Here is a 55,369-nt window from a genome sequence, read left to right as displayed (position 1 = left end):
CGCCGCGATCACGGTGCTGGTGTCGCCGGTGCTGCTCGGCGTAGGGCTGGCCGTCGCGCTGACCAGCAAGGGCCCCCTGTTCTACCTGTCGGAGCGCGTGGGGCGCGACGGCAAGATCTTCCGGATGTTCAAGTTCCGCACCATGCGCGTGGGCGCCGACCGGGAGGTCAAGGCGCTGACCGCGGACAACGACGCGGCAGGCCCCCTGTTCAAGATGCGCACCGACCCGCGCATCACCCGCGTGGGCCGCGTGCTGCGGCGGTACTCGCTCGACGAGCTGCCCCAGCTCCTCAACGTGCTCGTCGGCCACATGAGCCTCGTGGGGCCCCGGCCGGCCCTCCCGCACGAGGTCGCGGCGTACGAGGAGCGGATGCGGCGCCGGCTGCTGGTCAAGCCCGGGATGACGGGCATGTGGCAGGTCTCCGGCCGGTCCGACCTGCCCTGGGAGGAGGCGGTCCGCCTCGACGTCTACTACGCCGAGAACTGGACGCCGATGCAGGACCTGGCGATCCTCGGGCAGACGGCGCGGGCCGTCGTCTCGGGACGCGGGGCCTACTGAGACCGGGCGGGCGGGCCCGGCCGCCTACCCGGCCCGGTCCGTCCGCCCCATCCGGGGTCAGGGTCGTCCCGGTCAGGCCTTCTCCCACACGGACACGTGCTTCTCGGAGTCCGCGGTGAACGGCGACCGGTCCCAGCCCGCCCAGCGGTGCCGGAGCCGTAGCCCGGCGATCCGCGCCATGAGGTCCAGCTCGGCGGGCCAGGCGTACCGGAAGGGCACCGAGCGGAACTGCCCGGTGCCGTCGGGCCGCACCGTCACGTGGTTGGACGAGAAGAGCTGGGTGGCGACGTCATACCGGTCGAAGCCCACGTACCCGGTGTCCCCCGCGGCGGGGGCGACGGTGAACGGGACCGTGTCCTGGCCGGGCGGCAGGCGGCGCAGCCCCGGCACGCCCACCTCGATCAGGAACTGTCCGCCGGGCCGCAGGTGCGCCGCGGCGTTGACGAAGACGTCGACCTGCCCGTCCTGCGTGGTCACGTTGCTGATCGTGTTGAAGACCAGGTAGGCCAGGGAGAAGTCACCCGGCCGGACGGCGCCGTCGAACCCGTCGAACCGGGTGGTGGTCATGTCGCCGATGGTCACGCCCACGGCGTTCCCGCCGGGCTTGCCGGCGATCCGCGCGGCCATCGCCCGGCTCAGCTCGATACCGCCCACCCGGACGCCGCGGGCCGCCAACGGCGCAGCGATGCGCCCGGTGCCGACCGCCAGCTCCAGCACGGGGCCGCCGGCCGCGAGCTCCTCCAGGAGGTCCACGGCGGGCGTCACGACGGCGGCGTCGTTCGCGCCGCCCGGGTCGTCGTAGCCCACGGCCACGCTCTCGGGGAACTGGCCGTCGGCGGGGTCGTCGCCGGGGTGGTGGGCGCGGAGGTCGGGGGCGGGCTCTGCGGGGTGCGCGTCGTCGGTCACGCGCCCGACGCTATGCCCGACGACGGCGCCGGCCCAGCTCTTTTGGGGCCCTCAGCCCTCAGGCGTGGACGCGCGCCAGCCGCATCGGCGTGTGCGGGATGCCGTCGTCCAGGAACTCGTCGCCGTCCGCCACGAACCCGTGCTTGCCGTACCAGCGCGTGAGCGGCGACTGGGCGTCGAGCACGATGTCGCGGCCGTCGCCGGCGTCCTCGATGTACGCGATGGCCGCGCGCATCACGTCGTCGGACAGGCCCTTGCCGCGGGCCTCCTTGGCCAGGGCGACCCGGCCGATGCGCCACACGTCGCCGTCGTCCAGCACGCGGGCGGTGCCGAGCACGCGGGTCCCGCCGTCGGACACGGAGTCGGGCGCGGCCTCGGCCAGCAGCACGACCTGCACGGCGCCCGGCTCGACGTCGCGACCGTCGAGGTCGTGGTACGGGCAGTCCTGCTCCACGACGAAGACGTCCTGACGCAGCTTCCAGACCCCGTAGGCGATGACGACGTCGAGCTGGGCGAGCGGGGCGGTGATGATCTGCACGGGATCGATCCTCGCACGCCCCCGTGCCGGACGGGTCGTCGCGCCCCGGGCGAATGCCGCCGCTCGCCGGGCTCACGGGTCTTTCTACCACCTACGAATTCCCAAGACGCCCAAGAGGTCAAAGAGAGATCTTGAGGCTTTCTTGAGGATCTTCGTCTGGGCCTTGAGCCGCGGCAACCATGCTCGGAACAGCCATTCAGAGAGCCACCGTGGGAATCGGGATGGTGGATACGGCGTCCCGCAACACGCCTTCCGGTAATCATCCGGAAACGCCTGTGCGGTCATTCATGAACGACCTGTTGAAATTCGTCCCGGAGAGCATCGTCATGACCCACGTAGAAGCCCGTCGGCCGGCTCCGGCCCGTCCCGTGCCGGCCGCGTCGCCGCGGCTCACCCGCGTCGTGGTTCTGATCCCGGCGCACAACGAGGCAGAGGGCATCACCGAGACCGTCACGGCACTGAGCCGCCAGACCCGCCCGCCCGACGAGATCCTGGTCGTCTCGGACAACTCGACCGACGACACCGTCGACCTCGCCCGGCGCACCGGCGCCCACGTCACCGAGACGGTCGGCAACAGCCACAAGAAGGCCGGGGCCCTGAACCAGGCCCTGTCCACCGTGCTTCCTCGGCTCGAGGACGACGACTTCGTGCTGGTGCAGGACGCCGACAGCGTGCTGGACCCCAGGTTCATCGAGAGCGCGCTCGCCCACCTCACCACCGACGACCGGCTCGGGGCCGTCGGCGGCGTGTTCCGGGGGCAGGACGGCGGTGGACTGGTCGGTCACCTGCAGCGCAACGAGTACGCGCGCTACGCGCGGGACGTGCGGCGTCTGAAGGGGAAGTGCCTGGTCGTGACCGGCACCGCCGCGGTGTTCCGCGTCTCCACGCTGCGGCGCGTGCGTGCGGCGAGGCTGGCGCACGAGATCCCGGTCGGCGACGGACGCGGGGGCGTCTACGACACGACGGTGCTGACGGAGGACAACGAGATCTCGTTCGCCCTGCTGCACCTCGGCTACACGATCCTGTCACCCCAGGGCTGCACGCTCACGACAGAGGTGATGCCGACGTGGCGGGAGCTCTGGAACCAGCGCCTGCGGTGGAAGCGCGGCGCGATCGAGAACTGCGTCCAGTACGGCCTGACCCGGGTCACCGCGCCCTACTGGGGGCGGCAGGTGGTGACCATGCTGGGAGTCCTGGTGACCGCGGCCTACCTGGCGACGGTCGTCTGGTCTCTCGTGGCCTACGGAGCGCTCAACGTCCAACCGTTCTGGCTGGCGCTGACCGGCATTTTCGTCGCCGAACGCGTTATCACTCTGCGCGACCGAGGACTGGTCAGGCAGATGGTCGCCGCGACACTTTACGAGCTGCCTTTCGACATCTTTCTGCAGGCCTGCCACGGAAAGGCATATCTGGATTCCGCGATGAACCGAGAAAGGAGATGGTGACATGTACAACGGAGCAGCACTGAGCACGATCGGAGGCGGCGGCGCGGCAGCCCTGGCCGCCACGGGCCCCGACCACCTGCTGTGGCTCGTCCTGGCGTCGTTCGCGCTCGTCGCGGCCGGAACCGCCGTACGCCGGATCGTGCCCCGCAAGGAGGCGTGACCACTGCGCATCCGCGGGTGCCCGCCACCGGTCTCACGGTGGCGGGCATCCTCGCGCGCGGCCGGGACTCCGCCTCAGGCGACGGGCAGGTACCGTCGCCACCAGTCGAGGATGACCTCGAACCGCTGCTGCCGGTGCCGCGGGCGCCCCGACCGGGACAGCTCGTGGTTCTCACCGGGGAAGACCACCAGCTCCGTCTCCACCCCGTTCCCCTTGAGCGTCGAGTAGTAGCGCTCCGCCTGCGACAGCGGGCAGCGCAGGTCCAGCTCGGAGTGCAGCACGAGCGTGGGCGTCGTCACCTGCCCGGCCACGGCCTGCGGCGACTGCGCGGCCACCTGCTCCGGCTTCTCGCCCACGTACTCCAGGCCGAAGAACGAGCCGATGTCGCTCGTGCCGAAGAACAGCTCGGGGTCCAGGAACCCGCGCTCCACGACCGCGCCCGCGAACCGGTGGTCGTGCGCGACGGTCCAGGCCGTGAGGTACCCGCCGTACGAGCCGCCCAGCACGCCCACGCGCGACCCGTCCAGCCGCCCGTCCGCGGCGACCGCCCCGTCCAGGAAGTCGAGCACGTCGTGCAGGTCCACGGTGCCCATGGCCTGCTTGATCGTGCGGCCGTGCGCCTGCCCGTAGCCGGCGGAGCCGCGCGGGTTGCAGTAGACGACGGCGTACCCGGCGTCGACCAGCACCTGCGTCTCGTCGAACAGCCGCACGTCGTAGGACGCGTAGGGGCCGCCGTGGATCATCAGCAGGGTCGGGTGCGTGCCCGTCCCCTCGGGCACCGCGACCCAGCCGTGCACGGGATACCCGTCACGTCCCGTGACCGTCAGCTCGGTCGGGGTGACGACGCCGGTCGCGCGCAGCGGTGCGGAGAAGTCGGTCCGGGGGTGGACCTCGCCGTCCGCGACGACGCCCACCTCGCCGTAGGTGCCCGCGTCGCCGTACGCGACGGCGATCGTCCCGCCGCCGACGCCGATATCGGAGACGAGCACGTCTCCGCTGGTCAGCGGGGTTGTGGTGCCGTCGTCGGCGACCTTGACCACCTGCTGGGTGCCGCGGGTGGCGAGGACGAGCAGCACGCCGCCGTCGGCCAGCGGCACCGGCTCGTGACCCAGCTCCTGCGTCTCCGGGTCGGTGAGCCGGCGGGGCTCCGGGTCGGCCCACGCGGACACCACGTACAGGGCCGCGTTGCGGGCCACGAAGTCCTTGCCCTCCGGGCCGTGGTCCTGGGCGAGCACGTACAGCTCGCCGCCCGGACCGAACGCGACCGCCTGCGGGCCGAGCGTGCCGAGCTCGACCTCGGAGCCGCCCCCGGCGGCGCCCACGCCCAGGGGCAGCACCCGCAGGGTTGTGCGGCCCACCTGACCCGCGCCCTGCTCGCGCTCGGCGAGCACGGCGACCGAGCGGCCGTCGGGCGTGAAGGCGATCCCGCTGTGGTCGACGTCGTCCGTGGTCACCCGGCGCGGCTCCGGCACCACGGGACGCGGCTCGGCCGGGCCCTGCGGGGTCGCGACGGGCTGGACCACGGGCTCGGCGTCGACGTCAGGCAGGTCGACGAGGTACACGTGCTGGGGGCGGTCGCGGTGGTAGCCCAGGCCGTTGCGCGTCCAGCTCCACCCCGTGATGCGGCGCGGACCCTCGGCCCCCGGCGCGATGCCCTCGACCGAGCCGTAACGGCCCGGCTCGGGCTCACGGCTCAGGAACGCGAGCTGCTTCCCGTCGGGCGACCAGCGGAACCCGCTCACGCCGAGCGTGCGGTCCGTGACCTGCACGGCCTCGCCGCCCGCGACCGGGAGCACCCAGAGCTGCGGGGCGCCCTGCGGCTGCGCGCGCAGGAAGGCGACCAGGGCGCCGTCGGGCGAGAAGCGTGGCTCGGTGTCGCGGAAGCCGCGGGTGAGGCGGCGGGGTCCGGCCCCTGTCCCGCTGGTCGAGGCCGAAGCCCCGCTGGTCGAGGCCGGAACCCCGCTGGTCGAGCTTGTCGAGACCAAGGGCACCCGCCAGAGCTGGCCCACGACGGCGTCGGCCTCCAGGTCGGGCCGGGTCACGGCGACGACGGCCCACGTACCGTCCGGGTGGACGGCGGGCCGGGAGACGGTGCGGATCAGGGGAAGGTCGGCTGCCTGCATGACCCGGACATTACCCTTGCGAACATGTCCGAAACACAGCAGACCGACGCGCCCGGCGCGCACGAGGCCACGAGCGCGCACGAGGCCTGGGGCGCACCGCGCAGCCGGGACCTGACCTGGTACGACCCGCACCGGACCGCGGCAGAGGCGCCGCTGACGTCCGGCGTCGAGTTCCTGCGCCGGATGCGTGACGGTCTCATCCCGCCCCCGCCGATCGCCTCCCACTTCGGCCTCGACATCGACGAGGTCGAGGAGGGGCGCGTGACCTTCCGGTGCACGCCCGACGAGTCCGGCTACAACCCGATCGGCACGATCCACGGCGGCGTGCTCTGCACGCTGCTCGACACGGTGTGCGGCTGCGCCATCCAGTCGGTGCTGCCGCAGGGCAAGGGCTACACCTCGATCGAGATCAAGGTGAGCTACGTCAAGGCCGTGCGAGGCGGCGGCGGGCCGCTCACCGCCGAGGGCACGGTCGTCAAGGCCGGCTCCCGCGTGGGCTTCACGGAGGGCGTGGTGCGGGACGCGACGGGCGCGGTCGTCGCGACGGCGTCGAGCACCCTGCTGATCTTCGACCTCCCGACGCCGCCCGCCTGACGCCGCCGGCGTCAGCCCGTGATGAAGAGGCCGACCACCCACGCGCCCGTCGCGATCAGCGAGCCCACGAGCTGGACGCCGATCGTGATCAGCGTGGCCTGGACGGCGGCCTTGGTGGCGCCCCAGGCGGCCGACACGTCCTTGCGGCGTGCCCACTCCAGCAGGAAGATCGCGGCGACGAAGAACAGGAACAGGCCGATCACGGGCACCACGAAGAAGCCGATGATGCCCGCGATGCCGCCCACGGCGAGGGTCAGCACGGGTACCTCGGCCTTGCGCATGTGCTTGCCGGCGAGGATCCACTGGAACACCTCGGCGACGGCGATGGCGACGGCGGCAATGCCGAACACGACCCACGCCTCGACACCGCCCGTGAAGATGGCCCACACGAGGATCCCGCCCAGCACGAGCACGGCGCCGGGCAACACCTGCACGACGATGCCGATCAGCCCGACAAGGATTGCGACACCGACGAGTACTTCTGCCCAAACGTCCACGGCCGCACCCTAGCCTGCTGGTGCAAATCGGACATTGAATCGGATGGATATCCTGCTCGCCATGAAGCACGAGGCGGCCGGCTACCTGGCCCGGCTGGGCCTGGAGGCGCGGCCCCCGGCGACGGTCGGGACGCTGTTCGAGATCCACCGACGGCACGCCGAGCGCATCCCGTACGAGAACCTGCACACCATGCTCGGTGACCCGCCGCCCATCGACGCGACGTCGACCCTGGCGCGCGTGGCGGCGGGCGGCAACGCGGGCTACTGCTTCCACCACAACGGCATCATGACGACGGCGCTGCGGGCGCTGGGCTACGACGTCGTCCCGGCGTGGGGCCACAACTGGGACGACGACGCCGAGCGCGCCGACGTGTACGTCGGCCACCTGGCGCTGTCGGTGCGCGATTTGCCGGCCGACGAGAACCCGGGCGGCGTCTGGTGGCCCGACGTCGGCTGCGGCGACGGGCTGCACGAGCCGCTGCCCCTGGTCGCGGGCGAGTACCGGCAGGGCCCGTTCACCTACGTGCTCGACGTGCGCGCCGACGGCTGGACGTTCCACCACGACGCCCAGGGCAGCTTCGGCGCCGTCGACCTCTTCGACGAGGCGCTCACGCCCGAGCAGGCCGACGCCGCCCACCGGCGACTGACCGCGCCGGACGGCGGGGCGTACGCCCGCAAGCTGGTGGTGCAGCGCCGCCTGCCCGACGCCGCGGAGACGCTGCGCGGCTGCCAGTTCACGCGGACCGGCTCGCGCGCGGAGCGGGTCGAGCTGACGGCGTACGACGACTGGCGGGACGGGCTGGTGACGTTGGGCATCAGGCTGCAGGGCATCGACGACGACGCCCTGCGCGCGCTGTTCGACCGCAGCCTGGCGGCGCACCGGGACTGGGTCGCGACGCGCTGACGACGCCGCCCCGCCCGGTGCGCGCTCGGCGTCAGTTCCAGAACACCGCGACCAGGATGTTCACCAGGGTGAGCCCGAGCACGGAGCCCTTGAGGCCCTGCGACACGTTCTCGCCCTTGCGCACCGCGATCACGGCCAGCACGGCGACGGCGAGCGCGATGATCAGCTTGACGCCGATCTTCGCCATCGACGGGCCGCCGTCGTCCCAGAGGCCGCCCATCTCGGCGATGCCGACCATGATGACGCCCGCGACGACGGCTCCCATGGCACCGTGCGAGACACCCTTGTAGAGGGCCTTGGTCCGCAGCGACGCGATCGAGCCGCCGAAGACGAGCGCCCAGCTCGCGAAGTGCAGGAACACGAAGACGTTGTAGAGGAACTCCATGGTCGGCAGCCTATCCGCGGCGGGGGTCCGAACCACCTGAAAACCGCACGCCCGGGGCGTTAGTGACAATTTTCACGAGCCTGCGCACCGCAGCGGCCCTGGATCACCGCGCAGGGTCGGGCCAGAATTCCCGACTCGTTCGGTAGGGAAATGCATAGGCAACATTGATGCACCCGATAGACATCCACTATATGGACATGGTCTTCCACCCGTCCGAACCCGCAGTTACGGTCTTCGCCATGACCAAGGCAGCGCGCATCTCCCTCGTGACAACGCGTCACGAGATGCCCATGTGTGCCATGCCGACCTGTGCCTGCGACCGCTGTCGCAGCTGTCAGCCCTGACGCGCCCCTCGCTCCCTGCAAGGTCAGCGCGCGCCGCCGGCCCGCAGCGCTGAGTCCCTGGTCATCCCCGGGAACCGGCCACCTGTGCCCGCACGACGCGCACCACTCCCCCCAGCACGCTCCACGCCCGCGCGCCCCGCACCGAACAGGACCCCGCACATGGTGAACACGGCCCCCACCCCGCCCGAGACCCGCACCCCTGCCCGGCGCACGCCCACGACGTCGAAGCGCCCTGCCCGGCCGAACGGCCAGTGGAAGGTCGACGGCACCACTCCGCTGAACCACAACGAGGAGTTCAAGCAGGAGTCGGCCCCGCTGGAGGTCCGCGACCGCATCGAGCGGATCTACGCCAAGGAGGGCTTCGACGCCATCCCCGGCGACGACCTGCACGGCCGGTTCCGCTGGTGGGGCCTGTACACGCAGCGCAAGCCCGGGATCGACGGCGGCCGCACCGCCCAGCTCGAACCGCACGAGCTCGAGGACAAGTTCTTCATGCTGCGCGTGCGGATCGACGGTGGCGCCCTGACCACCGAGCAGCTCCGCACCATCGCCGGCATCAGCACCGAGTTCGGCCGCGGGTCGGCGGACATCACCGACCGGCAGAACCTCCAGCTGCACTGGATCGAGGTCGAGTCGGTGCCGGAGATCTGGCGGCGGCTGGAGGCGGTGGGGCTGAGCACCACGGAGGCCTGCGGCGACGTGCCCCGCGTCATCCTCGGCAGCCCCGTGGCGGGCGTCGCCAAGGACGAGCTGATCGACCCGACGCCCGTGATCGAGCAGATCCAGGAGCGCTTCATCGGCGATCCCGCCCTGGCCAACCTGCCGCGCAAGTTCAAGTCGGCCATCACCGGCCACCCGAGCCTCGACGTCGTGCACGAGATCAACGACATCTCCTTCGTCGCCGTCGACCACCCCGAGCTCGGCATCGGCTACGACCTGTGGGTGGGCGGCGCGCTGTCGACGGCGCCGCGCCTCGCGGAGCGCCTGGGCGTGTTCGTCACCGAGGAGCAGGCGCCCGACGTCTGGCACGGCGTGGTGCGGATCTTCCGCGACTACGGCTACCGCAGGCTGCGCAACAAGGCGCGCCTGAAGTTCCTGCTCGCCGACTGGGGTGTCGAGAAGTTCCGCCAGGTGCTGCAGGACGAGTACCTGGGTTACGCGCTGCCCGAGGGTGTCGCCCCGCCGTCGCCGGCCTCACTCGGGCTGGACGAGCGTGGCGATCACGTGGGCGTGCACGAGCAGCACGACGGCCGGTTCTACGTGGGCGCCGCGCCGACGGTCGGCCGGGTCTCGGGCGAGACCCTCGCCCTTCTCGCCGACCTCGCCGAGGCGCACGGCAGCAGCCGCGTCCGCCTGACGCCGCAGCAGAAGCTGCTGGTCCTCGACGTCGCGCAGGAGCAGGTGGAGCCCATGATCGCCGGCCTGGCCCAGCTGGGCCTGCAGGCCCGCCCGAGCCCGTTCCGCCGCAACACGATCGCCTGCACGGGCATCGAGTACTGCAAGCTCGCGATCGTCGAGACCAAGGCGACGTCGGCCGCGGCGATCACGCAGCTCGAGGAGCGCCTCGGGGACCTGACGAACCTCAAGCCGCTGAGCCTGCACGTCAACGGCTGCCCCAACTCGTGCGCGCGGATCCAGACGGCCGACATCGGCCTCAAGGGCCAGCTCGTCATGGACGACGACGGCAACCAGGTGCCCGGCTTCCAGGTGCACCTGGGCGGCGGGCTCGCCTCGACGGAGCGGGACGACGCCGGGCTCGGGCGCACCGTGCGCGGGCTCAAGGTGACCGCCGACGGCATCGGCGACTACGTGGAGCGGGTCGTGCGCCGGTACGAGGCCGACCACGACGGCGACGAGTCGTTCGCGCAGTGGGCGCACCGCGCCGACGAGGAGGCCCTCCGATGACGGCCACCGAAGAGGCACCCGCCTCCTCTCTCGCGCTCTCCGGGCTCGGCCACGGCGAGAACCCGCGCCTGGCGCGGGTCCGCGCCCGCGCCGCCGCCCGCGAGAGCACCCGTGATGCCCGCCGGGCCGCCCGGACCACCCGCCGCCGTCGGACGCCGGAGGAGCTGCGGGCCGTCGTGGAGCGCGGGCAGGCCCAGCTGCACGCCTCGACGGGCAACCCCGAGGCGGACGCCGAGGCCGTCATCGCCTGGGCCGTGCGCGAGTTCGGGCCATACCTGGCGGTGGCCTCCTCGATGCAGGACACCGTGCTGTCGCACCTGGTGGCGCAGCAGCTCCCGTTCGTCGACGTGCTGTTCGGCGACACGGGCTACCACTTCGCGGAGACCCTGGGCACCCGGGGCGCCGTCGAGATCGAGCTGGACGTGAACGTCGTGGACGTGCGCCCCGAGCTGACCGTGGCCGAGCAGGACGCCGCCTACGGGCCCCGGCTGCACGACACCGACCCCGAGGCCTGCTGCGCGATGCGCAAGGTCGCGCCCATGAAGAAGGCGCTGGAGGGCTACGAGGCGTGGGCCACCGGCGTGCGCCGCGAGGAGACGGCTGCGCGGGCCAACGCGCCGCTCGTGTCCTGGGACGAGCGCAACGGCGTGGTGAAGATCAACCCGATCGCGGCGTGGACGGACGACCAGGTCGCGGAATACGCGGCCCGGCACGGGCTGATCGTGAACCCGCTCCTGACCGACGGCTACCCGTCGGTCGGCTGCGAGCCCTGCACCGCGCGGCCGCTGCCGGGGCAGGACGCCCGCTCGGGCCGCTGGGCCGGGCGCGACAAGGACGAGTGTGGTCTCCATGTCTGACATCTACCCGCTGGGGCTCAAGGTCGCGGGCCGGCTCGTCGTCGTGGTCGGCGGCGGTCCCGTGGCCGCGCGCCGGGTCCGCTCCCTGCTCGACGCCGGAGCGCGGGTGCGCGTGGTCGCGCCGCACGCCGTGCTCGGCGAGCAGGGGATCGCCGTCGCGTCGGAGGTGCTCGACGCCCCGGGTGAGCCGACGCCCGGCACCGTGCAGTGGGTCCGGCGCGAGTACCGCGCGGGCGACCTCGACGGCGCGTGGCTCGCGCACACGGCCACGGGTTCCGCCGTCGTGGACGCCCGGGTGGCCGACGACGCCGAGCGCGCCCGGATCTTCTGCGTCACCGCGGGCGACGCATCCGTGGGCAGCGCGTGGGTTCCGGCTGTGGCCCGGACCACCCTGACCGACGACGCCGAGGTGACCGTCGCGGTGACCGCCGGCCGGGACCCGCGGCGCGCGCGGGCGATCCGGGACGCGGTCGCCGCGGAGCTGGCCTCGGGTGCGCTCCCGCTGCGGCGGCAGCGCCCACGCACCTCGCCGGTCGAGCCTGTCGAGACCCCCGCCTCGCCGGTCGAGCCTGTCGAGACCCCCACCTCGCAGGTCGAGCCTGTCGAGACCCCGGTTTCGACAGACTCAACCCCCGCAGCCCTCGGCCGGGTCTGGCTCGTCGGCGGCGGCCCCGGCGACACGGGGCTCATCACGGCCTGGGGCCGGAGCGTCCTGGCCCAGGCCGACGTCGTCGTCGTCGACCGGCTCGGCCCCCGCGCCCTCCTCGACGAGCTCGCGCCGGAGGTCGAGGTGATCGACGTCGGCAAGACGAGCGGCAACCACCCCGTGCCGCAGCACGAGATCAACGCGCTGCTGGTCCAGCACGCGCAGGCCGGCCGCGACGTCGTCCGCCTCAAGGGCGGCGACCCGTACGTCTTCGGCCGCGGTGGCGAGGAGCTTGCCGAGTGCCGCGCGGCGGGGATCGAGGTCGAGGTGGTCCCGGGCGTGACGTCGGCGGTCTCCGTGCCGGCGGCGGTCGGCATCCCGGTGACCCACCGCGGCGTCGCCCGCGGCTTCAGCGTCCTGACCGGGCACGACGGCGCCGCGCAGGTGCCGGGCAGCCCCGACCACACCCTCGTCCTCCTGATGGGCGTGACCCACCTGGCCGACACGGCGGCGGCTCTCATCACCGAGGACCGCCCCGCCGACACCCCGGCCGCCGTGGTCGAGGACGGCTACGGCCCCCGCCAACGCGTCACGGTAGGCACCCTGTCCACGATCGCCGCCCGAGCGGCTGCGGCAGACGTGAAACCCCCGGCCATCATCGTGGTCGGTGACGTAGTCCGCCTGTCCCCGGCCTGGCCGGCCCAACAGACTCGTTGAGTGCTGGGTATTTGTGGCGCGAAGGCCATCAACCCAACAAATACCCAGCACTCAACGGAACCTCAGAGCAGGCGGCGGGCCACCGCCCAGCGGGTCAGCTCATAGCGGGAGCTGAGCTGCAGCTTGCGGAGCACCGCGCTCACGTGCGTCTCGACCGTCTTGATCGAGATGAACAGCTCGCTCGCCACCTCGCGGTACGAGTACCCGCGCGCGATGAGCCGCATGACCTCCTGCTCGCGCTTCGAGAGGCGGTCGAGCTCGTCGTCGGCCACCGCGATGTCGTTGGCGGACGCACCGAACGCGTCGAGCACGAACCCGGCCAGCCGCGGCGAGAACACCGCGTCGCCGCCAGCCACCTGCACCACCGCGGACGACAGCTCCGACGGTGCGATGTTCTTGGTGACATACCCCCGCGCCCCGGCCCGGATCACCGAGACGACGTCCTCCGCGGCGTCCGACACGGACAGCGCGAGGAACCGCACGCCGTCCGTCAGCAGGTCGGCGCAGCGCTGCACCACCTCGGCCCCGCCGCCGCCGTTCCCGCCGGGCAGGTGCACGTCGAGCAGCACCACGGGCGGGCGGTGCTCGTGCACCTGCGCCACGGCGGTGTCGACGTCGGAGGCCTCGCCGACCACGGTCACGCGGTCGTCCAGCGAGGCGCGCACCCCCGTGCGGAACAGGTGGTGGTCGTCCACGAGCACCACCGGTACCGGGAGCGGCACCAGCCCGCCGCCCGACGCCGTCGCCTGGGTTGTCATCTCGTCGCACCTTCCGCTTCGGTGGGCACGGCGTCGGGGGCCGTCGCCGCCCGCGCCCTGCCGTTCTTCTCGGTCTTCTTCTCGCCGTTCGCGGGCTTCCGGTCACCGTTCGCAGGCTTGCGGTCGCCGTTGGCCGGCTTGCGGTCGCCGTTCGCCGGACGGCGTTCGCCGTTCGCGGGCTTCTCCAGCGGCATCCGCAGCCGCACCTCCGTGCCCCATCCTTCCCGGCTGACGACCTCGGCGGTGCCGCCACGCCGACGCACCCGCCCGAGGATCGACTCGCGGACGCCGAACCGGTCGACCGCGATCTCGTCGAGGTCGAACCCGTCGCCGCGGTCGCGGACGAACACCTCGGCCACGTGGTCGGAGACCTCCAGGTACACCGACACCGGCGGCTTGCCGTGCTTGAACGCGTTGAGCATCGCCTCGCGCGCGGCCTGCAGCAGCGCGGCGGTGCACTCGGTGGGCGGACAGTCGCCCACGACGACGGTCTCGACGGTGAGCGGCGCCACGGCGTCCTCGATCTCGGCGACCAGGTCCTTCAGCTCGGCGGCCACGGACGTGCCCGGCTCCTGCCGGTCGTCGTAGAGCCAGCCGCGCAGCTCGCGCTCCTGGGCGCGGGCCATCCGGGACACGGCCTCGGGGTCGTTCGCCTGCGCCCGGATCAGGGCGAGGGTCTGGAGCACCGAGTCGTGCAGGTGGGCGGCGATGTCGGCGCGCTCGGACTCCCGCGCGCGGGCGGCGCGCTCGTCGCCGAGCTGCCGGACGAGCCGGATCCACCAGGGCACCGAGACCAGCACGAGGCCCGCCACCATGGCGATCGAGGCGACGGTGGCCTGCATCAGCACCGTCAAGGGGGTGTCCTGGCCCACGAGCATCAGCACGCCGAGCATGGTCAGCACCACGCCGCCGGCCAGCCGCAGCAGCGCCGTCCGCGAGCGCAGGAGCGAGCCGGTGCCCGACCCGCCGACCCAGCGGTCGCGGTCGGTCGCGTCGATCTGGCTCCAGGCGAGGGCCACGCCGCCGAGGCCGATGAGGGCGGGCAGCACCCAGGATGCGACCGGGTCCCAGCCCGCGCGGTACGCGACGAGCAGCGCCGCGCCCGACAGCAGGGCCACGCCGAGCCAGATGTCGCGCGCCGCGAGCCGGGAGACCGGCCCGGACAGGCGCATGCGCTCCGCGAGGGAGGCGGCGTTGCGCTCCTGCGCGCCGGCGTCGGCGTCCGCGTCGGTGGTCAGGCGCGGCGCGAGCCGGGCGCGGTCGGTGGGCACCGCGGCGACGGGCACGGTCGGGACGCCGGCGGGGATCGTCACCCACCAGAAGACGTAGGCGACCACCCCGGCCCCGGCGAAGCCGCTGAGCACGACGAACGCGATCCGGACCAGCCACACCGGCAGGCCGGTGTGCGCGGCCAGGCCGGCGGCCACGCCGGCCAGCCAGCGGCCGCTGTGTCCCGGCCCGGCCTTGCCGGGCCTGCGGAGGGTGAGTCTTTGGTTCACACCCTGATCGTCACATGTCCCCGGTCCCCTGAACATGGCTGAGCCGGGATCTCAGGGTCTCGCGCGGGGGTAACCAGGGTCGGTTCAGGGCAGGTCCCGATGCCGGATCCGCCGCCGGTCGACAAGCATGGATGTCATGAGCACCGACGAGACGCGTCCCGAGGACGCCACGAGAGAACCGGGTGGCCCGGCCGACGCCAGGTCTGTCGGCCCGGACCCTGTGGACCCCGCGTCCACCCCCGCACCCGACGCAGCCGCCGACCCGAGCGCCGGCCCTGCCCCCGCCGCCCCCGGACAGCGGCCGTACCCGGAGACGGGCTTCTTCGCCTCGATCCGCCGCGGCCTGTTCCCGCGTTCCGACCAGCGCTGGGTGGGCGGCGTCGCCGGCGGCCTCGCCGAGCGCATCGGCTGGGACCCGCTGCTGGTCCGCGGCCTGCTGATCGTCAGCTTCTTCCTCGGCGGCCTCGGGCTCATCCTGTACGGCGTGGGCTGGGCGCTGCTCCCGGAGCGCGACGGCCGCATCCACCTGCAGGAGGCCATCCGCGGCAACTTCGACGTCGCCATGCTCGGCGCCGTTGCCGTGTTCCTCATCGGCTTCTCGTGGGGCGGCCCGCTGGGCTGGTGGGACGACGGCGGCTGGCACTGGCTCGTCATCCTCTTCTGGCTGGCGGTCCTGGGCGTGACGCTCTACCTCATCGTCCAGGGCGTCCAGCGGGCGCGGGACAACAACGTGGCCCGGAGCCAGGGCACCTTCCCCGGCGCCCAGGGGGCACCGACCGGTACGCCGGCACCGGGCGCGCCCACGCCCGGCACCCCGACGCCGGGCACCCCGGCCCCCGGGGCGCCGTCCGGCACCACCGCCCCGTTCACGCCGGCGCCGCAGGTGGACTACCGCCGCACCGAGGGCCTGGTCTACGCGACCGGCGCCGGTCCCCGGCACCAGGGTCAGTCGCTGCAGTCCCCGTACCGGCCGGCCCCGTCCGCGACGCACCCGCCGCAGCCCGTCTACACCGCGCCCCCGGTGCGGACCTCGCGCGGCCCGGGCGGCACCGCCGTCGGCATCACGCTGGGCGTGATCCTGCTGGCGGGGGCGCTGCTCCTGGCGGCCCACCGCCTGGACGCCGGCAGCTACCTGGTCGACGGCGGCGTGGGGTTCCTGGCCGCCTGGCTGGGGCTCGGCACCGTGGCGCTCGGGATCGCGATCCTCGTCTCGGGCCTGCGCGGCCGCACCAGCGGCGTGCTCGGCTTCTTCGCGATCGTCGCCCTGCTGTTCGGCGTCACGTACGTGGCCGTCGCCGGCACCTCCACTCGCGAGTGGGTGGACGACGCCGTGGTGAGCGGGCAGGAGATCGAGGGCATCATCACCGACAACGACAACCCGGACGCCGCCACCATCACCGAGGGCACGATCGGCGTCCAGACGCTGCGCGAGGCCGAGAACGGCTTCTTCGTGCAGTGGGGCGACCCGACCATCGACCTGTCGGAGCTCAACCTGTCCCGGGTCGAGCCCGGCGACCCGGTCGTCGTGCCCATCCAGCTCGGCGCGGGCCAGACCTCCGTGATCGTGCCGAAGGACGTCGCGGTCGAGGCGAACGCCTACGTCGCCGCCGGGGTCGTCCAGTGGAACGTCGACGACCAGGACCGCTCCACGAGCGGCGTCGGTTCCGACAACTACTTCGCCAGTGACGAAGTCGGCGACGAGGGCGCCGTGCTGAGCCTCGACATCGAGGCCGGCGCGGGCGAGGTCATCGTCTCCGAGAGCAACTGAGGGAGCACGCCATGACCGACCAGACGAACGACCGGAAGAACCCGAGCGAGATCCCCGGCGGGCCCGAGGGCCAGGACACGAGCGAGAACATGGACCAGAAGACCACGAACGACCCGGACACCACCGAGGTGCTGCCGGCCCAGGCCACCCCGCCGACCCAGCAGATCATGCTGGACGACACCGGGCGCGTGCCCGAGGCCGCGGCACCGGAGGGCGAGGTGCACCCCGCCTACGGCATCGCCGCGGCGCGGGTCGAGGCGGAGGCCGCGGCGGCGGAGGTGCACGACGCCCCCGTGCGGGACGACTCCGACCCCCTCGCGCCCCTGCGCGAGCCGGCACCCGGGGCGACCTCGGTGCCGGGGGCGACGCCTCCGCCGTCGGGCAGCGGCCCGGCCGCGGCGCAGCCCGCGCCAGCCCGCCCCACCCAGGCGGTCCAGCCGGTGCCGCCGGCCGCCCCCAAGCGCGGCCCGCGCGTGGGGACGGCCGTGTGGGGCCTGATCGTGATCGCGGTCGGGCTGGGCATCCTCGCGGTGGCGGCCGGCGTGGTGTTCGACCTGGGCGTGGCCCTGATCGTGCTGCTCGGCGCCGCGGGTGTGATCCTCGTCGCCGGTTCCGTGATCTCCAGCGTCCGACGGCGCTAGGGGGTCCGGGCCAGTCTCTGCAGTGCTCCCCCGATCACGCCCAGGACGATCCCTAGCCCGACCACCAGGGCACAGACCCCGAACGCGACCACCGAGGTGAACAGCGACGCACGCAGGAACGACGCGTCCATCACGGTGTCGCGGACGGGGTCGTCCTGTTCCAGCTCGGCGTAGGTCGCCCCGCCGGACGCCTCGAGGGCATGGTGGTTGATGATGTCCGCCTGGGCGTAGGCCGTGAGCGGTCCCTGCACCTGCTGACCTGCGAAGACGCCACCCATGAACGTGGAGTCGTCGGAGACGGTGATCTTCTCGGCCGAGAGCTGCGTCGCGACGAGAATCCACACGGCGATCCCCGCCACGATCATGATGATCGCGGCGACGATGACGAACACACCAGCACCCTTGACCCCTTTGACGGGGACTTTCGTGTAGTCGCTCATCCTGCAACGCTAAGTACGGACTCTCCGCCGCGCGCGGCGTGGCACCAGGCAGGAGGCCCGCCGGTGCGAGGATGGCGGGCGTGCGCATCACCCACGTGTCCGACACCTACCTTCCGCTGCTGGGCGGGATCGAGTCCCAGGTGAGCCGCCTGGCCGCGCAGCAGGTCGCGGCGGGGCACGACGTCGAGGTCGTCACGACCACCCCCGCGGCGCCCGGGGCGCACGGGGTGAGCACCGCCGTCGAGGACGGCGTCGTCGTGCACCGGATCGCGGCGCGCATCCCGGGCGGCTGGCCGATCCACCCGCGCTCCACCGCGCACGTGACCGCCCGCCTGCGGGCGGCGATCGACCGGGGCGAGCGACCCGACGTCGTACACCTGCACATGGGGGTGCTCGCCCCCACCGCGCAGGCCGCGCTGCGGCCCGTGACCCGGCTGGGGCTGCCCGCGGTACTGACCGTGCACAGCGTCTGGGGCAACGCGTCGCGCCTCTTCGCCGCCGCCGACGCCGCGGCGGGCTGGTCCCGCTGGCCCGTGCGCTGGTCGGCGGTCAGCGGGATGACGGCGGAGCCCCTGCGCCGGCTGCTGCGGCCCGGGGCCGACGTCGCGATCCTGCCCAACGGCCTCGACCTCGCCGCCTGGCGGGTGCCGCGCACCGAACGCGCGGACCGGCCCGAGGGCGCGGCCGTGCACGTGGTGTCCGCCGCGCGGTTCGCCCCCCGCAAGCGCATGCTCCCGCTGCTGGCCGCGATCGCCGACGCCGTGGACCGGCTCCCCGAGGGCGCGCTGTTCGTGACGCTCGCCGGCGACGGCCCGGAACGCGCCGCCGCCCGGAGGTTCGTCGCGGAGCACGGCCTGCGCGACATCGTCTCCCTGCCCGGCCGCCTCACCGCCACCGAGCTCAAGCGCCTGTACGCGCGCGCCGACGTGTACGCCGCGCCCTCCTCCGACGAGGCCTTCGGGATCGCCGCGCTGGAGGGACAGGCCGCAGGGCTGACCGTGATCGCCCACTCCCGGTCGGGCCTGGCCGAGCGCGTGGTCGACGGCGCGACCGGCCTCCTGGTGCCCGACGACGTGGCGCTGACCGCCGCGCTCGTGCGGCTCGCGGCCGAACCCGGCCTGCTCGACGGGCTCCTGGTGGCCGCGGCGACGCCGCCGGCGGGTGTGGACTGGCCGGACGTCCTGGCCACGACGGACCGGGTCTACGCGGAGGCGGCGACGCTGGCGCGGGCATGACGCGGCTCGGCCGTCGTGCCGTCGTCGTCGGGCGATCGTCGGCGGGCCGTCGTCGTGCCGCGACGTCGGGCCGGACGTCCTCCCCTTTGAGGCCCGGCTTTCTCCTCTTTCGAGAGCCGCAAAGCGAAGAAACCCGGGCCTCAAAGGGGATGGCGGGCAACCGCCGCGACGCCACCCGCGCCCAGTCGCCCCACGATCGCCCGGAGTGGGGCTGCGGCGGCGCGGGGGCGCCGATAGCCTCCCCGGGTGAGTCCCTCCGAACCGGCCCCGACGAGCCCGGTCGAACCCTTCGGCGTCCGGCACTACCGGCGGGCGCGGGCCGAGGTGGCGCCCTGGCCGCGGAGCATCGGCGTCGTCGCCCTGATCGCCGCGGTGTGGGCCGTCTGGGCGAGCGGGCCGGGCTGGCTCACACCCGCCTACCTGGTGCTCGCGGTCGCGGGCGCGGCCCTCGGGGTGATCGACGCCCACACCCACCGGCTGCCCGACGCGCTGGTGTTCCCCCTGACCTGGGCGACGGCGGCCTTGCTCGCGGTGGCAGCTCTCGGCACCGGGTCGTGGGGCGACCTCGGCCGCGCGGTGCTGGGCGGGCTCGCGTTCTTCGCGCTCTACCAGGTGCTGTACGTCGTGTCCCCGAGCGGCGGGATCGGGTACGGCGACGTCAAGCTCTCGCTGAGCCTGGGTGCGTTCCTGACGTGGCACTCGTGGACCACGCTGCTGGTCGGCGTCTTCGCCGCGCACCTCGTGGCCGGCCTGGTCGCGATCGTGCTGCTGCTCGGCCGGCGCGCCGGCTGGAAGTCGGGCATCGCGTTCGGCCCGTACCTGCTGTTCGGCACCGCGATCGGGCTGACCTGGGCGCGCCTGGTGGGCTGACGACGGGCTGCGGGTCCACGACCCGACGGCCACGGCCGGGCAGCTACGGCTCGACGGGCGGTGTCGCCCGGGTGTAGCGGCCGGCGAGCCCGCGCAGATGTGTGACGAGCTCCGGCGGCCCGGTCACGTCGAAGTCCTCCCCCAGCAGGCCGAGGTAGACGCCGAGGGTCTCGACCGTGTCAGCGCCGGTGTGCAGCGTGCACGTGTGCTCGTCGACGGGTTCGACGGTCCCCACCGCCGGGCTGATTCGGGCGGCGACGACCTCGGCCGGTGCGTGGACGGTGACCTGGGACCGATACCGCCAGGCGGCGGCGGACACCCGGCCCGACACGTATGCGGCGACGTCGTCGGGCAGGTCGCGCGGCGTGAACCGGGGCCCGGTCGGGACGCGCGGCCGCATCCGGTCGACGCGGAACGTCCGCCAGTCGTCGCGTTCGACGTCCCAGGCGAACAGGTACCAACGTCGGCCCCAGCTGACCAGGCGGTAGGGCTCGACGGTGCGCACGGCGGCCGCGCCCGCATGGTCCTCGTAGTCGAAGCGGAGCCGCTCCTGGTCGCGGCAGACCGCGGTCAGCGTCGTCAGGACCGAGGTGTCGACGCTCGGCCCTCCCGCGTCGCCAGGAACCGGCACCGTGTAGCTCTGCAGGGTGTTGACCCGGCGTCGCAACCGGTTGGGCAGCACCTGCTCCAGCTTGGCCAGCGCCCGCAGCGACGACTCCTCGATGCCCGCGACGGCGCCGTCGGTCGCGGTCCGGAGACCGACCGCGACGGCTACCGCCTCGTCGTCGTCGAGGAGCAGCGGCGGGACGTCGGCGCCGGCGCCGAGGCGGTAGCCGCCGACGTTCCCACGGGTGGCTACGACCGGGTAGCCGAGACTGCGCAGGCGCTGCACGTCGGTGCGAACGGTCCGCCCGCTCACCCCCAGCCGCTCGGCGAGCTCCACGCCCGTCCATCCGCGCGGAAGCTGCAGGAGGGAGAGCAGTCGGAGGAGGCGGGCCGAGGTATCCAACATTGCTCAAGGTTCGCAGACCATGCGGAAGCAAGTCGTCCTAATGGGTCGGCAGAGTTGTCCATATGAGCATCCACGAGTTCCGGATCGACGTCCCCCAGGCAGACCTCGACGACCTGACGCAGCGCCTGTCGCGGGTGCGCTGGACCAACGAGCTGCCCGACGGCGGCACCGACTACGGCGTGCCGCTGGAGTACCTGCAGAGCCTCGTCCAGCGGTGGCGCGACGAGTACGACTGGCGTGCGTGGGAGGCGAGGCTCAACCAGTACCCGCAGTTCACCACGACGATCGACCGACAGAACGTGCACTTCCTGCACGTCAGGTCGCCCGAGCCGGACGCCACGCCCCTGCTGCTGACGCACGGCTGGCCGACGACCGTCGTCGAGTACCTGGACGTGATCGACCGGCTGAGCGACCCGCGGGCCCACGGTGGCGACCCGGCCGACGCGTTCCACCTCGTGATCCCGTCCGTGCCCGGGTTCGGCTTCTCCGGCCACACGACCGAGCAGGGCTGGGACCGGTACCGCGTCGCCAGGGCCTGGGCCGAGCTGATGAGCCGCCTCGGGTACGAGCGGTACGGCGCGCACGGCAACGACGGCGGCTCGCTGATCTCCCCCGAGGTGGGTCGCTGCGACCCGGACCACGTGCTCGGGGTGCACGTGACGCAAATCTTCTCGTTCCCTTCGGGCGACCCGGCCGAGCTCGAGGGCCTGTCCGAGGACGACCGGAAGCGGGTCGAGTTCCTCGGGTGGTGGACGGAGAACGGCGGGGCCTACGACAAGCTGCAGTCCACCACGCCGCAGACCCTGTCGCACGCGCTCGCCGACTCGCCCGTGGGGCAGCTCGGCTGGAACGCGCAGCTGCTCGGGGCGAACCTCGACCCCGACTACGTGCTGACCAACACGATGATCTACTGGCTCACGAACACGGCGGCGTCGTCGGCCCGCCTCTACTACGAGGACTTCCACGCCACCGACAAGCCGAACGAGCCCACCACGGTGCCCCTCGGGCTGGCCAACTTCGCCTGGGACTTCCAGTCGATCCGGCCGTTCGCCGAGCGCGACCACAAGAACATCGTGTCCTGGAACACCTACGACACGGGCAGCCACTTCGCCGCGCACGACGCGCCCGACCTGCTGACCGACGACATCCGCGCCTTCTTCCGCCAGCTCAGCTGATCCGGCCGACCCGGGAGAGCACCGCGGCCCCGCCCCTCAAGAGGGACGGGGCCGCGGGACGTCACTCCCACTCGATGGTGCCCGGCGGCTTGCTCGTCACGTCGAGCACCACGCGGTTGACCTCGCGCACCTCGTTGGTGATGCGCGTCGAGATGACCGACAGCACGTCGTACGGCAGGCGCGTCCAGTCCGCCGTCATCGCGTCCTCGGACGAGACCGGGCGCAGCACGATCGGGTGGCCGTAGGTACGGCCGTCGCCCTGGACCCCCACCGAGCGGACGTCGGCGAGCAGCACCACGGGGCACTGCCAGATCTCGTTGTCGAGGCCGGCCTTCGTCAGCTCCTCGCGGGCGATCGCGTCGGCGCGGCGCAGGATCTCCAGGCGCTCGGCCGTGATCTCGCCGACGATCCGGATGCCCAGGCCCGGGCCGGGGAACGGCTGGCGCGAGACGATCTCCTCGGGCACGCCGAGCTCGCGGCCCACCGCGCGGACCTCGTCCTTGAACAGGGTGCGCAGGGGCTCGACCAGCTCGAAGTCCAGGTCGTCGGGCAGGCCGCCCACGTTGTGGTGGCTCTTGATGTTGGCCGCGCCCTCGCCGCCGCCGGACTCGACGACGTCGGGGTACAGCGTGCCCTGCACCAGGAACTTGACCTCTTCGCCGTGCGCGCCGGCCTCGGCCACGATGTCCCGCTGCGCGTCCTCGAACACCCGGATGAACTCGCGGCCGATGATCTTGCGCTTGGTCTCCGGGTCGCTGACGCCGGCGAGCGCCGTCAGGAACCGCTCCTTCTCGTCGCGGATGACGAGGTTGACGCCGGTCGAGGCGACGAAGTCGTTCTCGATCTGCTCGACCTCACCGGCCCGCATGAGGCCGTGGTCCACGTGCACGCAGGTGAGCTGGTCACCCACGGCCTGCTGCACGAGCGCGGCGGCGACGGCGGAGTCGACGCCACCGGACAGCGCGCAGATCACGCGGGCGTCGCCGATCTGCGCCTTGATGGCGGCGACCTGGTCGGCGATGACGTTGCCGGGGGTCCAGTCGGGCTTGAGCCCGGCACCCTCGTAGAGGAAGTGCTCCAGCACCGTCTGGCCGTGCGCCGAGTGCCGCACCTCGGGGTGCCACTGCACGCCGAACAGGCGGCGGCGGGTGTCCTCGAAGGCGGCGACGGGCGAGCCGTCCGACGTCGCGAGCACCTCGAAGCCGACCGGCGCGCGGTGCACGGCGTCGCCGTGGCTCATCCACGCGGTCTGGTGCTCGGGGGTGTCGGCGAGCAGCACGCCCGAGGCGCACACCTCGACCTCCGTGCCGCCGAACTCGCTCAGCCCGGTCTGCGCGACCTCGCCGCCGAGCGCCTGCGCCATGGCCTGGAAGCCGTAGCAGATGCCCATGACGGGCACGCCGGCCTCGAAGAGCTTGGGGTCCACGAACGGGGCGCCGGCCGCGTACACGGACGAGGGGCCGCCGGACAGGATGATGGCCGCCGGGTCCTTGGCGAGCATCTGCTCGACCGTGAAGGTGTGCGGCACGATCTCCGAGTACACCTTGGCCTCGCGCACGCGGCGCGCGATCAGCTGGGCGTACTGCGCGCCGAAGTCGACGACGATGACCGGGCGGGGGGTCTGCGGCTGGTTCTCAGGGGCAGTGGACGACACCCGGCAAGTCTAAGTGCCCGACGGCGGCCCGGCGCCCCACGGCGGAGTTACGTCCCGCACGTCGGGCGCGGGCGCCGTCGCACCCTCACCACTCGGCGAACGACCCGTCGTCGTGCCGCCAGACAGGGTTGCGCCAGCGGTGCCCCTCCACGGCGCGCTCCCGCACGTAGTCCTCGTTCACCTCGATGCCCAGGCCGGGGCCCTGCGGGATGGCGACGGAGCCGTCCTCGTAGGCGAAGACGCCCGGGTCGACGATGTAGTCCAGCAGGTCGTTCGCCGTGTTGTAGTGGATGCCCAGGCTCTGCTCCTGGATCACCGCGTTGTACGCGACGGCGTCGAGCTGCAGGCAGGCGGCCAGCGCGATCGGGCCGAGCGGGCAGTGCGGAGCGACGGCGATGTCGTAGGCCTCGGCCATCGCGGCGATCTTGCGCACCTCGGTGATCCCGCCGGCGTGCGACAGGTCAGGCTGGATGATGTCGACCACGCCCGTGGTGATGACGTTCTTGAAGTCCCACCGGGAGTACAGCCGCTCGCCGAGCGCGATGGGCGTGGTCGAGTTCCGCAGCACGTCGGCGATGCCGTCGACGTGCTCGGAGAGCACAGGCTCCTCGACGAACATCAGGTGGTACGGCGCCAGGGCGTCGAGCAGCACGCGTGCCATCGGGCGGTGCACCCGCCCGTGGAAGTCGACGCCGATCCCGATGTTCGGCCCGACGGCGTCGCGCACCGCCGCCACGTTGGCGACCACCTTCTCGACCTTGTCGCGGGAGTCGACGTACTGCAGCTCCTCCGGACCGTTCATCTTGACCGCGGAGAAGCCGCGCTCGACGGCGTCCCTGGCCTGGGCCGCCGTCTCGGCGGGCCGGTCACCGCCGATCCACGAGTAGACCTTGATCCGGTCGCGCAGCCGGCCGCCGAGCAGGTCGTGCACGGGCACGCCGAGCGCCTTGCCCTTGATGTCCCACAGCGCCTGGTCGATGCCGGCCAGCGCGCTCATGTGGATGCCGCCGCCGCGGTAGAACCCGGAGCGGTAGAGCACGGTCCAGTGCTCCTCGATCCGGCGGGGGTCCTTGCCGATCAGGTAGTCGGACAGCTCCTCGACGGCGGCGGCGACACTGGCCGCGCGGCCCTCCAGGACGGGCTCGCCCCAGCCGACGATCCCCTCGTCGGTCTCGATCTTGAGGAAGAGCCACCGGGGCGGCAGGACGTAGGTCGTCATCGACGTGATCTTCACGGCTTGCCTCTCAGTTGTTCTGCTGCCAGATCCGGACCAGCTCGGCGGCCCGTGCGCCGACCGTCGCGGGCTGGTCGCCCGGGCGGTAGAGCGACGTGCCGATGCCGGCACCGGACGCGCCGGCCCGCGCCCAGTCGGCGAGGTTCCCGGCGTCGACGCCGCCCACCGGGACCAGCGCGGTGCCGCTCGGCAGCACGCTCGCCCAGGCCCGCATGCCGCCGATGCCGACCGCCGAGCCGGGGAAGAGCTTGATCGCCCGGGCGCCCGCGTCCAGCGCCGCGAACGCCTCGGTCGGCGTCGCCGCGCCGGGGTAGCTCTCCAGCCCGAGCCGGACGGTCTCGGCGATCACGTCGGGCCGGGTGTTCGGCGAGACGATGAGCGAGGCCCCGGCGTCGGCCGCCCGGCGCACGTCGTCCGGGCTGAGCACGGTGCCCGCCCCGACCCGGCGGTCGGCCGGGCCGGCCGCACGGATGCGACGGACGGACTCCAGCGGGTCCGGCGAGTTGAGCGGTACCTCGACGGCGTCGAAGCCCGACGCGAGGACCGCCTCCGCGACGGCGACGGCGTCGTCGGGCGTCACGCCGCGCAGGATGGCGATCAGGCCGGTGGACCGAGCGTTCATGCGAGCTGCTCCTCGGTGGGGTCGAGCGAGGCGGGGTCGAGCGAGGCGGGGTCGAGCGAGGCGGGGTCGAGCGAGGCGGGGTCGAGCGAGGCCAGGCCGGCGTCGAGGGCGACGCGCCACAGGCCGCGGGCGGTGGCGTCCTCGCCGACCGCGCGGACGGTCACGCCGCTCCGCTCCAGGGCGAGGCGGTAGCGGTGCGTGGTGGACGGCGCCCCGCACAGGACGACGACGTCGGCCGGCTCGGCGCGCAGGGCGTGCCGTACCTCCGCGCCGATCAGCAGCCCGGACAGGTAGTCGGCCACGTCCGGGCCGGCGAGGCGGCCCGCGAGCACGAGCGTGCGCGCCGTGAACAGCAGCGCCGGCAGTCCGCGCTCGTCCCCGTGCTCGGACTCCGCCTCCAGGCCCCAGGTGAAGCCGTCCGACGCCTCCGTGCCGGCCTCCCCGTCCGCGAGCCGCCCGAGGATGCTGTCCCGCAGCAGGAGGCCGTAGAGCTCGCCGGTCATGGCGGTGGTGAAGCTCGCGACGCAGCCGCCGTCGAGCCGCACCCACTTGGAGTGCGTGCCGGGCAGCACGACGGTCTGCCGACGGTCGGGACCGGCCGGGAGCCCGGCCGGGATGTGCTGCTCCGGAGCGAGCGCGGCCAGCGCGCCGACGAGCTGTACCTCCTCCCCCCGCATGACGTCCGGGTGGGGTCCCGTGACCCGCAGCCCGGGGACGAGGTGGACCACGGAGTCGCCGGCGGGCACCACCATCAGCCGGTAGGCGAGGCCGCCGAGCTCCGCCGGCACGTCCAGGTACCCGGCGTCGGCCCAGCCGAGGTTGGACCCCGCCATCCCGGAGCACAGCACCGGGATCCCGGGGTGCTCGTCGAGCCAGGGCCGGCACAGCCGGGAGAACGTCGCCTCGAAGGCGGCGGCCCGCGCCCGGGCCGAGTCGGCCCGCGCCGACAGCGACAGCGCGCCGTCCGCCGTCCGGACGCCGTCCACGGCCGCACCCGTGGCGTCCAGGAGCCAGGCACGGAACGTCGTCGTGCCCCAGTCGAGGGCCACCAGCGCGGCATCGCGCCGCGGTGCGTCGTCAGCCATGTTCTGGACGGTAGACCGTGGTCCCGATAATCCGAACCTCATCCCTATTATCGGGACATCGCGGCCACTCGCGAGATAGCGTGGCGCGATGGCCACTCCCTCCGACGCCGCCGCCCCGGCAGGAACGCAGACCCTCGCGCGGGGCATCGCCGTCGTGAACGCCGTCGCCCGCGGCCACTCGCGCCTGCGGGACATCTCCGCGGAGACCGGGGTCGGGCGCAGCACCACGCACCGCCTGCTCCAGCTCCTGCTCGCCACCGGCTACCTGCGCCAGCACGACGACGGCGCGTACGCGCTCGGCCCCGCCCTGATCGAGCTCGGCTACCAGGCGCTGCAGGAGAACCCCGTGACCGGGGTGGGCGCGCCGGTGCTGCGCGCGCTCGCGGAGCGCGTCCACGACACCGTCCACCTCGCCATCGAGGACCGCGGGCAGGTGCTCTACCTCGACAAGATCCCGGGCACGCGCGGGGCGGTGATGCGCTCGCAGATCGGGCACCGCATGCCGCTGACCCGGACCGGGATCGGCAAGGCACTGCTCCTGGACAGCTCGGGGCGCTGGAGCGAGCAGTTCCTCGCCGAGCGGCCCGCCGGCGTGGGAGACGGACTCACGCAGGACGTGCTCACCGCCGAGGCGTTCGTGCAGGTCATGGAGGCTTCAGCCGGCCGGGGCGTCACCTTCGACCTGGAGGAGAACGAGCCGGGGATCCTCTGTGTCGCGGCACCGGTGCGCGACGCGTCAAACGCGATCGTCGCCGCGATCAGCGTCACGGCGACCCGCCCGTACATGCCCCCGGAACGCCTGGAGACCCTGACCCCGGTCGTCCGAGAGGCGGCCGCCCGCATCTCGGCCGCCCTGGGCTGGCGCCCCCGTTGAGTGCTGGGTATGTGCGCTCCTCACGGCTCGGAAGGCGCACATACCCAGCACTCAGCGGAGCGGGTTACTCGTGCTGCCAGCTCTGCCAGAGGCTGGCGTACTCGCCGCCCGCGGCGACCAGCTCGTCGTGCGGGCCGATCTCCGTGATCCGGCCGCCGTCGAGCACCGCGACCCGGTCTGCATCGTGCGCTGTGTGCAGGCGGTGGGCGATCGCCACGACCGTGCGTCCGTCGAGCACCGCGTTGAGCGAGCGCTCCAGGTGCCGGGCGGCGCGCGGGTCGAGCAGGGAGGTCGCCTCGTCGAGCACCAGCGTGTGCGGGTCGAGCAGCACGAGCCGCGCGAGCGCGATCTGCTGCGCCTGCGCCGGCGTGAGCTTGTACCCGCCGGAGCCGACCTCGGTGGCCAGGCCCTCGTCGAGCGCCTCCACCCAGCTGTGCGCGTCGACGGCGCGCAGGGCGGCCAGCAGCTCGTCGTCGTCGGCCTCGATCTTGGCGAGCCGCAGGTTGTCCGCCAGCGACCCCACGAACACGTGGTGCTCCTGGGTCACGAGCGCCACGTGCTTGCGCAGCTCCTCCAGCGGCAGGTCCACCAGCGGCACGCCGCCCACCTCGACCCGGCCGCCCGTGGGCGGGTGGATGCCGGCCAGCATGCGGCCGAGGGTCGACTTGCCGGAGCCGGACGGTCCCACGATCGCCAACCGCTCCCCCACCTTGAGGTCGAGGTCGATGCCGTGCAGCACGTCCGTGCCCGCGCGGTAGGCGTAGCGGACGTCGGTGCCGCGCACCTCCTCGTCGTCGGGCTCGGCGTCGCCCGCCGTGCGGTCCGCCGGAACGAGCCGGACACCGATGATGCGGGACAGCGACGTCGCGGCCACCTGGATCTCGTCCAGCCAGAAGATGAGCTCCCACACGGGACCCTGGAGCTGGTAGGTGTACATGACGATCGTCGCCACCACCCCGATGGTCACCACGTTCTCGGAGGCCAGGAAGACGCCCCACACGAGCACCGCGAGCGGCGCGACCATGAACGCGAAGTCCACGCCCGGGAACAGCACGGTGCGCAGGTTGAGCGTCCCGCGCTCGGCCTGGAAGGCCTCGTGCAGGTCCTCGTCTCCGCGTGAGGTGCGGCGGCGCCCGATCTTGAGCGCGTCGATCGTGCGCGCGCCCTCGACCGACTCGGTCACGGTGCCGTCGAGCAGCGCGTACGCCGCGGACTCGCGCTGGTAGGCGGGCGCGGCCCGCTTCAGGTACCAGCGGGCGACCGCGACGAGCACCGGCACGCCGACGAACATCGCGATCGCGACCAGCGGCGAGACCACGAGACTGACCGCCGACGTCAGCACGAGCGTCACCACGGCGATGACCAGCCGCGGCACGCCGAAGCGCACGGCGTTCTGGATGCGGCTGACGTCCCGGGTAGTACGCGCGATGAGGTCACCGGTCCCCGCGGTCTCGACCGTGGACAGCGGCAGGGCTGTCACGGTCTCGACGAACTCCTCGCGCATGTCGGCGAACACCGTCTCGCCGAAGACCATGGCCCGGCGCTGCGCGAACCGGGTGATCAGCGACTGCAGCACCACGGCCGCGACGGCCGCGAGCACCAGGTTGCGCGCCACCTCGAGGGTGGTGCCGTCGGTGACGGCGTCGACCAGCTTGCCCAGCACGAACGGCCCGGCCAGACCCGCGACCGCGGCCACCGTGTTGGCCACGGTGATGATGATCAACGGCCTGCGGTGCCGGGCGAGCAGCGTGCGCGTGTACCGCCAGGTCTCGGCGGCGTCGGCGATCGGCAGGATCTTTCCCGTGCTCATGCCTTGCCTCCTTCCCCTGCGTTGGTGGTGCCTGCGTTGGTGCCGCCGAGCAGCTCGTCGAGCTCGGCGTCCAGGTCGTCGTCCAGCGAGCGGCCGACCACCCGCCGGTAGCGGGCCGCCTCGCGCCCACCCGGCGCGTTCGTGGGCAGGTCCAGCAGCTCGCGGTGCGTGCCGTGCGTGACCACGGCGCCGTCGTCCAGGAAGATCACGTCGTCCACGTGGTCGAGCACGAGCGGGCTCGCCGTGACGATCAGGGTCGTTCGACCCCGGCGCCACTGCGTGAGCCGCTGCGCGATCCGCGCCTCGGTGTGCGCGTCGACCGCGGACGTGGGCTCGATCAGCACCAGGACCTCCGGGTCGGTGAGCAGCGCCCGCGCGAGCGCCACGCGCTGCCGCTGGCCGCCCGACAGCGAGCGCCCCTTCTCGGGGATCTCGCCCTCGATGCCGTCCGGCAGCGACTCCAGCACGTCGTGCGCATCGGCGATGTGCATGGCGCGCAGCAGCGCCTCGGCGTTCGCGGAGTCGCGCACGTCGAGCTCGCCCGCGAGGCGTCCGGAGAACAGGGCCGGGGTCGCGTCCGCGACCACGATCCGCTCGCGCAGCTCCGCCTTGTCGAGGTCGGCCAGCCGGACGCCGCCGAGCGTCACCGGGGTGGCGGTCTCCGCGTCGTCGTCGAACCGGCCCATCCGGACCGCGACCTGCGCCGACTCGTCCGGGTCCGCGCTGACCAGCGCGACGACCCGGCCCGGCCGGAGCGTGACGCCCGTGGTCTCGTCGACCAGCGGCACGCCGGCCGGCGGCATGTCGGCGGTCGACCCCTCGGCGCCGGTGGCGGGCACGACCTGCAGCACCTTGACCACCTTGCCCGCCGCGACGTGGGCCTTGGTGACCACGTTGACCGACTGCACCAGCAGGTGCACCGGCCACGACAGGAAGGACGCGTACCCGTAGAACGCGACGAGCTGGCCCGTGGAGATCCGCCCCGCGATGGCCTCCGCCGCGCCGAGGTAGACCACCAGCGCGATGAACAGCCCGGGCAGCAGCACCTGCAGGGCGTCGAGGATCGACTGTGTGCCGGCGACCGCGACACCGGCCTGCCGGACCTTCTGCGACTGGTCCTGGTAGCGGCCGGTGAAGACCTTCTCGCCGCCGATGCCACGCAGGATGCGCAGGCCGGAGACCGTGTCCGCGCCGAGCGTGGTGAGGCGGCCCTGCGCGTCGCGCTGGTTCTTCTGGTGCTTCTGGAGCGGCTTGACCAGGAGGGCGAGGATCGCGGCGACGACCGGCAGGCCGAGAGCGATGACGAGCCCCAGCGTGAGCGACTGGTTCAGCATCAGCACCACCACGATGCCGTAGGTGGCGACGCTGCCGATGGTCTGCGCCGCGATGCCGAAGACCTCGCCGATGCGCATGGTGTCGTTCGCGACGGAGGACACCACCTCGCCGGTGGGCAGCTCCTTGGTGATGTTGTGCCCGGACCGGGCCACGGTGCGCGTCACGAGCTGTGACGTACGGAACGCGGCGTGCATCCACGCGGTGATGTCCCACCGGTGGCCGATCGCGTTCGAGGCGATCCAGACGATGCCGACGCCCATCATGACGGCCGCCCACGTCCACGTGGTGCGGTCGAGCCCGGACGCGGAGGCGCTGTCGATGATGCGCCCCAGCAGGAACGGCTGGAAGGCGCTGCAGGTGAACGACAGCACGCCGAAGAACATCGCCACGAGCAGCACGCGGAGCTGCTTCCGGGCGAGCCACAGGAGCAGGGTGAGCGGACCGCGCAGCGGCGGGGTGCCGGGATCGGCAAAGGGGAGGGGGCGCACGACAACCACCGTACGGAGCACCACTGACATTGATCCACGCTTTATCCACAGGGTGCGGACGGCACCCCGCGGACGGCATATCCTCGTTGGTTGTGAGCACCCCTCAGACCACTCCCGAGATCTCCGCCGAGGCGGCGGCCACCGCGATCCGCAAGGCGCGCGGCGCGATGTCCCGCTACCGCTTCATGGCTCTGGTCACCGGTGTCATGCTGCTGATCCTCTGCGTCGAGCTGGGCATCAAGTACGGCCTCGGCGCGCTGACCGACGTGGACGGGATCATGCCGTTCATCGCGTGGGTGCCGTTCGCGCACGGCTGGATCTACGTGGTGTACCTGGTCACGGTCGCCGACCTGTGGTCCAAGATGCGCTGGGGCTTCGGCCGCCTGGTCACCATGGTGATCGCGGGCGTGATCCCGGTGATGTCGTTCGTGCTGGAGAAGAAGGTGCACGCCGAGGCCGAGGCGAAGCTCGCCACGCTCGAGGCGCGCTACCTCTCCTGAGACCGGAGGATCCATGGGTCGCAAGATCGCGACAGCGCTGGGCGTGCTGGTCGTCCTGGCCGCCCTCGGGTTCCTCGCCACGCGCATCTACGCGTCGATGCAGACGGGCGACGACGTGCCCGCGCCCGCCGTCGGCTCGTCCGCGCCCGCGGCGACGGCGGACCCCGCCGACCTCGAGGGCGACTGGACCGTGGCCGACGGCTCCGAGGCCGGCTACCGCGTGGACGAGGTGCTGTCCGGCCAGGACGTCACCGTCGTGGGCCGCACCGAGCAGGTGACGGGCTCCGGCACCGTCGCCGACGGCGCGCTCACCGCCGCGACCGTCGAGGTCGACCTCGCGAGCATCACCACCGACGAGTCCGCGCGCGACGGCCAGTTCCAGGGCATCCTCGACACCCGCACCCACCCCACGGCGACCTTCGAGCTCACGGACCCCGTGGACATCACGCCGGTGGCCGACGGCGGGACCGTCGCCGTCGACGCGCCCGGCGAGATGACCATCAAGGGCGTCACCCGGGACGTCACCGCGAGCCTGGAGATCCGGCTGGCGGACGACGGCGGCGACGTCCTCGCCGAGCTCGCCGCCACCGTGCCGGTCACGTTCGCGGACTACGGCGTCGAGGCGCCCGACCTGGGCTTCGTCACGGTGGAGGACGACGGGTTCGTCGAGGCCGAGCTGACGCTCACGCACTGAGCGCGCGCCCCCGGTCGGCCCACGGACCACCCCATTTCGGTCAGCGGGCACGCGGACGACACCCGCGCCGCACCTGCTTCAATGCGAAGGTGAACGCCCACGCCTTCGACGCCCTCACCGCCGACCGCCTCCGCGCGAACGGCAGCCTCAAGTGGACGGCCTTCCCCGGCACGATCGGGGCCTGGGTCGCGGAGATGGACTTCCCGACCGCCCCGCCGATCGCCGCCGCGCTGCACGACGCCGTGGACCGCGGCCTGCTCGGCTATCTCCCGCCGGCACTCGTGACGGGGATGTCCGAGGCGTACGCGGGCTTCGCCGCCGACCGCTACTCCTGGGCAGTGGACCCGGCGCGGGTGCGGCCCGTCTCCGACGTGCTGACCGCCCTGGACGAGGTCATCACGCACTTCTCCCGGCCCGGGTCGCCGGTGATCGTGCCCACGCCGTCGTACATGCCGTTCCACACCCTGCCCGGCGAGCTGGGCCGCAAGGTGATCCAGGTGCCGATGGCACGGGACACCGACGGCCGGTACTCCTACGACCTCGACGCGCTGGACGCCGCCTTCGCCGCGGGCGGGCACCTGATGATCCTGTGCAACCCGCACAACCCGATCGGCCGGGTGCTCGAACCGGCCGAGATGCTGGCCGTGGCCGAGGTCGTCGACCGGCACGGCGGCCGCGTCTTCGCCGACGAGATCCACGCCCCGCTCGTACACCCGGGCCGCCGGCACGTCCCGTACGCGTCGCTGAACGAGACGACGGCGGGGCACACCGTGACCGCCACGTCCGCGTCGAAGGCGTGGAACCTGCCGGGCCTCAAGTGCGCGCAGCTCGTCCTGTCCAACGAGGCCGACGTGCGGCTGTGGCACCAGGTCGGCGAGCGCGTGGAGGAGGGTCCGTCCACCCTCGGCGTCCTGGCCAACCAGGTCGCGTACACCGAGGGCCGCGAGTGGCTGGACGACGTCGTCGCCTACGTGCGCGGCAACGTCACGCGGCTGGGCGAGCTGCTCGCCGGGAGCGGCATCGGCTACCGCGCGCCCGAGGGCACGTACCTGGCCTGGCTGGACTGCCGGGACCTCGACCTGCCGGGCGCGCCCGCGAGCGCCGCCGCCTGGTTCCAGGAGCAGGCGGGCGTCGTCCTGGTCGACGGCGCGGAGTGCGGCGATGCCGGCCGCGGCTTCGTGCGGTTCAACGCGGGCATGCCACGCCCGCTCGTGGAGGAGGCGGCGCACCGGATGGTGGCGGCGCTCAACCGCTGACGCTCCTCGCCTTTGAGGCCCGGGTTTCTCCGCTTTCAGCAGCCTGAAAGCGGAGAAACCCGGGCCTCAAAGGTGAGGAGTCACGCCGCCGGCAGCCCCGCGATGCCCGTGTCGGCGTCGGTCGGCGCGCCGCCGCGGCGTCCGCCCGCCATCTCGTCCCGCACGAGGCGCACCCAGAGCAGCACGGCGAACCCGCCGAACAGCCACCACTGCAGCGCGTAGAAGATGTTCTGCAGGTTGGCGCCCGAGCCGCCGTCGATCGTCGGGCGCGGCAGGGCGGCGACCCCGCCCTCCTCGGGCGACCCCGGGCCCGACGTCAGGACGGCGTACCCGGTGTAGATCGGCCCGCCCCACTCGTTGACCAGGGCGCTCAGGGCGATCTCCTCGGTCTGCCCGTCCGCCACGGCGGCGCTGCCCGACGTCGCCTCGCCCGCCTGGAGCCAGCCCGTCACCGTGACCTCGCCCTCCGGCAGGGCCAGCGCCTCGGCGTCGGCGGGTGTGGCCACCCAGCCCTGGACGAGCGCGAGCACCGGCGCGCCGGACAGATCGGCCCACGACGCGCCGTCGGTCCCGTCGTCGGACACGCGGAAGGGGGTCAGGGCGAGGTAGCCGACGCGGCCCTCCAGCACGCGGCCCGGGACGAGCAGGGTGCCGGCCGGCTCGTACTCGCCCGTCACGCGCACCTCGCGGCCGACGAGCTCGCCGGGAAAGCTCTCCTGCGGCGTCAGCAGGTCGCCCAGCCAGGCCGGGCCCGCGGCGGCGGTCTCCGCCGCCTCCTGCTGCGCGGCCAGCTCGGCCCGCTCGTAGGCGCGGTCGAGCTGCCAGGCGCCCAGCCGGCCGCACACGAACGCCGCCAGCACGAACACGAGCAGCAGCCCGATCATCCGGGGCTGCCTGGCCACCTGGAGAAAGGTACGGCGCTCGGTGACGGGTTCGACGTCGATCACCTTCGACGGGGATGTGCTGGGGGCACTGACGGGCATAACCTCAACGGTAGCCGCCGTCGGCGGGTCAGCGGCACAGGTCACGGGGACGTTCTGTCGGACGCGTCACAGATCACCGGGCCCGGCGGTCGTCTCGCGTGTACGACGGTTCTGCGTTCGAATGAACGGGCAGCAGACCGGCACGGATCCACACGTAACCGCAAGGTTCACACGCAGACCGCAGTAGGAGCGTGAGTGATGACGACGACCACAGTCCCCGACTCCCCCGCCACCGGATGGCGCACCACCGGTGTCGCCGAGCCCGCCCCCGCCGACCTGGAGCGCATCGACGCCTGGTGGCGGGCCGCCAACTACCTCTCGGTCGGCCAGATCTACCTCCTGGACAACCCGCTCCTGCGCGAGCCCCTGACCGCGGACCACGTCAAGCCGCGGCTGCTGGGCCACTGGGGCACCACGCCCGGCCTGAACTTCCTGTACGCGCACCTGAACCGCGCCATCAAGGAGCGGGAGCAGGAGACGGTCTACGTGACGGGACCGGGCCACGGCGGTCCCGGCCTGGTGGCCTCCGCCTACCTCGACGGCACCTACTCCGAGGTGTACAGCGACATCACGCAGGACACGGAGGGCGTCAAGCGCCTGTTCCGGCAGTTCTCCTTCCCGGGCGGCATCCCGAGCCACGTCGCGCCCGAGACGCCGGGGTCGATCCACGAGGGCGGCGAGCTGGGCTACGCCCTGAGCCACGCCTACGGCGCGGCCTTCGACAACCCGGACCTGCTGGTGGCGGCGGTGGTGGGCGACGGCGAGGCCGAGACCGGCCCGCTGGCGACGTCCTGGCACTCGAACAAGTTCGTCAACCCGGCCCAGGACGGCGTCGTGCTGCCGATCCTGCACCTGAACGGCTACAAGATCGCCAACCCGACGGTCCTGGCGCGCATCCCGCAGCAGGAGCTGAACGACCTCATGGTCGGCTACGGCCACAAGCCGTACTTCTTCGACGGCGGGTACGACGAGAACGAGTCGCCGCTGGACACGCACCGGCGGTTCGCGGTGCTGCTCGACGAGGTCCTGGACGAGATCGCGGCGATCAAGGCGCGGGCGGCGCAGGGCGACCTCAGCCGCCCGAGGTGGCCCATGATCGTGTTCCGCACCCCCAAGGGGTGGAGCGGCCCTGCGGAGATCGACGGCAAGAAGACGACGGGCTCGTGGCGCGCGCACCAGGTGCCGCTCGCGAACGCCCGGGACACCCCGGAGCACCTCCAGGTGCTGGAGACCTGGCTGCGGTCCTACCGGCCGGAGGAGCTGTTCGACGCCGACGGCCGCGTGCTGGCCGAGATCGGCGACCTGGCGCCACGGGGCACGCTGCGGATGAGCGCCAACCCCCACGCGAACGGCGGGCTGCTGCTCAAGGACCTGCGTCTGCCCGACTTCCGCGACTACGCGGTCGACGTGCCCGTCCCGGGCGGGTCGACGTCGGAGGCGCCACGCGTGCTGGGCCAGTGGCTCACTGACGTGATCCGCCTGAACCCCGACAACTTCCGCATCTTCGGGCCGGACGAGACGGCGTCGAACCGCCTGCAGGCCGTGTACGAGGTGACGGACAAGCAGTGGAACGCCGAGTACATCGGACCCGAGGTGGACGAGCACATGGCCCGCGCCGGCCGGGTCATGGAGATGCTGAGCGAGCACCAGGTGCAGGGCTGGCTGGAGGGCTACCTCCTGACCGGCCGGCACGGGCTGCTGACCAGCTACGAGGCGTTCATCCACATCATCGACTCGATGTTCAACCAGCACGCCAAGTGGCTCAAGGTCACCAACGACATCCCCTGGCGACGGCCCATCGCGTCCCTGAACTACCTGCTGTCCAGCCACGTCTGGCGGCAGGACCACAACGGGTTCAGCCACCAGGACCCCGGGTTCATCGACCACGTGGTGAACAAGAAGGCGGAGATCGTGCGGGTCTACCTCCCGCCGGACGCCAACACCCTGCTGTCCACCTACGACCACTGCCTGCGCAGCCGGCAGTACGTGAACGTGGTGGTCTCCGGCAAGCAGCCCGCGCCGAACTTCCTGGACATGCGCACGGCGATCGAGCACTGCACGCGCGGGCTCGGCATCTGGGAGTGGGCGGGCACGGAGGTAGCGGGCGAGCAGCCCGACGTCGTCCTGGGCTGCGCGGGCGACGTGCCCACGCTGGAGGTGCTCGCCGCGGCCGACATCCTGCGCCAGGAGCTGCCGGACCTCAAGGTGCGCGTGGTCAACGTCGTGGACCTCATGCGACTGCAGGACGCCAAGGAGCACCCGCACGGCCTGACCGACTCGGAGTTCAACGGCCTGTTCACCACCGACCGGCCGATCATCTTCGCGTACCACGGCTACCCGTGGCTCATCCACCGCCTCACGTACCGCCGCGCGGGTCACCCCAACATCCACGTGCGCGGGTACAAGGAGGAGGGCACCACGACGACGCCGTTCGACATGGTCATGCTCAACGACCTGGACCGGTACCACCTTGTGATCGATGTCATCGACCGGGTGCCGTCGCTCGGCAGCGCCCAGGCGGGGCTGCGCCAGCGGATGCAGGACGCGCGGCTTCGTGCGCGTGCCTGGACCCGCGAGCACGGCGACGACATCCCCGAGGTGCGCGACTGGGTGTGGCCCGACGCCCAGGACCAGTCCGACGCCGGTCAGGTTGACGCTACGCTCGGCACCGGTGGAGACAACGAGTAGCAGCAAATCCCACGAAGTGAACACGGAGCGACACGTGACCGGCGCAACCCGCAGCATCGTCATCGCGAGCCCGGAGGGCGAGAGCGGAAAGTCGACCGTCGCGCTCGGCGTCCTCGACCTGCTGGTCCGCAAGGGCCAGCGGGTCGGGGTCTTCCGGCCCGTCTCGCGCGCGAGCGAGACCGAGGACTCGGCCGGCGAGCGCGACCACGTGCTCGAGCTCCTCCTGGAGCACGACGGCGTCGACATCGGGTACGACGACGCCGTCGGCGTCACCTACGCCGACCTGCACACCGACCCCGAGGACGCACTGAGCCGCATCGTGTCCCGGTTCCACGACCTGGCCGCGCGCTGCGACTCGGTGGTGATCCTCGGCACGGACTACACCGACGTCGCCGGGCCCACCGAGCTCTCGTTCAACGCGCGCATCGCCGCGAACCTGGGCGCGCCGGTGCTGCTGGTCGTGTCGGGCCGCGAGCGCACCCCCGAGGGCGTGCGGGCGCTGGCCGACGTGAGCCTCGCCGAGCTGGCGGCGCACCACGCGCAGGCGATCGGCCTGGTGGTCAACCGCGCGGACACGCACAGCGCGCGGGAGGTGCGGAGCGAGCTGGCCGAGGCCCAGCCCGACCTGCCGGTGTGGACCATCCCGGAGGAACCGTTCCTGCAGGCCCCGACCGTCGGCCAGCTCCTGGAGGCCGTCGACGGCACGCTCGTGCTGGGCGACCCCGAGCTGCTCGGCCGTGAGGCGCTGGACGTGCAGGTGGGGGCCATGAGCTTCGAGCACCTGCTGGAGCGGCTGATCGACGGCGCCGTCGTGATCACCCCGGGCGACCGCACCGACCTGCTGATCGGGCTGCTCGCCACGCACATGACGCCGTCGTTCCCGTCCCTGGCCGGGATCATCCTGAACGGCGGCTTCTACCCGCAAGGTCGGCCGGCGCAGCTGCTGGAGGCGATGCGCCCCAAGCTGCCGATCATCACGACGGAGCTCGGCACCTACCGCACGGCCCGAGCCGCGGCGACGACCCGCGGCCGCGTGGACAAGAGGGCGGTGCGCAAGGTCGAGACGGCGCGCGCCCTGTTCGAGCGCAACGTCGACTCGGCCGCGCTCGCCGCGCGCCTCGACCTGCCGCGGCCGCAGGTGGTCACACCCCTCATGTTCGAGTACCAGCTCATCGAGCGTGCGCGCGCCGACCGGCGGCACATCGTGCTCCCGGAGGGTTCGGACGACCGGATCCTCCGCGCGGCCTCCACCGTCCTGGCCCGGCGGATCGCGAACCTGACGATCCTGGGCGACGAGGAGCCGATCCGGGCCCGCGCCGCCGAGCTGGGCCTCGACATCGAGGCCGCGCGGGTCCTGTCCCCGCACGACCCGGAGTACGTCGAGAAGTTCGCCGCCGAGTACGCCCGGCTGCGCGCCCACAAGGGCATGACGGTCGAGCGGGCGCGCGAGATCGTCACCGACGTCTCCTACTTCGGCACGATGATGGTGCACCTCGGGATCGCCGACGGCATGGTCTCCGGGGCTGCCCATTCGACGGCCCACACCATCCGGCCGTCGTTCGAGATCATCAAGACCAAGCCCGGCACGTCGTCGGTGTCCTCCGTGTTCCTCATGTGCCTGGAGGACCGGGTGCTCGTGTACGGCGACTGCGCCGTCATCCCCGACCCGACGTCGGAGGAGCTCGCCGACATCGCCGTCTCCTCGGCCGCCACGGCCCGCCAGTTCGGCGTGGAGCCGCGCATCGCGATGCTGTCCTACTCTACGGGCGAGTCCGGCACGGGCGCCGACGTCGACAAGGTGCGCACCGCGACAGGTCTGGTCCGCGAGCGCACGCCCGAGCTCGACGTCGAGGGCCCCATCCAGTACGACGCCGCCGTGGACGCCTCGGTCGCGGCGTCCAAGCTCCCCGGGTCCGACGTCGCCGGCCGCGCCACCGTGTTCGTCTTCCCCGACTTGAACACGGGCAACAACACCTACAAGGCGGTGCAGCGGTCGGCGGGCGCGGTCGCCGTCGGGCCGGTGCTGCAGGGCTTGAACAAGCCGGTCAACGACCTGTCGCGTGGGGCGCTGGTGCAGGACATCGTGAACACCGTGGCGATCACCGCCATCCAGGCGCAGACGTCCTCGCGGGTCGAGCCTGTCGAGACCAAGGAGCCCGTCGCATGAGCACCGTCCTCGTCCTCAACTCCGGGTCCTCGTCGCTCAAGTACCAGCTCGTCGACCCCGACTCGGGCGAGGCCGTCGCGGGCGGCATCGTCGACCGGATCGGCCAGTCCTCGGGCACGGTCAAGCACGAGACAGGCGGCGAGAAGGTCGTGCGCAACCTGGCCGTGCCGGACCACGCGGAGGCGCTCCGCGTCGTGGCGGACATGTTCAACGAGGTGGGGCCGCGGCTCGCGGACGCCGACGTGATCGCCGTCGGGCACCGGGTGGTGCACGGCGGTGATGTGTTCTCGGCCCCGGCCCTGCTTGACGACGACGCCGTCGAGTCGATCCGCGCGCTGATCCCCCTGGCGCCCCTGCACAACCCGGCGAACGTGACCGGGATCGAGGTGGCGCGCGAGCTGCTGCACGTGCCGCACGTCGCGGTGTTCGACACGGCGTTCTTCGCGTCGCTGCCCGCCGCTGCCTCGACATACGCGCTGGACCGCAAGGTCGCCGCGGAGCACGGCGTGCGCCGCTACGGCTTCCACGGCACGTCGCACCAGTTCGTGTCGGACGCCGTGGCCGCACACCCTGCCGTCGTCGCGAAGCTGGCGGCCGAGGGGCGCGGCCCGGAGACGCTGCGGCAGGTGGTGCTGCACCTGGGCAACGGCGCGTCGGCGTCGGCGATCCTGGGCGGCCGGCCCATGGACACCTCGATGGGCCTGACGCCGCTCGAAGGGCTGGTCATGGGCACGCGCTCGGGCGACATCGACCCGGGCGTCGTCTTCCACCTCATGCGCGGCGGGCTGTCCGGCGCCGACGTCGACACCCTGCTCAACAAGCAGTCCGGCGTGCTCGGGCTGTCCGGGGTGAGCGACATGCGCGAGCTGCGCCGCCTCGTGGCCGACGGCGACGCCGACGCGCGCCTCGCGCGGGACGTCTACCTGCACCGGCTGCGCAAGTACGTGGGCGCGTACGCGGCGGTGCTCGGCGGGATCGACGTGCTGACGTTCACCGCGGGTGTGGGCGAGAACGACCACACCGTCCGGTCGGGCGTGGTGCGGGACCTGAAGTTCCTCGGCCTCACGATCGACCCGGCGGCCAACGAGGCGGCGTCGGGCGAGGCGCGGGTGATCTCGGTGCAGCCGCAGGTCGAGCCTGTCGAGGCCCCCCTCGTCATGGTCGTCCCGACCAACGAGGAGCTGGCGATCGCCCGGTTCGCGGCTGACCTGGTCGCGGCCGGCTAGGACCCGCTCCTCGGGCTTCTCCCGTCGGTGGTGAGCGGGGGAAGCCCGAGGTGCGCGCGCAACGCCGTCGTCGCCTCGCCCAGCACGTCGAGCTGCTCGTCGGTGAACGCGTCGAGGAAGGTCTCCTTGATCGCCTGCAGGTGCGGCACCGTGCTCGCCCGGAACGCGCGCGCCCCCTCGTCGGTGAGCACGACCTGCGACCCGCGGGCGTCCTCGGCGCACGGTTCACGGCGCACCAGCCCGCGCTTCTCCATCCGGCCCAGGTGGCCGGAGAGCCGGCTGCGCTCCCACTCGATGTGCGCCGCCAGGGCGGACGAGCGGAGCGTGTGCTCCTCCGCCTCGCTCAGCGCGAGCAGCACCCGGTAGTCGCCGTTGGAGAGCTCTGAGTCCTGGTGCAGGCGCGCCTCGAGACGGTTGCGGAGGATGTCGTAGGTCTCGATGTACCCCCGCCAGATCGCGAGCTCGCGTCGCGTCGGCATGCGGCGCTTCGACGTCGTCATCGACCCTCCTCGGTGAGTTATTGACATGTGAACTATATGGCGAGATGATTCACGTGTCAATCAAATGAGCACCCAGAAGGGGCTGGTCATGGTGGATGTCTCGCAGATCGAGTTCGGTATCGACAGCTTCGGCGACCTGCCGCGCAACGCGGACGGCGACGTCGTCTCGCACGCGGAGGCGATCCGGGCCGTCGTCGCCGAGGCGGTCCTGGCGGACCAGGTGGGCATCGACGTCATCGCGCTGGGCGAGCACCACCGCCCCGAGTACGCGATCTCGAGCCCGGAGACCGTCCTCGCCGGCATCGCGACGGCTACCAAGCGCATCAAGCTCGCGTCGGGTGTGACGGTGCTGTCGTCGGACGACCCGGTCCGGGTCTTCCAGCGCTTCGCGACCGTCGATGCGCTCTCGAACGGGCGCGCCGAGGTGATCCTCGGCCGTGGTTCCTTCACGGAGTCATTCCCGCTGTTCGGCTACGACCTGAAGGACTACGACACGCTGTTCGAGGAGAAGATCGACCTCTTCAGCCACCTCCTCGACGAGAAGCCGGTCACGTGGGAGGGCACCATGCGTGCCGCGCTCCACGAGGCCGACGTCTTCCCGAAGACCGAGTCCGGGCGGCTCACGACCTGGGTCGGCGTGGGCGGGACACCGCAGTCGGTGCTCCGCACCGCCTACTACGGGTTCGGGCTCATGCTCGCGATCATCGGCGGGCCGCCCGACCGATTCGCCCAGTACGTGGAGCTCTACCGGCGGGCGCACGAGAAGCTCGGCACCACGCCTGGGCCCGTGGGCATGCACTCGCCGGGCTTCGTCGCCGCCACGGACGAGGAGGCGAAGGAGCTGTTCTACCCGGGTTACCGCGAGATCCGCGACCGGATCGGCGCGCTGCGCGGCTGGCCGCCCCTGCGCCGGGACGAGTTCGAGGCCGACGTCGAGCAGGGCTCGCTGTACGTCGGGTCCGTCGACACGGTCGCGCGCAAGATGGCGCGGGCGATCCGCGTCCTCGACGTCGGCCGGTTCGACATGATCTACTCCTCGGCCGGCGCGGTGTCGGCTGACGCGCGGCTACGCTCGGTCGAGCTGTACGGCACCCAGGTGATCCCGCGGGTGCGCGAGCTGCTCGCCGAGCAGCCCAGCACGGCCGGGGCGGCGCTTTGAACCCGACCGGGACGACCATCGGGATCCTCGGCGCCGGCAAGATCGGCACCGTTCTGGCGCGGCTGGCCGTCGCCGCGGGCTACCGCGTGCTGATCTCGGGGTCGGGCGACCCGGAGAAGATCGCACTCACGATTGAGGTCCTCACCCCTGGCGCGACGGCGGTGTGGCCCGCCGAGGCGGCGTCCGCCGACGTCGTCGTGCTCGCCTTTCCGCTCGGCAAGCACGACGGGCTGCCGGTCGCGGAACTGTCGGGCCGGCTCGTCGTCGACGCGATGAACCACTGGTGGGAGATCGACGGCCCGCGCGAGGGGATCCTGCCGCGCGACCTCTCGTCGAGCGAGTTCGTGGCGCGGCTGCTGCCGGGCGCGCACGTCGTGAAGGCCTTCAACCACATGGGTTACCACGATCTGGAGGACGGCTCGCGGCCCGCAGGGGCCGTCGGGCGCAAGGCGATCGCGCTGGCCGGGGACTCCCCCGACGACCTTTCCGTCGTCGCTTCGGTCATCGACGCCCTCGGGTTCGACCCGTTGGTGATCGGTGACCTTGCTGCGGGCGCCCGGCTCGAGCCCGGCACCCCGGCGTTCGGGGCGAACGTGGGCCTCGACGAACTGCGTACGCTGACCGGGACGCCCGCACCCACGACCCTTCTGGAGGCCTCATGAAGGACAGGACCGGCGAGTCCGTCACCGTCACGCTGAACACGGGCCGTCCGATCGGGGCGTACGCCGTGCACGTCGACGGCGGGGCTGCGGTGGGGCGGGCCGACTTCGTCGACCCGGGCGACGGCGGCGCGGGCGACGACGGCGGCGTCGACCACGACCGGATCTTCTTCCACACCGAGGTCGACGAGGCGTACGGCGGACGCGGCCTCGCGGGCATCCTGGTGCGCGAGGCCCTCGCCGACAGCATCCGCAGGAACATCGTGGTCGTGCCGGTGTGCCCGGTGTTCTCGGCGCACCTGGCGAAGCACGGCGACGAGTACGTGGCAGCCGGCGGGGCGTTCCGCCAGCCGGCGAAGGACGACATCGCGCAGGTCACCCGGGCGGTCCGGGAGCACCGCGCGGCGTCGCGGGAGGCTCGGGGGGCGGACCGGTCGAGCGAGTAGGAGACGCGGCGGACGTCTTGGCTGCGCGCCACGTCAGCCCGCATGCAGCAACTATCGGGGCAGCAAGTCGAGTATTACCCCGAGCCCGCCGGGTGCCGCGATTCTCTCGTCGAATGAGTAACGATCGTCAGTCACCGTCATCGATCCGGTTCCATCCACCCTGCGCAGGAACCACTCCATGAACTCCGCCGCAGGCTCCCGGGCACAGTCGACATACACCGCCTCGCCGTCACTCAAGAACGTCAGATACGCCACCCCGGTCGGCAATCCCAGCGTGATCGAGATCCCGATATCCACACCCTCCAGCCCATCTCTGGTGTCACCACACTCGGCGCGAAGCGCCCGAACGGCGGCATTGACATCGATCGGATCGTCCAGGACAACGAGATACGCCACCGCTCCTCCTTACACGTGAGATCTGAAGGACCAAGAGCGGGGAGCAGTCTGGTGGTGACCCTTGCGTCAGGGCCTGATGGCGATCAAGTCCCCACGGATTCGCGCCATGAGCGCATCATCGACCGATTCTGTGGCGAAGCGAAACAGCAAGACCGGCTCATGCGACGCGGCGGATCGAAGAGACCCCGAAACGCTCTGACGTTGCGCTCGACGCGCTCCTCCAGCGCTCCGACATCGTCCACTTCCACCGTCAGCCTTCCGAGCCGGCCCTTGCGCTCCGCCCACCACTCGCGAGCGGTGTCGAACTCAGCCGGCAGTGGGTCGCACTCAGGCGAGCCCTGCTGGCGATGCCGTCCCACCAACGGCGCGTCCCGCACTCTCCAGCATCGCCTGACGATAGGGCATTGACTGCATCCCGGACTCGAGACGAACCATGAAGACGTCACCCGATCTGATCGTCGGGGCGATGGCCCCGATGCACGATTGCTCGTACGACACCCAGGTCTCCTGGCCACTTGGCGCAGGCAGTCCAGCCGCGTCGAAGCTGGTCGCAACCCTGTGGGCACGCAGAGCGGCCGCCATCGCGGCCTCTGAGGGAGAGGCCCAGGAATCGGTGACGAGCCTGACGGCCGCGACGGCTTCCGATACAGCATCGGCCGCGTCGACAGGGTGCAGCGGCGCCGCGGACTCCAAGCGCATCAGCGAGACTCGCCAACGGTCGCGCCGTTGCGACTCGTCCCAGCCGCCCTGCAACTCGCGCCAGGCCGATTGCACCGTGGCGTCTACAGGAAACGCGTCCTCGTCACGAGTCACACAGCCGACGAACCCAGCGGCGATCGACGAGACACGAGTGACCGTGGCGAGGAGCTCCAGCCGAAGCCCTCGCTCGGCGTCATCCATCTCCGCCTCCATTCGCCTCAAACCCGATCACGGTCGGCGCCTCCCCGGGAACTCCTTCGGGGCGGTTCCGGAACATTACGGTCATCTCGCATCGCCGTCACCCTCCAACCGACCCATGAGTTCGGTCAGTGACGACGCGACGATCGGCCACCGACCATCGAGCGTCATGAATCGCACGGGCGCGATGATCGCCCTGTAGTCCAGCGCAAATGGACGGTCGCACCCAAGTTCTCCAATGAGGACCGACGTCGCCGGGACAATGTCATCAGGCTCCACGCCGAACCATAAGGGGTCCTGCTCCTCATGCCAATGAGCAGTCATTCCTACGACCTCATTGAAATTGTAGAAGCACCACGACCTGTCTGGGGTCTCACCAAAGATACTCTCAACAACTGCCGGAGCGACGCGATCGTCATTTCGATACGCGGTCCAGCGCGGCGTGTCGACCACGGATCCCCACGCCGACGGAAGGACAAAACCTTCGACAACACGGTCGGTCACCAAAACTCCCTGCCTCGAATCAGAACGTATTGCGCCGCCCGTCAGCCCCAGCCGGCGACCTGGGCTGCATGCACAGCGATCCGCTTTCGAACATCGAACGTCCCGGCGATGGAATGAACTCTCGCGCCGTAGAGGAGGGTCAGCCCTGAAGACGTCTGGAACGCACTCCAGTCCCGGTCGAGCCATCTCATCTCGATTCCCTTGAGCGAGTCGTCGAGTTCCAGGCCAGGCACGCCTCCCCCATCGTCGAGCAGCGCGTCGACCGCTCCCCAGAAGTCAGCGGCAACCGTTCGGATGAACCGTGCACGGTCCGCCAGCGACCTGTGGGCGATGTATCCGCACAGGATTGCGACGGTATGGACGTAGTACTCGCGATCCCGGAACACGACCTGCAAGTCGCCGATCCTCGTCGAACACTCCTCGATGTCGTCGAGCGCTTGGTCGAAGTCCTCCTGCTCGTGGGTCGATATGGAGTGCACGAACATCGAAACCGCTGTCGCCAGATCCCGATCGGCACGGCGAATGATCGGAGTCATACGAAACAAGCTCAGCGCACCGACGAATCCCACGCGGTCGACGAACCCATGATTACCCACGTTCAGCCGTACTCATTCAGCAACAACCGCGGTATACACATCGAGCAGACCTCTCAGAAAGACACAAATCTCGCCCGGAAAATCGCCCTCGGCCCTGATCACCAGCGAGAATCCTGCCGTCCCGTCGTGCACCGGCTCCCCATCGGGCAGGACCACATCACAGACCTGCACCTCCCACGCGGCAGTGCGCGCCGTCCAGTACGTCCCGAGATAGAAACTGTCGCGCTCGGTGAACTTCACCGACAGCCCTCGTTCAAGCAGCGCCACGACAGACTGCGGGCTCTCAGAGGCAACGCCCATGGCCATGTTCAGGTACGTCTGGTCATCCGTATCCATGCACAGGCACGATCCTCTGTCGCTGTCGAAGGAGATCCTACGGCCGCCCCGGAGCGCTAGCCTCACCTCGTGACCCTCTTCATCGACCCGCCGGCCTGGCCCGCGCACGGGACGCTCTTCTCCCACCTGGTCTCGGACGGGTCGCTGCAGGAGCTCCGCCTCTTCGCCCGGGCGGCCGGCGTCCCCGACCGCGCGCTCGACCTCGACCACTACGACATCCCCGCCGAGCGGTACGACGACCTGGTCGTCGCGGGCGCCGTACCCGTCGACGGCGGTGACCTGGCCCGACGGCTGGCCGGCTCCGGGCTGCGCGTCTCCGGCGCCGAGCGGAACCGCGCCAAGCGGGCAGCGCTCCTGAGCCGGTGGGACGAGTTGTGGGCCGACCCGAGCCTGGCCCGCGACGCCGGCACCGACCTGGTCGACCGCTGGCGCGAACCCCACCGGGTCTACCACACGACATTCCACCTGGCGGCGGCCCTGGACGCCCTCGACGTCGTCGCGGCGGAGAGCAGCATCGACGATCGCAGCCTCTGGCGCGCCCGCCTCGCCCTCTGGTTCCACGACGCGGTACACGACGGCGTGGCCCAGCAGGACGAGGAGCAGTCCGCCGAGCTCGTGGCGGAACTGCTCGGCCCCCTCACCAACGCCGGGATCGCCTCGAAGGACATCGACGAGATCGCCCGCCTGGTCATGGTCACGGCCGCCCACGACCCGGCGCCCGACGACGTCGTCGGCGGCCTGGTCAGCGACGCCGACCTGGCCGTGCTGGGCGGCAGCGCCGCCGTCTACACGCGCTACACGCACCAGGTCCGCGCCGAGTACTGCGACGTGCCCGACCCGCTGTTCCGCGCCGGCCGATCCGAGGTGCTCCGCGGCCTGCTGGCGGGCGGCCCCCTGTTCCGCACCGCCCCGGGCACCACCCGCTGGCAGGACGCCGCGACGACCAACCTGAACGCCGAGCTGACCCTGCTGACGGCCTGAGCCCAGTCGGCAAAACGTCAACAGGTCGGCAGAATGTCAGATGGTCGGTTCCTCGGAATGCCGACCATCTGACATTCTGCCGACCAACCGCCAGCACCCCCGGCCACAGCCCCGCCAGCGGCCCATTCCATACCCGCACACCCTGTAGCGTTCCGGGCGTGACTCCCCTCAAGGTCTCCGCCATCGTCGCGGGCGTGCTCGCCGTCGCCTTCACCGTCCCCGTCGTCGCAGTTCAGGCCACCGGGAACGCCCGGGTCCGCGGGGGCGCCGACGAGATCGAGAAGGCCGACGCCGTCATCGTGCTCGGGGCCGGGCTCCGCAGCGATGGCACGCCGTCGACGTACCTGCGCCGCCGCGTCGAGGGCGGCGCCGAGCTGTACCGCGCGGGCGTCGCGCCCACGGTGATCCTGAGCGGCGACGCGCACGACAACCCCGACGGCACCCGCTACGACGAGCCCGGCTCGATGCGCGCCTGGCTCCTGGACAACGACCTCGGCGTGCCCGACGACGCGATCGTGCTGGACCGCGAGGGCTTCAACACCACGGCCACCTGCCGCCGCGCGCACGACCTGTACGGGGTGCGCACCGCCGTCGTCGTCACGCAGGACTACCACCTGCGCCGCACGCTCTACTCCTGCGTAGAGGCCGGGCTCGACGCCGTGGGTGTCGGCGTCAGCGCCGCGAGCGTCCAGCCGGCGCAGTGGGCCTGGTGGCACGTGCGCGAGCTGCCGGCGAGCTGGAAGGCCGCCGTCCGCTCCCTCGCGAGGCGCCGCCCCCGCTGACTCACCTCTTCTTCGGCGTCACCCACAGGTGGATCGTGCCCTCGACCACCACGGTCCCGTCCGCGAGCACGCCGCGCACGCGCACGGGCAGGTCCTTGTCGTCGCCGTCCCACTGCGCCTGGTCGGTCTCGGCCACGCAGGTGACGTCGCCGGTCGACTTGGCCAGGTAGGACACCTCCATGCCCTTGGGCAGCCAGCGCTTGTCGTCGGGCACGGTGGCCTCGGCGAGGGAGCCCATGGCCATCTCCAGCCCGTTGCAGACGGCGATCGCGTGCACCGTGCCGATGTGGTTGCGGTTGCGCCACCGGTTGGGGACGACCACCTCGCCGTAGTTCGGCCGCATGTCGACCACGCGCGGGGCGATGGTGCCGAAGTACGGGGCCTTGAAGCTGTAGGCCACGCTGAAGATCCGCTTCCCGAGCAGACCGCCGATCACGGGCAGCGAGTTGGCGGACTTCCAGAAGGCGTGGAGCTGCGTCGTCATGCGGGTGAGCGTACTCGCCCCCGTGACGACCGTTCACAACTTCGACGACCAGTTCGGACGCCGCCCCCGATCGCCACCTCCACAGCTCAGGACATCCGCAGCTTGCGCATGACCCCCAACGCCGTGGTGAGCACGCGGCTCGGGGTGTCCCCGCCCAGGCCGTAGAGGTTGTCGAGCGTCGCGCCGACCCGCGTGCCGCGTGCCGTCACCACGGTCTGCTGCCGCGTCAGGCCGGCGATCGACGCCGCCCCGTGCCGCCCGCCGAGACCCGAGGCCTTCCAGCCGCCGAGCGGCGCGGAGACCGAGCCCCAGGTCATCGTGTACCCGTCGTTGATCGCGACCGACCCGGTCTCGATCCGCGCGGCCACCCGGCGCGCCCGGGCGACGTCCCGGGACCAGACGGCGGCGTGCAGCCCGTACTCGGTGTCGTTGATGACGGTGACGGCGTCCTCGTCGCAGTCGACCCGCGTGATCGTGACGACGGGCCCGAACGTCTCCTCGCGGGACACCACGGCCTGCGCCGGCACGTCGTCGAGCACGGTCGGCGCGTAGAAGTACGGGCCGACGTCGGCGCGGTGCACCCCGCCGGCGAGGACCCGCGCGCCCCGGGCCAGCGCGTCGTCGACGTGCGCCGTCACCTTGTCGAGCTGCGCGGCGGAGGTGAGCGAGCCGATGTCGGCGGAGTAGTCGAGGGCCGGGCTGAGCCGCAGGTTCCGCACCGCACGCACGAACTTCGCGACGAACTCGTCGGCGATCGCCTCGTGCACCACCAGACGTTCGACGGAGACGCACAGCTGGCCGGCGTTCGAGAAGCAGGCCCGAACGATGCCGGGCACCACCGCGTCGACGTCGACGTCCTCCGCCACGTAGAGCGCGTTCTTGCCGCCCAGCTCCAGCGTGGCCCCGATGAGCCGCTCGCCGGCCCGCGCCGCAACCTTGCGCCCGGTGGCGGTGGACCCGGTGAACGCGATGTGGTCGACGTGCTCGACCAGCGCCTCGCCCACGTCCGGACCACCGGCGACCACCTGGAACAGGCCCGCCGGCAGACCGGCGTCGTCCAGGGCCTCGGCCGCCCACAGGGCGGTGAGGGTGGTCTGCGGGTCCGGCTTGAGCACCACGGCGTTGCCGGCCAGGAGCGCGGGCAGCGCCTCCGAGAGCGCGAGGACCAGCGGGAAGTTCCAGGGCGCGATGGCGCCGACGACGCCGACCGGCCGGCGGTGCACCTGCACGCCCGTGAGCAGCGGGATCATGCCCCCGGACCGGCGGGTCGCGAGGTAGCGCTCGCCGCGCACGGCGTAGTGCCGCGCGACCTGCGCGATGTCCGCGATCTCCTCGAAGGCGGCGCGGCGCGACTTTCCGGTCTCGAGCTGGATCAGGTCGAGCGCCTCGGACTGTCTCTCCAGGACGATGCGGCCCAGGCGCTGGAGCACCCCGGCACGGTCGCGCACCGAGAGGCGCGCCCAGCCGCGCTGCGCGACCCGCGCGCGGACGACGGAAGCGGCCACGTCGTCGGCGGAGGAGATCGGAAAGGTCACGAGGGGAGCACCCGTGAACGGGCACATCGAGCGGTGCGTGCCGGAAGCCTCGGACGTCGCGATCCGCGCCACGAGCGGCGCCATCACGCCGGGCTCGAGGACGAAGGTTCCCTGCGGGTGCTCAGGGTCGAGCACCCCGCCGACGGCACCACTCGCTGCTGCGTCGGCTGCTGTGTCGTCGATCATGGCGGCCACCCTACGCGCAAAACCCTGCACCACGTATTGATAGGTGTGTGAAACTGACTTTCATGGCGCTTGGTCGCGACGACCGCGATCTCGCCTCGTGGCGCCGGTCGCGGCTAGTTCGGCTCGACCCAGCGGCCCAGGACGGTGGTCTCCTGGTCGCCGTAGCCGAGCCGCTCGTAGAAGCCGAGCACCGCGGTGTTGGTGGTGCGCACCATGAGCTGGATCTTGCGCGCACCGCGCGCCACCAGCCACGCCTCGGCGGCCACGACGGCCGCCCGGCCCAGCCCCGAGCCCTGGAGCCCGGGCGCGACGGCCACGTAGTAGAGCCAGCCGCGGTGCCCGTCGTGGCCCGCCATCGCCGACGCGGTCACGCGGCCGTCGGCCCGCGCGACCAGCACCGTCGACGTCGTGCCCGCACGGGCGTCGGCGATGTCCAGGTGCGGGTCGTTCCACGGCCGGGTCAGCCCGCACTCCCGCCACAGCTCGACCACCTGGTCGACATCGGCGTCGGTGATCTCGACGAACTCGCCGTCGGCCACGGGCGCTGCCGCGAGGACAGGGGCGAGCGGCTCACCGCTCCGCACGGCGCTCACCGGGGCTGGTACGGCGAGACGACGACCTCGACCCGCTGGAACTCCTTGAGGTCGGAGTAGCCGGTCGTGGCCATGGCCCGGCGCAGGGCGCCCACGAGGTTGAGGGTGCCGTCCGCCTGCTTGCCCGGCCCGAAGAGGATCTCCTCCAGCGTGCCGACCGTGCCCACCTCGACGCGCTCGCCGCGCGGGAGCTGCGGGTGGTGCGCCTCGGGGCCCCAGTGGAAGCCCTTCCCGGGCGCCTCGGCGGCCCGCGCGAGCGCGGCACCGAGCATGACGGCGTCCGCGCCGCAGGCCACGGCCTTGACGATGTCGCCGGAGTGGCCGACGCCGCCGTCGGCGATCACGTGCACGTACCGGCCGCCCGACTCGTCGAGGTAGTCGCGGCGGGCTGCGGCGACGTCGGCCACCGACGTGGCCATGGGCGCGTGGATGCCGAGGCTGACCCGCGTGGTGTGGGCGGCGCCGCCGCCGAAGCCGACGAGCACGCCCGCCGCGCCCGTGCGCATCAGGTGCAGCGCCGCGGTGTAGGTGGAGGCCCCGCCGACGACGACGGGCACGTCCAGCTCGTAGATGAAGCGCTTGAGGTTGAGCGGCTCGGCGTTGCCGGACACGTGCTCGGCCGAGACCGTGGTGCCGCGGATGACGAACAGGTCGACGCCGGCGTCGACCACCGTCTTGTAGAACTCCTGCGTGCGCTGCGGGGTGAGCGCGCCGGCGACCGTGACACCCGCGGAGCGGATCTCCTTGAGGCGCTGCGTGATCAGCTCCGGCTTGATCGGCTCGGAGTAGATCGCCTGCATCCGGTGCGTCGCCTCGTCGGCCGGCAGCTCGGCGATCTCGGCCAGCAGCGGTTCGGGCGACTCGTACCGGGTCCACAGGCCCTCGAGGTCGAGCACGCCCAGGCCGCCGAACCGGCCCAGCGCGACCGCGCTGTCCGGCGTCATCACGGAGTCCATCGGGGCCGCGACGATCGGCAGGTCGAAGTGGTACGCGTCGATCTGCCAGCCGACCGAGACGTCCTTCGGGTCGCGCGTGCGCCGGGACGGCACCACCGCAATGTCGTCGAAGGAATAGGCGCGCCGCCCACGCTTGCCGCGTCCGATCTCGATCTCGTTGCTCACCCGCCAAGCCTACCCATCGCTGCTGACCCGGCGCGCAGTGTCTCGTGATGTGCGGGGTGGCACGAACCACAGTGTCAGTGACCGGTGGCAGGGTTCTCCCTGGACGCACCGGGAAACCCGGACGAGCAGGGAGGACACCATGAACGAGACCTGGATCCACAGGCCGCTGCTGGGCTTCGACACGGAGACCACAGGGGTGGACGTCACGGGCGACCGCATCGTCACGGCAGCCCTCGTGCTGCGCACACCCGGAGCGGGCACGGAGGTCCGCACCTGGCTGATGGACCCGGGTGTGGAGATACCGGAGGAGGCCGCGGCCATCCACGGCATCTCCACCGAGCACGCGCGCGCCCACGGCGTGGCGCCCCTGGAGGCACTGGAGGAGATCGCCGCCGAGCTCGCCACGCACCTGGCCGACGGCGTCCCCGTGGTCGCCTACAACGCGGCCTTCGACCTCTCGCTGCTCGACGCCGAGCTGCAGCGCCACGGGCTCAAGACCCTGCCCCAGCGCCTGGGCCGCGCGGTCGAGCCCGTCGTGGACCCGCTCGTCATCGACCGCTGGCTGGACCGGTACCGCCCGGGCAAACGCCGGCTCGGCGACCTGTCGGAGTGGTACGGCGTCACGTCCGACGGCGACCTGCACACCGCCGAGGTGGACGTGCTCGCCACGCTCGACGTGCTGGAGGCGCTGGCCCGCCGGTTCCCGCAGCTCGCCCGCATGCCCCTGGCCGACCTGCACCAGCAGCAGATCGGCGCACACCGCCAGTGGGCGGTGAGCTTCAACGAGTGGCGCCGCGAGCAGGGCCTGACCGGGCCCGACGCGTCCGGGGCCTGGCCGGTGCAGCACTCGACGATCGGCTGACCGGCGAGGCGGGCGGCCGCGCCCCGGGAAGCCGGGGCGCGGCCCCGGTCAGCGCGGGTACACGGCGTCGACCTCGACCTCGACGAGCCAGCCGTCCACCGGGAGGTTCTCGACCTCCAGCGCGAAACGCGACGGCCGGGCCTCGTTGACGACCATCGGTTCGGTCGTGGCCGACCCGAGCTGCACGTCGAGCACGTCGCCGGTGGCCAGGTTCGTGTTGGCGAAGAACTGGCGGTAGGCCCGGTTCCACCCGGCGAAGTCCATCTTCTCCGCGCCCGCCGGGTTCTGCAGGAACACGCGCATCGAGACGACGTCGTCGTAGGACAGCCCGGCCTTGTCCAGGTTCTCGCCGATCCGCATCAGGGCGTTGATGCCCTGCGCCTCCGTGAGGGTGACGCCGGCGGGCAGCTCACCGCCAGGGAAGACGTCGGTGGGGATGTACCGCTGCTCGGCGGTCACGCCGGGCGTCGTGTTGCGGGCGGCCGGGCCGAGGCCGGAGGACTTGTACCAGGAGACGTTCTTGCCGATGGCGACGCCGTCGGCGATGAGCGGGGTGTCCCCGGTGACGAACGAATGGGCTCGCGTCGGATCAGGGCGGAAGACGTGGGCGGCGGCGAAGGCGGTCCCGGGGACCGCGATCGCGGCGGTGAGGACGACGGCGGTGATCAGCGCGGCACGGTTCTTCATGGTGCTCCTCCATCTGGCCGGGTCGGGCGCAGCGGCGGCGCCCGGTCGTGGTGGCCCGGCGGTCGGCACCGGGTGGCGCGGACGCTAGCCACGGGGAGTTTCGGCGGGATGTCCGCTTCGGGTCGGATCGGGAACGCCTTCGACGCGCCGCTCGAATCGTTCCTGCGCAAACGCTGACCTGCGGCGAAACCCGGAAACAACATGGTTACTGGACGCAACTACACAGAAACGACGGAGACTCGCAGCGGTGACCTGCGCTCCCTAGCGTCCGGCACGGCGCTGACGGCGGTTCCTGGCTCCCCCACCAGGGCACGCCGCCCGTCAGGCTGTCGACACGAGGGGTAGGGACCGTGGTCACCGAGAAGAGCACCTCCGGCGTCTCCCGCCGCAACTTCCTGCAGGCCGTCGGCGCGGGGTCCAGCGCCGGCGTCATGTTCGCGACGATGGGCGCGATGGGGCTGGCCCCCACCGCGGCCGCCCAGCCCAGGGCCGAGTCCTGGGTCCCCCCGCGGGGCGGCGACTTCACGCTGACCGGCCGGTCCGCCAAGAAGGTCGTCGTCGTCGGGGCCGGTCCCGCCGGCCTCGCCACCGCCTACGAGCTCCAGAAGGCCGGCTACCGGGTGACCGTGCTCGAGGCGCGGCACCGCCCCGGCGGGCGCACCCTGACGATCCGCGGCGGCGACAGCGAGACCGATGTCAACGGCGTGCGGCAGACCGCGCGGTTCCCCGACGGCATCTACATGAACGCCGGCGCGGGCCGCATCGCCCAGTGGATGGTCACCATGGACTACATCCGCGAGCTGGGCGTGCCGTACGAGGTGTTCACCAACGCGAACGCTGACGCCTACCTCTACAACGAACGGTCCGGCGCGACACCGGGCAACCCCGTGCGCTACCGCACCGCCAAGGCCGACGTCTTCGGCTACACCTCCGAGCTGCTGCACCACGCCACCGACCAGGGCGCCCTGGACCAGAAGCTGACCGCCGCGGACAAGGACAACCTGCGCTCCTTCCTGCGGAGCTGGGGCTCGCTCACGTCCGACGGCACCTACGCCGGCGGCAGCAACCGTGGCTTCGACGTGTACCCGTCGGCCTGGAACGAGCACGGCACTCCCCTGCCGGGACCGGGCACGGTCTCCGAGGTGCTGGCCTCGAAGGTGGGCCAGTACTTCCCGTTCGAGATCAACTGGGAGCAGTCGATGCTCATGTTCCAGCCCAAGGGCGGCATGGACACGACCTACCAGTACCTGGTGCGGGCCATCGGCTCCCACAACGTGCACTTCGAGTCGCCCGTCACCGGGGTCGAGAACACCGGCCGCGGCGTCAAGGTCACGTACACGCCCCGGAACGGGAGGGCGCGGCAGATCGAGGCCGACTTCGCCGTCGTCGCGGCACCGGCGGGACTCATGCGGCGGTGGGACACCAACTGGGGCCCGGAGATCGACGCGGCGCTCGGCGAGTTCGCCGTCGGCTCCCCCGCGGGCAAGATCGGCCTGCAGTACAAGTCGCGGTTCTGGGAGGACGACCACCGGATCTTCGGCGGGATCACGGAGACCGACATGGACCTCGCCCACGTCTGGTACCCGTCGTACGGGTACGGCGAGCGCAAGGGTCTGGTCGTGGGCTACTACAACACCGGCGCCAACGCCCGCACGTACGGCGACCTGGCCCCGAAGCAGCGCGAGCTGCGCGCCGTCGAGCAGGGCGTCAAGATCCACGGCGAGAAGTACCGCAGCGAGCTGGAGAGCTCGTTCTCCATCGCCTGGCACAAGGTGCCGTACATCGAGGGCGCCTGGGCCTACCCGAACACCTCGTCGGCGGGCTTCCGGCTGCTGCAGCAGGGGGCGGGCCACGTGTACTTCGCGGGCGACTGGATGTCCGAGGTGTCCGCGTGGCAGCACGGTGCCTTCTGGTCGGCCCGCTACGCGGTGCAGGCCCTGCACGCGCGCGTCATGTCGAGCTGAGGCCAATGTGCCGAAGTAGAACCGTGGCGAGATAGAACTGGGGCTGAAGCGCTGATCAGCGCTTCAGCCCCAGTTCTATCTCGCCAC

At 72.1% G+C, this 55,369-nt stretch carries 54 protein-coding genes (1 of these 54 running past the window's edge); 27 read left to right on the top strand and 27 right to left on the bottom strand.

Features of this window, described 5'->3' with window-relative positions:
* On the top strand, nt 1-559 hold the final stretch of the coding sequence (locus ACZ7LE_RS04710) for a sugar transferase (protein ID WP_470402160.1). The gene continues 896 nt to the left of window position 1, outside the view; 559 of the gene's 1,455 nt are visible here — the last part of the coding sequence; its start codon lies beyond the left edge, outside the window; it ends in the stop codon at nt 557-559.
* Nucleotides 560-631: 72 nt separating this feature from the next.
* Here the strand turns inward: ACZ7LE_RS04710 and ACZ7LE_RS04705 are convergent, their stop codons facing one another.
* Together ACZ7LE_RS04705 and ACZ7LE_RS04700 are read right to left on the bottom strand one after the other, a co-directional pair.
* Complete coding sequence (locus ACZ7LE_RS04705) at nt 632-1,465, bottom strand: methyltransferase domain-containing protein (RefSeq protein WP_470402159.1); 834 nt, start codon at nt 1,463-1,465, stop codon at nt 632-634.
* 58 nt (nt 1,466-1,523) lie between these two features.
* Nucleotides 1,524-2,003, bottom strand: coding sequence for a GNAT family N-acetyltransferase (locus tag ACZ7LE_RS04700; protein WP_470402158.1), 480 nt, complete (start codon nt 2,001-2,003; stop codon nt 1,524-1,526).
* A 179-nt stretch (nt 2,004-2,182) separates the two neighbouring features.
* Between ACZ7LE_RS04700 and ACZ7LE_RS04695 the strand changes: the two genes are divergently transcribed.
* Both ACZ7LE_RS04695 and ACZ7LE_RS04690 read left to right on the top strand, forming a co-directional pair.
* Nucleotides 2,183-3,448: a glycosyltransferase family 2 protein gene (locus ACZ7LE_RS04695; RefSeq protein ID WP_470402157.1), complete on the top strand. Its 1,266-nt coding sequence runs from the start codon at nt 2,183-2,185 to the stop codon at nt 3,446-3,448.
* A 1-nt stretch (nt 3,449) separates the two neighbouring features.
* Entirely contained in the window at nt 3,450-3,608 is a 159-nt protein-coding gene (locus ACZ7LE_RS04690; protein WP_470402156.1) for a hypothetical protein, read from the top strand.
* A gap of 74 nt (nt 3,609-3,682) precedes the next feature.
* Here ACZ7LE_RS04690 and ACZ7LE_RS04685 read toward each other — a convergent pair whose 3' ends face one another.
* On the bottom strand, nt 3,683-5,731 hold the full coding sequence (locus tag ACZ7LE_RS04685; RefSeq protein WP_470402155.1) for a S9 family peptidase: 2,049 nt from the start codon (nt 5,729-5,731) through the stop codon (nt 3,683-3,685).
* 24 nt (nt 5,732-5,755) lie between these two features.
* Between ACZ7LE_RS04685 and ACZ7LE_RS04680 the strand changes: the two genes are divergently transcribed.
* Nucleotides 5,756-6,325, top strand: coding sequence for a PaaI family thioesterase (locus tag ACZ7LE_RS04680; protein WP_470402154.1), 570 nt, complete (start codon nt 5,756-5,758; stop codon nt 6,323-6,325).
* An 11-nt stretch (nt 6,326-6,336) separates the two neighbouring features.
* On the opposite strand, the gene ACZ7LE_RS04675 is transcribed toward ACZ7LE_RS04680, so the two are convergent.
* Nucleotides 6,337-6,822: a DUF456 domain-containing protein gene (locus tag ACZ7LE_RS04675; RefSeq protein ID WP_285101150.1), complete on the bottom strand. Its 486-nt coding sequence runs from the start codon at nt 6,820-6,822 to the stop codon at nt 6,337-6,339.
* Nucleotides 6,823-6,865: 43 nt separating this feature from the next.
* Here ACZ7LE_RS04675 and ACZ7LE_RS04670 point away from each other — a divergent pair, with 43 nt between their 5' ends.
* Nucleotides 6,866-7,726, top strand: coding sequence for an arylamine N-acetyltransferase family protein (locus ACZ7LE_RS04670; RefSeq protein ID WP_470402153.1), 861 nt, complete (start codon nt 6,866-6,868; stop codon nt 7,724-7,726).
* A 31-nt stretch (nt 7,727-7,757) separates the two neighbouring features.
* On the opposite strand, the gene ACZ7LE_RS04665 is transcribed toward ACZ7LE_RS04670, so the two are convergent.
* The gene (locus tag ACZ7LE_RS04665) at nt 7,758-8,111 is read right to left on the bottom strand and encodes a hypothetical protein (RefSeq protein WP_397410417.1); all 354 of its coding nucleotides are present in this window, start codon (nt 8,109-8,111) and stop codon (nt 7,758-7,760) included.
* A gap of 503 nt (nt 8,112-8,614) precedes the next feature.
* Between ACZ7LE_RS04665 and ACZ7LE_RS04660 the strand changes: the two genes are divergently transcribed.
* Genes ACZ7LE_RS04660 through cobA form a run of 3 tightly spaced genes read left to right on the top strand, consistent with a single transcriptional unit; the run spans nt 8,615 to nt 12,580 of the window.
* Nucleotides 8,615-10,360, top strand: a complete 1,746-nt coding sequence (locus ACZ7LE_RS04660; RefSeq protein ID WP_470402152.1) for a nitrite/sulfite reductase — start codon at nt 8,615-8,617, stop codon at nt 10,358-10,360.
* The gene (locus ACZ7LE_RS04655; RefSeq protein ID WP_470402151.1) at nt 10,357-11,217 is read left to right on the top strand and encodes a phosphoadenylyl-sulfate reductase; all 861 of its coding nucleotides are present in this window, start codon (nt 10,357-10,359) and stop codon (nt 11,215-11,217) included. Before ACZ7LE_RS04660 ends, ACZ7LE_RS04655 begins: the two co-directional genes overlap by 4 nt.
* Nucleotides 11,210-12,580, top strand: a complete 1,371-nt coding sequence (gene cobA, locus ACZ7LE_RS04650; protein ID WP_470402150.1) for a uroporphyrinogen-III C-methyltransferase — start codon at nt 11,210-11,212, stop codon at nt 12,578-12,580. Before ACZ7LE_RS04655 ends, cobA begins: the two co-directional genes overlap by 8 nt.
* A 62-nt stretch (nt 12,581-12,642) precedes the next feature.
* Here cobA and ACZ7LE_RS04645 read toward each other — a convergent pair whose 3' ends face one another.
* Both ACZ7LE_RS04645 and ACZ7LE_RS04640 read right to left on the bottom strand, forming a co-directional pair.
* Complete coding sequence (locus ACZ7LE_RS04645; RefSeq protein WP_285101140.1) at nt 12,643-13,338, bottom strand: LuxR C-terminal-related transcriptional regulator; 696 nt, start codon at nt 13,336-13,338, stop codon at nt 12,643-12,645.
* Nucleotides 13,335-14,837, bottom strand: coding sequence for an ATP-binding protein (locus tag ACZ7LE_RS04640; RefSeq protein ID WP_470402149.1), 1,503 nt, complete (start codon nt 14,835-14,837; stop codon nt 13,335-13,337). Before ACZ7LE_RS04640 ends, ACZ7LE_RS04645 begins: the two co-directional genes overlap by 4 nt.
* Before the next feature lie 136 nt (nt 14,838-14,973).
* Here ACZ7LE_RS04640 and ACZ7LE_RS04635 point away from each other — a divergent pair, with 136 nt between their 5' ends.
* Entirely contained in the window at nt 14,974-16,605 is a 1,632-nt protein-coding gene (locus tag ACZ7LE_RS04635) for a PspC domain-containing protein (RefSeq protein WP_470402148.1), read from the top strand.
* Nucleotides 16,606-16,616: 11 nt separating this feature from the next.
* On the top strand, nt 16,617-17,246 hold the full coding sequence (locus tag ACZ7LE_RS04630) for a hypothetical protein (RefSeq protein ID WP_470402147.1): 630 nt from the start codon (nt 16,617-16,619) through the stop codon (nt 17,244-17,246).
* Here the strand turns inward: ACZ7LE_RS04630 and ACZ7LE_RS04625 are convergent.
* Entirely contained in the window at nt 17,243-17,686 is a 444-nt protein-coding gene (locus ACZ7LE_RS04625) for an aromatic ring-opening dioxygenase LigA (protein ID WP_470402146.1), read from the bottom strand. The two genes, ACZ7LE_RS04630 and ACZ7LE_RS04625, sit on opposite strands and share 4 nt — an antisense overlap.
* An 80-nt stretch (nt 17,687-17,766) precedes the next feature.
* Between ACZ7LE_RS04625 and ACZ7LE_RS04620 the strand changes: the two genes are divergently transcribed.
* Together ACZ7LE_RS04620 and ACZ7LE_RS04615 are read left to right on the top strand one after the other, a co-directional pair.
* Nucleotides 17,767-18,921, top strand: coding sequence for a glycosyltransferase family 4 protein (locus ACZ7LE_RS04620; RefSeq protein WP_470402145.1), 1,155 nt, complete (start codon nt 17,767-17,769; stop codon nt 18,919-18,921).
* A 246-nt stretch (nt 18,922-19,167) separates the two neighbouring features.
* Nucleotides 19,168-19,791, top strand: coding sequence for a prepilin peptidase (locus ACZ7LE_RS04615; RefSeq protein WP_470402144.1), 624 nt, complete (start codon nt 19,168-19,170; stop codon nt 19,789-19,791).
* A 43-nt stretch (nt 19,792-19,834) separates the two neighbouring features.
* Here the strand turns inward: ACZ7LE_RS04615 and ACZ7LE_RS04610 are convergent, their stop codons facing one another.
* Nucleotides 19,835-20,803 carry a helix-turn-helix transcriptional regulator gene (locus ACZ7LE_RS04610; protein WP_470402143.1) on the bottom strand — a complete coding sequence of 323 codons (969 nt, stop codon included), beginning with the start codon at nt 20,801-20,803 and terminating at the stop codon, nt 19,835-19,837.
* A gap of 62 nt (nt 20,804-20,865) precedes the next feature.
* Here ACZ7LE_RS04610 and ACZ7LE_RS04605 point away from each other — a divergent pair, with 62 nt between their 5' ends.
* A complete protein-coding gene (locus ACZ7LE_RS04605) occupies nt 20,866-21,978 on the top strand; it encodes an epoxide hydrolase family protein (protein ID WP_470402142.1) in 1,113 nt (370 codons plus the stop codon).
* Nucleotides 21,979-22,039: 61 nt separating this feature from the next.
* On the opposite strand, the gene guaA is transcribed toward ACZ7LE_RS04605, so the two are convergent.
* From guaA to ACZ7LE_RS04585, 4 genes are all read right to left on the bottom strand, one after another.
* Nucleotides 22,040-23,632, bottom strand: a complete 1,593-nt coding sequence (gene guaA / locus ACZ7LE_RS04600; RefSeq protein WP_470402141.1) for a glutamine-hydrolyzing GMP synthase — start codon at nt 23,630-23,632, stop codon at nt 22,040-22,042.
* An 85-nt stretch (nt 23,633-23,717) separates the two neighbouring features.
* Entirely contained in the window at nt 23,718-24,851 is a 1,134-nt protein-coding gene (dgoD, locus tag ACZ7LE_RS04595) for a galactonate dehydratase (protein WP_470402140.1), read from the bottom strand.
* Nucleotides 24,852-24,876: 25 nt separating this feature from the next.
* The gene (locus tag ACZ7LE_RS04590) at nt 24,877-25,488 is read right to left on the bottom strand and encodes a 2-dehydro-3-deoxy-6-phosphogalactonate aldolase (protein ID WP_470402139.1); all 612 of its coding nucleotides are present in this window, start codon (nt 25,486-25,488) and stop codon (nt 24,877-24,879) included.
* Nucleotides 25,485-26,573: a 2-dehydro-3-deoxygalactonokinase gene (locus tag ACZ7LE_RS04585; protein ID WP_470402138.1), complete on the bottom strand. Its 1,089-nt coding sequence runs from the start codon at nt 26,571-26,573 to the stop codon at nt 25,485-25,487. The genes ACZ7LE_RS04590 and ACZ7LE_RS04585 overlap by 4 nt, the downstream gene beginning before the upstream one ends.
* An 88-nt stretch (nt 26,574-26,661) precedes the next feature.
* On the opposite strand from ACZ7LE_RS04585, the gene ACZ7LE_RS04580 reads away from it, so the two are divergent.
* The gene (locus ACZ7LE_RS04580) at nt 26,662-27,447 is read left to right on the top strand and encodes an IclR family transcriptional regulator (RefSeq protein ID WP_470402137.1); all 786 of its coding nucleotides are present in this window, start codon (nt 26,662-26,664) and stop codon (nt 27,445-27,447) included.
* Between the two features lie 64 nt (nt 27,448-27,511).
* On the opposite strand, the gene ACZ7LE_RS04575 is transcribed toward ACZ7LE_RS04580, so the two are convergent.
* Both ACZ7LE_RS04575 and ACZ7LE_RS04570 read right to left on the bottom strand, forming a co-directional pair.
* Entirely contained in the window at nt 27,512-29,257 is a 1,746-nt protein-coding gene (locus ACZ7LE_RS04575) for an ABC transporter ATP-binding protein (protein ID WP_470402136.1), read from the bottom strand.
* Nucleotides 29,254-31,110, bottom strand: coding sequence for an ABC transporter ATP-binding protein (locus tag ACZ7LE_RS04570; protein ID WP_470402135.1), 1,857 nt, complete (start codon nt 31,108-31,110; stop codon nt 29,254-29,256). The genes ACZ7LE_RS04575 and ACZ7LE_RS04570 overlap by 4 nt, the downstream gene beginning before the upstream one ends.
* A gap of 62 nt (nt 31,111-31,172) precedes the next feature.
* On the opposite strand from ACZ7LE_RS04570, the gene ACZ7LE_RS04565 reads away from it, so the two are divergent.
* The 3 genes from ACZ7LE_RS04565 to ACZ7LE_RS04555 all read left to right on the top strand — a co-directional run bounded on the left by ACZ7LE_RS04565 (nt 31,173) and on the right by ACZ7LE_RS04555 (nt 33,530).
* Complete coding sequence (locus tag ACZ7LE_RS04565) at nt 31,173-31,580, top strand: DUF3817 domain-containing protein (protein ID WP_470402134.1); 408 nt, start codon at nt 31,173-31,175, stop codon at nt 31,578-31,580.
* 13 nt (nt 31,581-31,593) lie between these two features.
* On the top strand, nt 31,594-32,274 hold the full coding sequence (locus ACZ7LE_RS04560) for a YceI family protein (protein WP_470402133.1): 681 nt from the start codon (nt 31,594-31,596) through the stop codon (nt 32,272-32,274).
* 89 nt (nt 32,275-32,363) lie between these two features.
* Nucleotides 32,364-33,530, top strand: a complete 1,167-nt coding sequence (locus ACZ7LE_RS04555) for a MalY/PatB family protein (protein WP_470402132.1) — start codon at nt 32,364-32,366, stop codon at nt 33,528-33,530.
* A gap of 80 nt (nt 33,531-33,610) precedes the next feature.
* Here ACZ7LE_RS04555 and ACZ7LE_RS04550 read toward each other — a convergent pair whose 3' ends face one another.
* Nucleotides 33,611-34,513, bottom strand: a complete 903-nt coding sequence (locus tag ACZ7LE_RS04550) for an SURF1 family protein (protein ID WP_470402131.1) — start codon at nt 34,511-34,513, stop codon at nt 33,611-33,613.
* A gap of 198 nt (nt 34,514-34,711) precedes the next feature.
* Here ACZ7LE_RS04550 and ACZ7LE_RS04545 point away from each other — a divergent pair, with 198 nt between their 5' ends.
* From ACZ7LE_RS04545 to ACZ7LE_RS04535, 3 genes are read left to right on the top strand one after another with little or no spacing between them, the layout of a single operon-like run.
* Nucleotides 34,712-37,201 (top strand): phosphoketolase family protein, encoded by a 2,490-nt coding sequence (locus ACZ7LE_RS04545; protein WP_470402130.1) that lies wholly within the window; start codon nt 34,712-34,714, stop codon nt 37,199-37,201.
* 34 nt (nt 37,202-37,235) lie between these two features.
* The gene (pta, locus tag ACZ7LE_RS04540) at nt 37,236-39,368 is read left to right on the top strand and encodes a phosphate acetyltransferase (protein ID WP_470402129.1); all 2,133 of its coding nucleotides are present in this window, start codon (nt 37,236-37,238) and stop codon (nt 39,366-39,368) included.
* Nucleotides 39,365-40,594, top strand: coding sequence for an acetate/propionate family kinase (locus ACZ7LE_RS04535; RefSeq protein ID WP_470402128.1), 1,230 nt, complete (start codon nt 39,365-39,367; stop codon nt 40,592-40,594). The genes pta and ACZ7LE_RS04535 overlap by 4 nt, the downstream gene beginning before the upstream one ends.
* Here the strand turns inward: ACZ7LE_RS04535 and ACZ7LE_RS04530 are convergent.
* On the bottom strand, nt 40,591-41,094 hold the full coding sequence (locus ACZ7LE_RS04530; RefSeq protein ID WP_470402127.1) for a MarR family winged helix-turn-helix transcriptional regulator: 504 nt from the start codon (nt 41,092-41,094) through the stop codon (nt 40,591-40,593). The two genes, ACZ7LE_RS04535 and ACZ7LE_RS04530, sit on opposite strands and share 4 nt — an antisense overlap.
* Nucleotides 41,095-41,158: 64 nt before the next feature.
* Here ACZ7LE_RS04530 and ACZ7LE_RS04525 point away from each other — a divergent pair, with 64 nt between their 5' ends.
* The 3 genes from ACZ7LE_RS04525 to ACZ7LE_RS04515 are packed head-to-tail and all read left to right on the top strand — an operon-like array spanning nt 41,159 to nt 43,358.
* A complete protein-coding gene (locus ACZ7LE_RS04525) occupies nt 41,159-42,253 on the top strand; it encodes an LLM class flavin-dependent oxidoreductase (RefSeq protein ID WP_470402126.1) in 1,095 nt (364 codons plus the stop codon).
* Nucleotides 42,250-42,915 (top strand): NADPH-dependent F420 reductase, encoded by a 666-nt coding sequence (locus tag ACZ7LE_RS04520; RefSeq protein WP_470402125.1) that lies wholly within the window; start codon nt 42,250-42,252, stop codon nt 42,913-42,915. The genes ACZ7LE_RS04525 and ACZ7LE_RS04520 overlap by 4 nt, the downstream gene beginning before the upstream one ends.
* Nucleotides 42,912-43,358 (top strand): GNAT family N-acetyltransferase, encoded by a 447-nt coding sequence (locus tag ACZ7LE_RS04515; RefSeq protein WP_470402124.1) that lies wholly within the window; start codon nt 42,912-42,914, stop codon nt 43,356-43,358. Before ACZ7LE_RS04520 ends, ACZ7LE_RS04515 begins: the two co-directional genes overlap by 4 nt.
* Before the next feature lie 51 nt (nt 43,359-43,409).
* On the opposite strand, the gene ACZ7LE_RS04510 is transcribed toward ACZ7LE_RS04515, so the two are convergent.
* The 5 genes from ACZ7LE_RS04510 to ACZ7LE_RS04490 form a co-directional block, all read right to left on the bottom strand.
* Nucleotides 43,410-43,754: a hypothetical protein gene (locus tag ACZ7LE_RS04510; RefSeq protein WP_470402123.1), complete on the bottom strand. Its 345-nt coding sequence runs from the start codon at nt 43,752-43,754 to the stop codon at nt 43,410-43,412.
* A 327-nt stretch (nt 43,755-44,081) separates the two neighbouring features.
* A complete protein-coding gene (locus ACZ7LE_RS04505) occupies nt 44,082-44,654 on the bottom strand; it encodes a hypothetical protein (RefSeq protein ID WP_470402122.1) in 573 nt (190 codons plus the stop codon).
* Nucleotides 44,655-44,735: 81 nt separating this feature from the next.
* Entirely contained in the window at nt 44,736-45,155 is a 420-nt protein-coding gene (locus ACZ7LE_RS04500; RefSeq protein WP_470402121.1) for a hypothetical protein, read from the bottom strand.
* Between the two features lie 41 nt (nt 45,156-45,196).
* Complete coding sequence (locus ACZ7LE_RS04495) at nt 45,197-45,691, bottom strand: hypothetical protein (RefSeq protein ID WP_470402120.1); 495 nt, start codon at nt 45,689-45,691, stop codon at nt 45,197-45,199.
* Nucleotides 45,692-45,763: 72 nt separating this feature from the next.
* Entirely contained in the window at nt 45,764-46,087 is a 324-nt protein-coding gene (locus tag ACZ7LE_RS04490; protein WP_470402119.1) for a hypothetical protein, read from the bottom strand.
* Between the two features lie 69 nt (nt 46,088-46,156).
* Here ACZ7LE_RS04490 and ACZ7LE_RS04485 point away from each other — a divergent pair, with 69 nt between their 5' ends.
* Nucleotides 46,157-47,068 carry a DUF4031 domain-containing protein gene (locus ACZ7LE_RS04485; RefSeq protein WP_470402118.1) on the top strand — a complete coding sequence of 304 codons (912 nt, stop codon included), beginning with the start codon at nt 46,157-46,159 and terminating at the stop codon, nt 47,066-47,068.
* 158 nt (nt 47,069-47,226) lie between these two features.
* Nucleotides 47,227-47,850, top strand: coding sequence for a SanA/YdcF family protein (locus ACZ7LE_RS04480; protein ID WP_470402117.1), 624 nt, complete (start codon nt 47,227-47,229; stop codon nt 47,848-47,850).
* 1 nt (nt 47,851) lies between these two features.
* Here the strand turns inward: ACZ7LE_RS04480 and ACZ7LE_RS04475 are convergent, their stop codons facing one another.
* From ACZ7LE_RS04475 to ACZ7LE_RS04460, 4 genes are all read right to left on the bottom strand, one after another.
* On the bottom strand, nt 47,852-48,334 hold the full coding sequence (locus ACZ7LE_RS04475) for a hotdog fold domain-containing protein (RefSeq protein ID WP_397391697.1): 483 nt from the start codon (nt 48,332-48,334) through the stop codon (nt 47,852-47,854).
* Nucleotides 48,335-48,420: 86 nt separating this feature from the next.
* A complete protein-coding gene (locus tag ACZ7LE_RS04470; protein ID WP_470402116.1) occupies nt 48,421-50,055 on the bottom strand; it encodes a succinic semialdehyde dehydrogenase in 1,635 nt (544 codons plus the stop codon).
* A gap of 113 nt (nt 50,056-50,168) precedes the next feature.
* Nucleotides 50,169-50,648 (bottom strand): GNAT family acetyltransferase, encoded by a 480-nt coding sequence (locus ACZ7LE_RS04465; RefSeq protein ID WP_470402115.1) that lies wholly within the window; start codon nt 50,646-50,648, stop codon nt 50,169-50,171.
* Nucleotides 50,645-51,769 (bottom strand): GuaB3 family IMP dehydrogenase-related protein, encoded by a 1,125-nt coding sequence (locus ACZ7LE_RS04460; protein WP_285101083.1) that lies wholly within the window; start codon nt 51,767-51,769, stop codon nt 50,645-50,647. Before ACZ7LE_RS04460 ends, ACZ7LE_RS04465 begins: the two co-directional genes overlap by 4 nt.
* A gap of 139 nt (nt 51,770-51,908) precedes the next feature.
* Between ACZ7LE_RS04460 and ACZ7LE_RS04455 the strand changes: the two genes are divergently transcribed.
* Nucleotides 51,909-52,631 (top strand): exonuclease domain-containing protein, encoded by a 723-nt coding sequence (locus tag ACZ7LE_RS04455; protein ID WP_470402114.1) that lies wholly within the window; start codon nt 51,909-51,911, stop codon nt 52,629-52,631.
* Between the two features lie 48 nt (nt 52,632-52,679).
* Here ACZ7LE_RS04455 and ACZ7LE_RS04450 read toward each other — a convergent pair whose 3' ends face one another.
* The gene (locus ACZ7LE_RS04450) at nt 52,680-53,318 is read right to left on the bottom strand and encodes a Rid family hydrolase (RefSeq protein ID WP_470402113.1); all 639 of its coding nucleotides are present in this window, start codon (nt 53,316-53,318) and stop codon (nt 52,680-52,682) included.
* Nucleotides 53,319-53,668: 350 nt separating this feature from the next.
* On the opposite strand from ACZ7LE_RS04450, the gene ACZ7LE_RS04445 reads away from it, so the two are divergent.
* Nucleotides 53,669-55,282: a flavin monoamine oxidase family protein gene (locus ACZ7LE_RS04445; protein ID WP_470402112.1), complete on the top strand. Its 1,614-nt coding sequence runs from the start codon at nt 53,669-53,671 to the stop codon at nt 55,280-55,282.
* The last annotated feature ends 87 nt before the right edge of the window (nt 55,283-55,369 follow it).

The sequence above is a fragment of the Promicromonospora sp. NPDC110617 genome, assembly GCF_055598465.1.
Note: the sequence above shows the minus strand (reverse complement) of the source record. Positions and strands in the feature narration are given on the sequence as shown.

Excerpts from the sequence above, each read along its gene's own strand:
- ACZ7LE_RS04665 (WP_397410417.1), bottom strand. The coding sequence starts at position 8,111 with ATGGAGTTCCTCTACAACGTCTTCGTGTTCCTGCACTTCGCGAGCTGG.
- ACZ7LE_RS04475 (WP_397391697.1), bottom strand. The coding sequence starts at position 48,334 with ATGACGACGCAGCTCCACGCCTTCTGGAAGTCCGCCAACTCGCTGCCC.
- ACZ7LE_RS04670 (WP_470402153.1), top strand. The coding sequence starts at position 6,866 with ATGGATATCCTGCTCGCCATGAAGCACGAGGCGGCCGGCTACCTGGCC.
- ACZ7LE_RS04575 (WP_470402136.1), bottom strand. The coding sequence starts at position 29,257 with ATGAGCACGGGAAAGATCCTGCCGATCGCCGACGCCGCCGAGACCTGG.
- ACZ7LE_RS04535 (WP_470402128.1), top strand. The coding sequence starts at position 39,365 with ATGAGCACCGTCCTCGTCCTCAACTCCGGGTCCTCGTCGCTCAAGTAC.
- ACZ7LE_RS04580 (WP_470402137.1), top strand. The coding sequence starts at position 26,662 with ATGGCCACTCCCTCCGACGCCGCCGCCCCGGCAGGAACGCAGACCCTC.
- ACZ7LE_RS04530 (WP_470402127.1), bottom strand. The coding sequence starts at position 41,094 with ATGACGACGTCGAAGCGCCGCATGCCGACGCGACGCGAGCTCGCGATC.
- ACZ7LE_RS04505 (WP_470402122.1), bottom strand. The coding sequence starts at position 44,654 with ATGGATGACGCCGAGCGAGGGCTTCGGCTGGAGCTCCTCGCCACGGTC.
- ACZ7LE_RS04490 (WP_470402119.1), bottom strand. The coding sequence starts at position 46,087 with ATGGATACGGATGACCAGACGTACCTGAACATGGCCATGGGCGTTGCC.
- ACZ7LE_RS04515 (WP_470402124.1), top strand. The coding sequence starts at position 42,912 with ATGAAGGACAGGACCGGCGAGTCCGTCACCGTCACGCTGAACACGGGC.
- ACZ7LE_RS04605 (WP_470402142.1), top strand. The coding sequence starts at position 20,866 with ATGAGCATCCACGAGTTCCGGATCGACGTCCCCCAGGCAGACCTCGAC.
- ACZ7LE_RS04470 (WP_470402116.1), bottom strand. The coding sequence starts at position 50,055 with ATGATCGACGACACAGCAGCCGACGCAGCAGCGAGTGGTGCCGTCGGC.
- ACZ7LE_RS04570 (WP_470402135.1), bottom strand. The coding sequence starts at position 31,110 with ATGTCAGTGGTGCTCCGTACGGTGGTTGTCGTGCGCCCCCTCCCCTTT.
- ACZ7LE_RS04495 (WP_470402120.1), bottom strand. The coding sequence starts at position 45,691 with ATGACTCCGATCATTCGCCGTGCCGATCGGGATCTGGCGACAGCGGTT.
- ACZ7LE_RS04655 (WP_470402151.1), top strand. The coding sequence starts at position 10,357 with ATGACGGCCACCGAAGAGGCACCCGCCTCCTCTCTCGCGCTCTCCGGG.
- ACZ7LE_RS04635 (WP_470402148.1), top strand. The coding sequence starts at position 14,974 with ATGAGCACCGACGAGACGCGTCCCGAGGACGCCACGAGAGAACCGGGT.
- ACZ7LE_RS04625 (WP_470402146.1), bottom strand. The coding sequence starts at position 17,686 with ATGAGCGACTACACGAAAGTCCCCGTCAAAGGGGTCAAGGGTGCTGGT.
- ACZ7LE_RS04525 (WP_470402126.1), top strand. The coding sequence starts at position 41,159 with ATGAGCACCCAGAAGGGGCTGGTCATGGTGGATGTCTCGCAGATCGAG.
- ACZ7LE_RS04585 (WP_470402138.1), bottom strand. The coding sequence starts at position 26,573 with ATGGCTGACGACGCACCGCGGCGCGATGCCGCGCTGGTGGCCCTCGAC.
- cobA (WP_470402150.1), top strand. The coding sequence starts at position 11,210 with ATGTCTGACATCTACCCGCTGGGGCTCAAGGTCGCGGGCCGGCTCGTC.
- dgoD (WP_470402140.1), bottom strand. The coding sequence starts at position 24,851 with ATGACGACCTACGTCCTGCCGCCCCGGTGGCTCTTCCTCAAGATCGAG.
- ACZ7LE_RS04630 (WP_470402147.1), top strand. The coding sequence starts at position 16,617 with ATGACCGACCAGACGAACGACCGGAAGAACCCGAGCGAGATCCCCGGC.
- ACZ7LE_RS04550 (WP_470402131.1), bottom strand. The coding sequence starts at position 34,513 with ATGCCCGTCAGTGCCCCCAGCACATCCCCGTCGAAGGTGATCGACGTC.
- ACZ7LE_RS04560 (WP_470402133.1), top strand. The coding sequence starts at position 31,594 with ATGGGTCGCAAGATCGCGACAGCGCTGGGCGTGCTGGTCGTCCTGGCC.
- ACZ7LE_RS04610 (WP_470402143.1), bottom strand. The coding sequence starts at position 20,803 with ATGTTGGATACCTCGGCCCGCCTCCTCCGACTGCTCTCCCTCCTGCAG.
- ACZ7LE_RS04545 (WP_470402130.1), top strand. The coding sequence starts at position 34,712 with ATGACGACGACCACAGTCCCCGACTCCCCCGCCACCGGATGGCGCACC.
- ACZ7LE_RS04660 (WP_470402152.1), top strand. The coding sequence starts at position 8,615 with ATGGTGAACACGGCCCCCACCCCGCCCGAGACCCGCACCCCTGCCCGG.
- ACZ7LE_RS04450 (WP_470402113.1), bottom strand. The coding sequence starts at position 53,318 with ATGAAGAACCGTGCCGCGCTGATCACCGCCGTCGTCCTCACCGCCGCG.
- ACZ7LE_RS04455 (WP_470402114.1), top strand. The coding sequence starts at position 51,909 with ATGAACGAGACCTGGATCCACAGGCCGCTGCTGGGCTTCGACACGGAG.
- ACZ7LE_RS04685 (WP_470402155.1), bottom strand. The coding sequence starts at position 5,731 with ATGCAGGCAGCCGACCTTCCCCTGATCCGCACCGTCTCCCGGCCCGCC.
- ACZ7LE_RS04645 (WP_285101140.1), bottom strand. The coding sequence starts at position 13,338 with ATGACAACCCAGGCGACGGCGTCGGGCGGCGGGCTGGTGCCGCTCCCG.
- ACZ7LE_RS04695 (WP_470402157.1), top strand. The coding sequence starts at position 2,183 with ATGCTCGGAACAGCCATTCAGAGAGCCACCGTGGGAATCGGGATGGTG.
- ACZ7LE_RS04690 (WP_470402156.1), top strand. The coding sequence starts at position 3,450 with ATGTACAACGGAGCAGCACTGAGCACGATCGGAGGCGGCGGCGCGGCA.
- ACZ7LE_RS04680 (WP_470402154.1), top strand. The coding sequence starts at position 5,756 with ATGTCCGAAACACAGCAGACCGACGCGCCCGGCGCGCACGAGGCCACG.
- ACZ7LE_RS04590 (WP_470402139.1), bottom strand. The coding sequence starts at position 25,488 with ATGAACGCTCGGTCCACCGGCCTGATCGCCATCCTGCGCGGCGTGACG.